This is a genomic window from Staphylococcus sp. HMSC14C01 (assembly GCF_001808085.1).
GTDB classification, from domain to species: Bacteria; Bacillota; Bacilli; order Staphylococcales; family Staphylococcaceae; genus Staphylococcus; species Staphylococcus hominis.
On record NZ_KV792011.1, the window covers coordinates 57672 to 115342 of the forward strand.

At 32.1% G+C, this 57671-nt stretch carries 54 protein-coding genes, 1 pseudogene and 2 riboswitches (2 of these 57 cut by a window edge); of the genes and pseudogenes, 36 read left to right on the forward strand and 19 right to left on the reverse strand.

Annotation, left to right across the window (positions count from 1 at the left end; genetic code table 11):
* Positions 1–248, forward strand: partial view of a pyruvate, water dikinase regulatory protein gene (locus HMPREF3131_RS00680; RefSeq protein ID WP_017175436.1) — the final stretch only. It extends 583 nt beyond the left edge of the window; 248 of the gene's 831 nt are visible here — the last part of the coding sequence; the start codon falls outside the window, past its left edge; its stop codon occupies positions 246–248.
* A 314-nt stretch (positions 249–562) separates the two neighbouring features.
* Positions 563–2059, forward strand: coding sequence for an L-lactate dehydrogenase (quinone) (gene lqo, locus HMPREF3131_RS00685; RefSeq protein WP_070436329.1), 1497 nt, complete (start codon positions 563–565; stop codon positions 2057–2059).
* Positions 2060–2406: 347 nt separating this feature from the next.
* Here the strand turns inward: lqo and HMPREF3131_RS00690 are convergent, their stop codons facing one another.
* Complete coding sequence (locus tag HMPREF3131_RS00690) at positions 2407–3297, reverse strand: fructose bisphosphate aldolase (protein ID WP_070436330.1); 891 nt, start codon at positions 3295–3297, stop codon at positions 2407–2409.
* 175 nt (positions 3298–3472) lie between these two features.
* On the opposite strand from HMPREF3131_RS00690, the gene HMPREF3131_RS00695 reads away from it, so the two are divergent.
* Both HMPREF3131_RS00695 and HMPREF3131_RS00700 read left to right on the forward strand, forming a co-directional pair.
* On the forward strand, positions 3473–3964 hold the full coding sequence (locus tag HMPREF3131_RS00695; protein ID WP_070436331.1) for a P-loop NTPase family protein: 492 nt from the start codon (positions 3473–3475) through the stop codon (positions 3962–3964).
* 215 nt (positions 3965–4179) lie between these two features.
* Positions 4180–5514, forward strand: coding sequence for a putative glycoside hydrolase (locus HMPREF3131_RS00700; protein ID WP_070436332.1), 1335 nt, complete (start codon positions 4180–4182; stop codon positions 5512–5514).
* A gap of 129 nt (positions 5515–5643) precedes the next feature.
* Here the strand turns inward: HMPREF3131_RS00700 and HMPREF3131_RS00705 are convergent, their stop codons facing one another.
* The gene (locus HMPREF3131_RS00705) at positions 5644–6267 is read right to left on the reverse strand and encodes an LPXTG cell wall anchor domain-containing protein (protein WP_070436333.1); all 624 of its coding nucleotides are present in this window, start codon (positions 6265–6267) and stop codon (positions 5644–5646) included.
* 166 nt (positions 6268–6433) lie between these two features.
* Complete coding sequence (locus tag HMPREF3131_RS00710; RefSeq protein WP_070436334.1) at positions 6434–6859, reverse strand: hypothetical protein; 426 nt, start codon at positions 6857–6859, stop codon at positions 6434–6436.
* A 146-nt stretch (positions 6860–7005) separates the two neighbouring features.
* Positions 7006–7112: riboswitch (SAM riboswitch) on the forward strand.
* 108 nt (positions 7113–7220) lie between these two features.
* Between HMPREF3131_RS00710 and HMPREF3131_RS00715 the strand changes: the two genes are divergently transcribed.
* Both HMPREF3131_RS00715 and HMPREF3131_RS00720 read left to right on the forward strand, forming a co-directional pair.
* Positions 7221–8036: a MetQ/NlpA family ABC transporter substrate-binding protein gene (locus tag HMPREF3131_RS00715; protein ID WP_070436335.1), complete on the forward strand. Its 816-nt coding sequence runs from the start codon at positions 7221–7223 to the stop codon at positions 8034–8036.
* 202 nt (positions 8037–8238) lie between these two features.
* Positions 8239–9576, forward strand: coding sequence for an aspartate aminotransferase family protein (locus HMPREF3131_RS00720; RefSeq protein WP_070436336.1), 1338 nt, complete (start codon positions 8239–8241; stop codon positions 9574–9576).
* Between the two features lie 128 nt (positions 9577–9704).
* Here the strand turns inward: HMPREF3131_RS00720 and HMPREF3131_RS00725 are convergent, their stop codons facing one another.
* Positions 9705–11156 carry an APC family permease gene (locus tag HMPREF3131_RS00725; RefSeq protein ID WP_049416411.1) on the reverse strand — a complete coding sequence of 484 codons (1452 nt, stop codon included), beginning with the start codon at positions 11154–11156 and terminating at the stop codon, positions 9705–9707.
* A 739-nt stretch (positions 11157–11895) separates the two neighbouring features.
* On the opposite strand from HMPREF3131_RS00725, the gene alsS reads away from it, so the two are divergent.
* The 4 genes from alsS (at position 11896) to HMPREF3131_RS00745 (ending at position 16327) form a co-directional block, all read left to right on the forward strand.
* Positions 11896–13560: an acetolactate synthase AlsS gene (gene alsS, locus HMPREF3131_RS00730; RefSeq protein ID WP_070436337.1), complete on the forward strand. Its 1665-nt coding sequence runs from the start codon at positions 11896–11898 to the stop codon at positions 13558–13560.
* Positions 13561–13589: 29 nt separating this feature from the next.
* On the forward strand, positions 13590–14294 hold the full coding sequence (gene budA, locus HMPREF3131_RS00735) for an acetolactate decarboxylase (RefSeq protein WP_061544256.1): 705 nt from the start codon (positions 13590–13592) through the stop codon (positions 14292–14294).
* Positions 14295–14419: 125 nt separating this feature from the next.
* Positions 14420–15352 carry a zinc ribbon domain-containing protein gene (locus HMPREF3131_RS00740; protein WP_061544255.1) on the forward strand — a complete coding sequence of 311 codons (933 nt, stop codon included), beginning with the start codon at positions 14420–14422 and terminating at the stop codon, positions 15350–15352.
* A 258-nt stretch (positions 15353–15610) separates the two neighbouring features.
* Positions 15611–16327 carry an epoxyqueuosine reductase QueH gene (locus tag HMPREF3131_RS00745; protein WP_061544254.1) on the forward strand — a complete coding sequence of 239 codons (717 nt, stop codon included), beginning with the start codon at positions 15611–15613 and terminating at the stop codon, positions 16325–16327.
* Between the two features lie 52 nt (positions 16328–16379).
* Here HMPREF3131_RS00745 and HMPREF3131_RS00750 read toward each other — a convergent pair whose 3' ends face one another.
* Together HMPREF3131_RS00750 and HMPREF3131_RS00755 are read right to left on the reverse strand one after the other, a co-directional pair.
* On the reverse strand, positions 16380–16655 hold the full coding sequence (locus HMPREF3131_RS00750; protein ID WP_017175100.1) for a hypothetical protein: 276 nt from the start codon (positions 16653–16655) through the stop codon (positions 16380–16382).
* Between the two features lie 71 nt (positions 16656–16726).
* On the reverse strand, positions 16727–17797 hold the full coding sequence (locus tag HMPREF3131_RS00755; protein ID WP_070436338.1) for a quinone-dependent dihydroorotate dehydrogenase: 1071 nt from the start codon (positions 17795–17797) through the stop codon (positions 16727–16729).
* 225 nt (positions 17798–18022) lie between these two features.
* Between HMPREF3131_RS00755 and HMPREF3131_RS00760 the strand changes: the two genes are divergently transcribed.
* Together HMPREF3131_RS00760 and HMPREF3131_RS00765 are read left to right on the forward strand one after the other, a co-directional pair.
* Positions 18023–18877: a fructosamine kinase family protein gene (locus HMPREF3131_RS00760; RefSeq protein WP_049419637.1), complete on the forward strand. Its 855-nt coding sequence runs from the start codon at positions 18023–18025 to the stop codon at positions 18875–18877.
* 106 nt (positions 18878–18983) lie between these two features.
* Positions 18984–19121: a glyoxalase gene (locus tag HMPREF3131_RS00765; protein ID WP_083277823.1), complete on the forward strand. Its 138-nt coding sequence runs from the start codon at positions 18984–18986 to the stop codon at positions 19119–19121.
* 17 nt (positions 19122–19138) lie between these two features.
* Here the strand turns inward: HMPREF3131_RS00765 and HMPREF3131_RS00770 are convergent, their stop codons facing one another.
* The 3 genes from HMPREF3131_RS00770 to HMPREF3131_RS00780 all read right to left on the reverse strand — a co-directional run bounded on the left by HMPREF3131_RS00770 (position 19139) and on the right by HMPREF3131_RS00780 (position 21056).
* Positions 19139–19375: a DUF896 domain-containing protein gene (locus HMPREF3131_RS00770; RefSeq protein WP_061544251.1), complete on the reverse strand. Its 237-nt coding sequence runs from the start codon at positions 19373–19375 to the stop codon at positions 19139–19141.
* Positions 19376–19387: 12 nt separating this feature from the next.
* On the reverse strand, positions 19388–20332 hold the full coding sequence (locus HMPREF3131_RS00775) for an LLM class oxidoreductase (RefSeq protein WP_061544250.1): 945 nt from the start codon (positions 20330–20332) through the stop codon (positions 19388–19390).
* A gap of 157 nt (positions 20333–20489) precedes the next feature.
* Positions 20490–21056, reverse strand: coding sequence for a TetR/AcrR family transcriptional regulator (locus HMPREF3131_RS00780; RefSeq protein WP_070436339.1), 567 nt, complete (start codon positions 21054–21056; stop codon positions 20490–20492).
* A gap of 289 nt (positions 21057–21345) precedes the next feature.
* Between HMPREF3131_RS00780 and HMPREF3131_RS00785 the strand changes: the two genes are divergently transcribed.
* The 6 genes and pseudogenes from HMPREF3131_RS00785 to HMPREF3131_RS00805 all read left to right on the forward strand — a co-directional run bounded on the left by HMPREF3131_RS00785 (position 21346) and on the right by HMPREF3131_RS00805 (position 28091).
* Positions 21346–22404 carry a PTS sugar transporter subunit IIC gene (locus tag HMPREF3131_RS00785; protein WP_049434794.1) on the forward strand — a complete coding sequence of 353 codons (1059 nt, stop codon included), beginning with the start codon at positions 21346–21348 and terminating at the stop codon, positions 22402–22404.
* Between the two features lie 110 nt (positions 22405–22514).
* Positions 22515–23939: a phosphate--AMP phosphotransferase gene (locus tag HMPREF3131_RS00790; RefSeq protein WP_049416426.1), complete on the forward strand. Its 1425-nt coding sequence runs from the start codon at positions 22515–22517 to the stop codon at positions 23937–23939.
* Between the two features lie 425 nt (positions 23940–24364).
* Positions 24365–25090 (forward strand): aggregation-promoting factor C-terminal-like domain-containing protein, encoded by a 726-nt coding sequence (locus tag HMPREF3131_RS00795; RefSeq protein WP_017175091.1) that lies wholly within the window; start codon positions 24365–24367, stop codon positions 25088–25090.
* Between the two features lie 398 nt (positions 25091–25488).
* A pseudogene (locus HMPREF3131_RS11610) lies at positions 25489–25649 on the forward strand (dehydrosqualene desaturase); the annotation flags it as partial.
* Between the two features lie 63 nt (positions 25650–25712).
* Positions 25713–25827, forward strand: a riboswitch (SAM riboswitch).
* Between the two features lie 68 nt (positions 25828–25895).
* Complete coding sequence (locus HMPREF3131_RS00800; protein WP_017175090.1) at positions 25896–27065, forward strand: aminotransferase class I/II-fold pyridoxal phosphate-dependent enzyme; 1170 nt, start codon at positions 25896–25898, stop codon at positions 27063–27065.
* 27 nt (positions 27066–27092) lie between these two features.
* Positions 27093–28091: a D-lactate dehydrogenase gene (locus HMPREF3131_RS00805; RefSeq protein WP_019835153.1), complete on the forward strand. Its 999-nt coding sequence runs from the start codon at positions 27093–27095 to the stop codon at positions 28089–28091.
* 37 nt (positions 28092–28128) lie between these two features.
* On the opposite strand, the gene copZ is transcribed toward HMPREF3131_RS00805, so the two are convergent.
* The 3 genes from copZ to HMPREF3131_RS00820 all read right to left on the reverse strand — a co-directional run bounded on the left by copZ (position 28129) and on the right by HMPREF3131_RS00820 (position 31155).
* The gene (gene copZ, locus HMPREF3131_RS00810; protein WP_070436340.1) at positions 28129–28338 is read right to left on the reverse strand and encodes a copper chaperone CopZ; all 210 of its coding nucleotides are present in this window, start codon (positions 28336–28338) and stop codon (positions 28129–28131) included.
* An 88-nt stretch (positions 28339–28426) separates the two neighbouring features.
* Positions 28427–30814 (reverse strand): heavy metal translocating P-type ATPase, encoded by a 2388-nt coding sequence (locus tag HMPREF3131_RS00815; RefSeq protein ID WP_017175087.1) that lies wholly within the window; start codon positions 30812–30814, stop codon positions 28427–28429.
* 134 nt (positions 30815–30948) lie between these two features.
* Positions 30949–31155 (reverse strand): hypothetical protein, encoded by a 207-nt coding sequence (locus HMPREF3131_RS00820; RefSeq protein ID WP_017175086.1) that lies wholly within the window; start codon positions 31153–31155, stop codon positions 30949–30951.
* Between the two features lie 190 nt (positions 31156–31345).
* Between HMPREF3131_RS00820 and HMPREF3131_RS00825 the strand changes: the two genes are divergently transcribed.
* The 3 genes from HMPREF3131_RS00825 to HMPREF3131_RS00835 all read left to right on the forward strand — a co-directional run bounded on the left by HMPREF3131_RS00825 (position 31346) and on the right by HMPREF3131_RS00835 (position 35637).
* Entirely contained in the window at positions 31346–32215 is an 870-nt protein-coding gene (locus HMPREF3131_RS00825; protein ID WP_019835151.1) for an SDR family oxidoreductase, read from the forward strand.
* 94 nt (positions 32216–32309) lie between these two features.
* Positions 32310–32903, forward strand: a complete 594-nt coding sequence (locus HMPREF3131_RS00830) for a sugar O-acetyltransferase (protein ID WP_070436341.1) — start codon at positions 32310–32312, stop codon at positions 32901–32903.
* A 226-nt stretch (positions 32904–33129) separates the two neighbouring features.
* Positions 33130–35637 (forward strand): glycosyltransferase, encoded by a 2508-nt coding sequence (locus tag HMPREF3131_RS00835; protein WP_070436342.1) that lies wholly within the window; start codon positions 33130–33132, stop codon positions 35635–35637.
* Between the two features lie 43 nt (positions 35638–35680).
* Here the strand turns inward: HMPREF3131_RS00835 and HMPREF3131_RS00840 are convergent, their stop codons facing one another.
* Complete coding sequence (locus tag HMPREF3131_RS00840; protein ID WP_048681963.1) at positions 35681–36631, reverse strand: NAD-dependent epimerase/dehydratase family protein; 951 nt, start codon at positions 36629–36631, stop codon at positions 35681–35683.
* 270 nt (positions 36632–36901) lie between these two features.
* Between HMPREF3131_RS00840 and pruA the strand changes: the two genes are divergently transcribed.
* The 4 genes from pruA to HMPREF3131_RS00860 all read left to right on the forward strand — a co-directional run bounded on the left by pruA (position 36902) and on the right by HMPREF3131_RS00860 (position 41097).
* Positions 36902–38446, forward strand: a complete 1545-nt coding sequence (gene pruA / locus HMPREF3131_RS00845) for an L-glutamate gamma-semialdehyde dehydrogenase (RefSeq protein WP_070436343.1) — start codon at positions 36902–36904, stop codon at positions 38444–38446.
* Positions 38447–38664: 218 nt separating this feature from the next.
* Complete coding sequence (locus tag HMPREF3131_RS00850) at positions 38665–38892, forward strand: FeoA family protein (protein WP_002449375.1); 228 nt, start codon at positions 38665–38667, stop codon at positions 38890–38892.
* A gap of 4 nt (positions 38893–38896) precedes the next feature.
* Complete coding sequence (gene feoB / locus HMPREF3131_RS00855) at positions 38897–40891, forward strand: ferrous iron transport protein B (RefSeq protein ID WP_070436344.1); 1995 nt, start codon at positions 38897–38899, stop codon at positions 40889–40891.
* An 11-nt stretch (positions 40892–40902) separates the two neighbouring features.
* Positions 40903–41097: a FeoB-associated Cys-rich membrane protein gene (locus tag HMPREF3131_RS00860; RefSeq protein WP_371106358.1), complete on the forward strand. Its 195-nt coding sequence runs from the start codon at positions 40903–40905 to the stop codon at positions 41095–41097.
* A 71-nt stretch (positions 41098–41168) separates the two neighbouring features.
* Here HMPREF3131_RS00860 and HMPREF3131_RS00865 read toward each other — a convergent pair whose 3' ends face one another.
* Positions 41169–41717, reverse strand: a complete 549-nt coding sequence (locus tag HMPREF3131_RS00865; RefSeq protein WP_070436345.1) for a TetR/AcrR family transcriptional regulator — start codon at positions 41715–41717, stop codon at positions 41169–41171.
* Positions 41718–42043: 326 nt separating this feature from the next.
* On the opposite strand from HMPREF3131_RS00865, the gene HMPREF3131_RS00870 reads away from it, so the two are divergent.
* On the forward strand, positions 42044–42508 hold the full coding sequence (locus HMPREF3131_RS00870; RefSeq protein ID WP_017175077.1) for a hypothetical protein: 465 nt from the start codon (positions 42044–42046) through the stop codon (positions 42506–42508).
* 151 nt (positions 42509–42659) lie between these two features.
* Positions 42660–43181 carry a methylated-DNA--[protein]-cysteine S-methyltransferase gene (locus HMPREF3131_RS00875; protein ID WP_019835144.1) on the forward strand — a complete coding sequence of 174 codons (522 nt, stop codon included), beginning with the start codon at positions 42660–42662 and terminating at the stop codon, positions 43179–43181.
* 120 nt (positions 43182–43301) lie between these two features.
* On the opposite strand, the gene HMPREF3131_RS00880 is transcribed toward HMPREF3131_RS00875, so the two are convergent.
* Complete coding sequence (locus HMPREF3131_RS00880; RefSeq protein WP_070436346.1) at positions 43302–44468, reverse strand: hydroxymethylglutaryl-CoA synthase; 1167 nt, start codon at positions 44466–44468, stop codon at positions 43302–43304.
* 112 nt (positions 44469–44580) lie between these two features.
* Here HMPREF3131_RS00880 and HMPREF3131_RS00885 point away from each other — a divergent pair, with 112 nt between their 5' ends.
* Positions 44581–45735, forward strand: a complete 1155-nt coding sequence (locus HMPREF3131_RS00885; protein ID WP_019835142.1) for a thiolase family protein — start codon at positions 44581–44583, stop codon at positions 45733–45735.
* A gap of 1 nt (position 45736) precedes the next feature.
* Positions 45737–47014 carry a hydroxymethylglutaryl-CoA reductase, degradative gene (locus HMPREF3131_RS00890; protein WP_019835141.1) on the forward strand — a complete coding sequence of 426 codons (1278 nt, stop codon included), beginning with the start codon at positions 45737–45739 and terminating at the stop codon, positions 47012–47014.
* A 73-nt stretch (positions 47015–47087) separates the two neighbouring features.
* Here HMPREF3131_RS00890 and HMPREF3131_RS00895 read toward each other — a convergent pair whose 3' ends face one another.
* Together HMPREF3131_RS00895 and HMPREF3131_RS00900 are read right to left on the reverse strand one after the other, a co-directional pair.
* On the reverse strand, positions 47088–47522 hold the full coding sequence (locus HMPREF3131_RS00895; RefSeq protein ID WP_070436347.1) for a CHAP domain-containing protein: 435 nt from the start codon (positions 47520–47522) through the stop codon (positions 47088–47090).
* Positions 47523–47739: 217 nt separating this feature from the next.
* On the reverse strand, positions 47740–47955 hold the full coding sequence (locus HMPREF3131_RS00900; protein ID WP_002454831.1) for a sterile alpha motif-like domain-containing protein: 216 nt from the start codon (positions 47953–47955) through the stop codon (positions 47740–47742).
* Between the two features lie 224 nt (positions 47956–48179).
* Here HMPREF3131_RS00900 and HMPREF3131_RS00905 point away from each other — a divergent pair, with 224 nt between their 5' ends.
* The 5 genes from HMPREF3131_RS00905 to ptsG all read left to right on the forward strand — a co-directional run bounded on the left by HMPREF3131_RS00905 (position 48180) and on the right by ptsG (position 54433).
* Positions 48180–49064 carry a cidABC operon transcriptional activator CidR gene (locus HMPREF3131_RS00905; RefSeq protein WP_061544568.1) on the forward strand — a complete coding sequence of 295 codons (885 nt, stop codon included), beginning with the start codon at positions 48180–48182 and terminating at the stop codon, positions 49062–49064.
* Positions 49065–49266: 202 nt separating this feature from the next.
* A complete protein-coding gene (locus HMPREF3131_RS00910) occupies positions 49267–49656 on the forward strand; it encodes a CidA/LrgA family protein (RefSeq protein WP_002449529.1) in 390 nt (129 codons plus the stop codon).
* 2 nt (positions 49657–49658) lie between these two features.
* The gene (locus HMPREF3131_RS00915; RefSeq protein ID WP_002449420.1) at positions 49659–50345 is read left to right on the forward strand and encodes an LrgB family protein; all 687 of its coding nucleotides are present in this window, start codon (positions 49659–49661) and stop codon (positions 50343–50345) included.
* A 50-nt stretch (positions 50346–50395) separates the two neighbouring features.
* Positions 50396–52135, forward strand: a complete 1740-nt coding sequence (locus HMPREF3131_RS00920; protein WP_002449340.1) for a pyruvate oxidase — start codon at positions 50396–50398, stop codon at positions 52133–52135.
* Positions 52136–52405: 270 nt separating this feature from the next.
* Positions 52406–54433: a glucose-specific PTS transporter subunit IIBC gene (ptsG, locus tag HMPREF3131_RS00925; RefSeq protein WP_070436348.1), complete on the forward strand. Its 2028-nt coding sequence runs from the start codon at positions 52406–52408 to the stop codon at positions 54431–54433.
* A gap of 174 nt (positions 54434–54607) precedes the next feature.
* On the opposite strand, the gene HMPREF3131_RS00930 is transcribed toward ptsG, so the two are convergent.
* On the reverse strand, positions 54608–55660 hold the full coding sequence (locus HMPREF3131_RS00930; protein WP_070436349.1) for a zinc-dependent alcohol dehydrogenase family protein: 1053 nt from the start codon (positions 55658–55660) through the stop codon (positions 54608–54610).
* 206 nt (positions 55661–55866) lie between these two features.
* On the opposite strand from HMPREF3131_RS00930, the gene HMPREF3131_RS00935 reads away from it, so the two are divergent.
* Positions 55867–56193 (forward strand): thioredoxin family protein, encoded by a 327-nt coding sequence (locus tag HMPREF3131_RS00935; RefSeq protein WP_017175066.1) that lies wholly within the window; start codon positions 55867–55869, stop codon positions 56191–56193.
* A gap of 54 nt (positions 56194–56247) precedes the next feature.
* Here HMPREF3131_RS00935 and HMPREF3131_RS00940 read toward each other — a convergent pair whose 3' ends face one another.
* Positions 56248–57210 (reverse strand): L-lactate dehydrogenase, encoded by a 963-nt coding sequence (locus tag HMPREF3131_RS00940; RefSeq protein WP_017175065.1) that lies wholly within the window; start codon positions 57208–57210, stop codon positions 56248–56250.
* Positions 57211–57371: 161 nt separating this feature from the next.
* On the opposite strand from HMPREF3131_RS00940, the gene HMPREF3131_RS00945 reads away from it, so the two are divergent.
* Positions 57372–57671 carry the 5' end (the start) of an alpha/beta hydrolase fold domain-containing protein gene (locus HMPREF3131_RS00945; protein WP_048682925.1) on the forward strand. 678 nt of this gene lie beyond the right edge of the window, so 300 of the gene's 978 nt are visible here — the first part of the coding sequence; its start codon is at positions 57372–57374; its stop codon lies off the right edge, out of view.

Sequence of the window (57671 nt, forward strand, 5' to 3'; positions counted from 1 at the left end):
AAAAAGGGTTACAAGTATTTGGATTAACTGCAAGTCCACAGTATATTGCAAATATACGAAAAAGTCGTGCTGAAACATTAGGTTTGTCGAAAGAGTCTCAATATAATAATTTAAATCGTATAAAAGAAGAACTCAGTTATGCAGAAGAAGTATTTAAAAAATTAAATGCTACAGTGATTAATACTGAGTATAAATCAATTGAAGAATCAGCTTTTTATATTGAAAAGTTTTTACAAAATAATAAATAATCATTATATAAGGTTGTAAGTAAATCATTAAGTGATTGTAATGACATCATGTTATAATAAAACTTTGATCATTCAACTATTCTTACTATTTAACTTATATTGATAAATTTTTTGCTTAATTTAATGATAATGAATTCATTAATTCGAATATTTAAGTTTTTCTGATTTACAATTGACTATATTTGTTTTAACATAGTAATGAAAGACTTAACACATTACTAAAACAATATATTGATTACTAGATATTAGGGAAACAAGAGCAACAGGTAATTATAATATATTGTGAAACATAATTTTTGGAGAGGTGTACAAACATGACAGAATCAAAAGATATGATTATTGTCGGTGCTGGTGTAATTAGTACAACAGTTGCATCTATGTTCAATGAACTTGTACCTAACTGGAACATCGATCTTTATGAACGTTTAGATCGTCCAGGTATCGAAAGTTCAAATGAACGTAACAATGCTGGTACTGGTCACGCTGCATTATGTGAATTAAACTATACTGTAAGACAACCAGATGGTACGATAGACATTGAAAAAGCAAAAGAAATTAACGAACAATTTGAAATTTCTAAACAATTTTGGGGTCATTTAGTAGAATCAGGACAAATTAAAGATCCTAGAGATTTCATTCATCCTTTACCACATATCAGTTTCGTACGTGGTAAAAACAACGTTCAATTCCTAAAAGAACGTTACGAAAAAATGAAAGATTTCCCTATGTTCGATGATATCGAATACACTGAAGACATCGAAGTAATGAGAAAATGGATTCCATTAATGATGCAAGGTCGTTTCGATGATGGCTTAATGGCTGCTAGTAAAATCGACGAAGGTACTGACGTTAACTACGGTGAATTAACTCGTAAAATGGCACATAACTTACAAAACGACGATTCAAACGTAAACGTCAACTATAATCATGAAGTACAAGACTTCAAACGTTTATCTAACGGTAAATGGCAAGTTAAAATTAAAGACTTAGCTAACAATAAAGTCTTTACTAAAGAAGCTGACCATGTATTCATCGGTGCTGGTGGTGGATCTATTCCATTATTACAAAAAACTGGTATCGAAGAAGGTAAACATATCGGTGGTTTCCCAATCATTGGTCAATTTATCGCTTGTACAAACCCAGAAGTTATCGAACAACATGATGCGAAAGTTTATGGTAAAGAGCCACCTGGCACACCACCAATGACTGTTCCTCACTTAGATACTCGTTATATCGATGGCGAAAGAACATTATTATTCGGACCATTCGCAAATGTTGGCCCTAAATTCTTAATTCACGGTTCTAACTTAGATTTATTCAAATCAGTTAAACCACACAATATCACTACTTTATTAGCTGCAGCAGTTAAGAATATGTCATTACTTAAATATTCATTTGACCAAATCATCATGACTAAAGAAGGTTGTATGAACCACTTACGTACGTTCTACCCTGAAGCTCGTGATGAAGATTGGCAAGTATATACTGCTGGTACACGTGTACAAGTTATTAAAGATGATGAAAAAGAAGGTAAAGGATTCATCCAATTCGGTACAGAAGTGGTTGACTCTAAAGACCACTCTATCATTGCTTTACTTGGTGAATCACCAGGGGCTTCTACATCAGTTTCAGTAGCGTTAGAAGTTATCGAAAGAAACTTCGAGCAATATTTAGATGAATGGAAACCAAAAATCAAAAAAATGATTCCTTCATATGGTGAATCATTAATTCATGATGTTGACTTAATGAGAAAAACTCGTCGTTTAACATCTAAACAATTAGAATTAGGTTTCTACGAAAATACTAAATAGTCTCAATTAGATATATCAGCAAAGTCTTTGACTTTGCTGATTTTTTTATAAATTGAAAATGAGTCGTTTGTATAGAAAGATTAAAAAAACGAACGATAAGATGTTTAGTAATTAATTTTAGCAGTTAGCTTGAAAAAACGATGATTATAAATAGAATAAGAGAATGAAGTACGAAAAAATCTCAAATAAGTTTAGAAGAATTGTTCAGTAAAAGTGCAAATAAAATGTTTGATAATTTCTTTAATCAAGTAGGAGAAGTGTTTGGAGAACATAATTACATATTCGAATGTAATGTATAATAAAAAGCCGACTGATTTCTTTAAATCAGTCGGCTTTTAATCATAGTTTTAGTTTTTGTTTACTGAAGCATCGTAGATTGAATCTACTGCATCGCCTAAAGCTTTATCAAATTCTTCTTTTGATTGGCTTGCACGTAAATCACTTGCTAATGCACGTGAGAAGCTTGCAATTAATTCATCATTGTCTTTTAATAATTTGTTTGCTTCGTCTCTGCTGTAACCACCAGATAATACAACAACACGAACAACATTTGGATGATCAGCTAATTCTTTGTATAAGTTAGCTTTAGTAGGGATAGTTAATTTTAACATTACTAATTGATCATCATTTAAAGAATCTAAGCCTTTTTTAAGTTCAGCTTTTAATACTTCTTCGATTTCAGCTTTGTCTTTAGCGTTAATGTTTACTTCAGGTTCAATGATAGGTACTAAACCTTTAGCAATGATTTTTTTAGCGAATTCAAATTGTTGTTCAACAACGTCTTTGATACCTTGTTCATTTAATTCTAAGATGTTAGAACGCATTTTAGTACCGAAGATATGACGTTCAACTGCACGGTCTAAAGTTTCATCTAAGTTGTCGATAGGTTTCATTAATTGAACACCATTTTGCTCTTCAGCTAAACCTTTGTCGACTTTTAAGAAAGGAACGACACCTTTATCAGCTAAGTAGTCACCAGTATATTTACCTTCAACTTCACGATCCATAGTTTGTTCAAATAGAATCGCACCTAAAATTTTATCTGAAGTAAATGAAGGTGAAGTGACAACACGTGTACGCATATCATGTACAAGTTGGAACATTTCGTCATCATTGCTGTATTGATCTTCGTTTACACCATATTCTTTTAATGCTTTTGGAGTACTACCACCACTTTGGTCTAATGCAGCGATGAATCCTTTCCCATTACTTACTTTTTCTAATTGTTCTTTATTCATTATGCTTTTCACTCCTTTAATAACTTTCAATATCATTATCGTAAAAAACAATAATATTCTCAAGTATAAAGTAATTAATTATTGAATTTTCTTAATTAACAATTTACAATTTTATGAAATTACCGTATTTTATACATTTAATGTAAACAGTCAAACATATTCAAAGGGGACTGTTATGAAGCAACGCATATTAGTTATTGGTAGCCCTGGTTCTGGAAAATCAACATTGGCATATCAACTACACTTAAAATATCAACTGCCACTTTACCATATTGATCAAATTCAATGGCTTAATAATAAAAATGTCATTACTTTTGAAGAATTAAAACAAAAACTTGAATCTATTGTAGTCAAAGAGGAATGGATTATTGATGGAAATTATTCTAGTACACTTAGTATGAGATTAAAATATGCAACTAAAGTAATATGGATTAAAGAACCAAGAGTAAAATGTATAGTTAGAGTAATCAAGCGTTACATATATTCATTATTTAACAGAGAACATATCGGAGGAAATCCTAAAACATTAAGTTTTGAATTTATTAAGTACATTTGGGATTTTCCTAAAAATAATGAGCAATTTATCATGCAACAAATGAAAAGATCAATACCAAATGTTCAGTGGATAATCGATGATTCTCAAGCATTATCTTTGCGTCTTCTTTAAGAAATATAAACTAATTTATTTAAAATTTTAATATATGTAAATATTAAATAGAATATTTTATAAAACTTTAGTGTATCGTATATTTTTTGTTGAAATATGCTATTCTAAAATAAGTTAAGTTCTTATTAATTGAAATTAGTCTTTATTTTTAAATCGCTTATATATTATAACTAAGTTCTTAATTAATACTTATATACTTTCTTGGAGGAACAGTAATGAAGAAAAATAAAATTTTTGCTGTATTAACAACAAGTGCTCTATTACTGGCTGCTTGTAGTAACGGAGATAATGCATCTGATAGTGGACAAAAAGATGGAAATCAGAAAAATGAGCAATCTAGTAATCAAAGTGGTAATAGTCAAAGTGATGCATTGAAAAAGAATAATGATAAAAATACAAATGAAAATAAAGTAGAGTATCCTAAAGATGGTGTTAAAGGGATTTATGTAACAAGTAATTCTACACAGGGTGCTAAAATGGATGAGTTAGTTAAATTCATCAAAGATTCTAATTTAAATACCATGGTTATCGATGTGAAAGATGATACAGGTAACATTACTATGAAATTAAATACAGGCAATAAACAAGTGGATAAAAATACGCTTGATATTGTAGATGGTAAAAAATTATTAAAAAAACTACATGATAATAATATTTATCCAATTGCACGTATTGTGACATTTAAAGATACAAAATTAGCAAATGAACACCCTGAATGGACATTCAGAAATAGTGATGGTTCTGTTTGGACAAATGGTAAAGGGGATAGCTTTGTTAATCCATTTATGAAAGAAGTATGGAAGTATGATATTGATGTTGCAAAAGCAGCTGCAAAAGCAGGCTTCCAAGATATTCAATTTGACTATGTACGCTTCCCAGAAGGATTTGAAAATCAAGCAGATAGCTTAACTTATAATAAAGGTGAATATAAAAATAGTAAGATGAGTTCAGGCGATCAACGTGTGGATACAATTACTAAATTCTTAGAATACGCAAATAAAGAATTAAAACCAATGGGAGTCAATGTGTCAGCTGATGTATTTGGTTATTCCGCATTAGTTGAAAATGCACCTGGTATTGGTCAAAGCTTCCCTAAAATTTCTAAAAATGTAGATGCCATTTCATCAATGATTTATCCATCTCATTGGAGTAATGGAGATTTCGGTTTACAGGCACCAGATACTGAACCATATAAAACAGTTAATCGCTATATTCAAAAAGAAAACAGTTTATTAGATACATTAGGTAAAGATAAGCCTATTTCAAGACCATGGATTCAAGACTTTACTGCTTCATATTTAGGTGCTGGTAATTATATTGAATATGATGCAAAAGCGATATCTGAAGAAGTTCAAGCTTTAAAAGATAACGGCGTGAATGAGTTCTTATTATGGAATGCAGGTAATGATTATACAGAAGGCGTTAATTATAATCCTAAAAAAGGCAATGCTAAAGAACAAGATCCTGAAGGAGTAGAACAAACTAAAAACAAAGATGATCAACATTCTGATAGTCAAGATAATGAACAAGCAGATAATAAAAATAAATAATATGGAGACCGTTTCTCGTGTATTAATTTAGTATAGAAATGATTTTTCTTGTAAAATTATTTAAATGAAAGGAGTGAGTCAGAATTTGTTGACTCACTCCTTTTTTATTTATTAAAAATGTTTAGTAGATCAATAAGAATGACTATGATGTTTTCGTTTTAGTAATAATGAAATTCCCATAACTAATAGAAGTGAGGCTAAAAGTTGAGTTGAGTGTTGTTGTGTATCGTCTCCAGTACTTGGGAGTGTTTTAACAGAAGATTGTGATGTTTGAGTATTTTTAAGTGACTTAGAGGATGGCACCTCAGAAGAAGCAACCGTTCCTACATAATAACGATTGAGTTCACGTGCACAATCAACAGAATTAACTTGTTTATCATTAGAAGAGGAAGGTGTTTGAGCAGCTTTAGCGATACCTGATTCTGCATGAATACGTGTATCTTGAAGTTGATTAAAGTCACTATATGTACCATTTTTGTACTCAACTTCGCCATTTTTATAAACTTTATACATTCCACTGCCTTCATTTAATCTATTATGACTTATAATTTCAAAGTATGCGCCTTTGTCAACAGTACGACCAAGTCGTTGTAGATTTGGATTACCTCCACTATTAGATAATGCATCTGTAGCAATTTGTTTAGCATTTTCTTTAGTCACTAAGTCAGCAGTATGTGCTTCTACAGATTGAGTCGTTGTAAGTAGCATTGTACTTGTTAAAAGTGTAGATGCGATGAAAGATACTTTCTTCATAATGAAAACCCCATTTCATTCATGATCAATTACAACTAGAGTGTAGCATTTGAATAGATCAGAAACAGGGTTTTAAAAAAAATCATAATAAATCTTTAACTTAAATTAAAGAATAAATGTTTTGTAAACATTAAATCAATATTTATCACATGATTTATATAAGGTATTAATATTTCTTTTTAGAAAAATATGAAATGGAACAAGCCATTAAAATCATAAAAATAATATGAGCAATCATCCATAAACCGTATTCTGTCCAGCTAAAGTGAAAGAATGAACGCTTTGCCATAGCGATGAGTGACGGATAAAGAGAGACAAAAACAATCATTAATAAGACATAACTTAGTTTATATAATGGTTTAAAGACAAGATAAATAAGTAAGAAAATAAAATATATTAACCATCCTATAAAAATATGAATAGCTAGTTCTAATAATAACGGCGTTTTGCTTGGGTCAATTAAGAAATCAATATTAATTAACAATAAAGTAAGATGAGTCGATTGAACTAAGACATCCATTATAGCCATTGTAATTAATAAGATGATACTTATAACTAAAGCACTAAGACAATGATAAAAATAACGGATCATAATTTCCCTCCTTCTTATATACATAGTATAAGAATATTCCCTGAAATATTAGGTTTAACACTTTTTAAATTTTTAGAATATTAAAAAAACATATTGACCAACGTTTAAATCAATGATAAGTTATTAATAATTCAATAATCTATTAACTCTTATCAAGAGTGGTGGAGGGATGTGCCCTACGAAACCCAGCAACCGTCATGGTATGACATGGTGCTAATTCACATAAAGTTAATCATACTTTAGAAGATGAGAGAAAGTGTATCGATGCTTTCTCTTAATAGTAGAAAGTATTTTTTTATGTCTTAACATATCTAGTAAGAGTAAATGAGAGTTGAAAATTTATAAAAAGGTGTCAATACATATGAAAAAATTAATAGGTATGATCAGTATTGTATTAGTAATGATTACGCTAACGGCTTGTGGAAATCAGAAAGAAGATAATAAAAAAATTACCGTAGCAGCGTCGCCAGCACCTCATGGTGATGTGTTGAAAAAAGCTAAAGAAGAAATGAAGAAAAAAGGATATGATCTAGAAGTCAAAGAAGTTAATGATTATAAGGTGCCTAATAAATTATTAGATAAAGGCGATGTTGATGCGAACTTCTTCCAACACGTTCCATACTTGAATGCTGAAAAGAAAAGTCATGGTTATAAAATTGAAGAATTAGGTAAAGTGTTTACAACGCCTATGGGTGTATATAGTAAAAAATATAAAAATTTAAAAGACATTCCAGATGGATCGACGATTTACGTTTCTAATAATCCTGCAGAAGAAGGACGTTTTCTATCTTTCTTTGTTAATGAAGGATTAATTAAATTAAAAAAAGGCGTTAAAATTGAAAATGCAAAATTTGAAGATATTGCTGAAAATAAAAAACACTTGAAATTTAACCATCAACAAGGGGCAGAGTTTTTACCAAAAACATATGAGAATGGTGAAGGAGCTGCAGTAATTATAAATTCAAACTATGCGCTTGATAATGGTTTAAAACCGTCTAAAGATGCTATTGTTATGGAAGGTAAATCATCACCATTTGCGAATACGATTGCCGTGCAAGAAGGTCATAAAAATGATGAAAAATTCCAAACATTATTAAAAGTTATGCAATCTAAAGAAATCAAAGCGTATATTAAAAAAGAATATGGCGATGATGTTATTCCATACGAAAACAAATAAGTCATAAAAGGTCTCTATTAGAGGCCTTTTATGATTTATATTTATCATTGTTTAAAAGATAGAAACAATATATTTTAATTTTTCTGAAAATATTTACAAATCTGACAATTATTAGTAAGATATTGATTATTATCACAAGAATTGAAGTCAATAAAGAAAGTTAGATATAAGTTGTTGATACTTTGGGAGAGGATGAGTCAATTTGAGTAAAGCAGAGGATATGATAAAAGAAGAGAGCAAGTATTTTGCTACTTCAGGACGTATAAAATATTATCCATTAGTGATTGATCATGGATATGGAGCAACTTTAGTAGATATAGATGGAAAAGAATACATCGATTTGTTAGCTAGTGCAAGCTCACAAAATGTGGGTCATGCACCACAACAGGTAGCAGAGGCGATTAAAAAGCAAGTAGATAAATTTATTCATTATACCCCCGCATATATGTATCACGAGCCTTTAGTGAAACTGTCTAAAAAGTTATGCGATATTGCGCCAGGTGATTATGAAAAACGTGTCACATTTGGTTTGAGTGGTTCGGATGCGAATGATGGTATTATCAAATTTGCACGTGCTTATACGGGACGACCCTATATTATCAGCTTTACAAATGCTTATCATGGCTCTACATTTGGAGCGTTATCAATGTCGGCTATCAGTTTAAATATGCGTAAACATTATGGCCCATTATTAAATGGATTTTATCATATTCCATTTCCAGATAAATACAGAGGGATGTTTGAACAATCTAAATCAAATACTGTTGAAGAATATTTAGCGCCATTAAAAGAGATGTTTGCTAAATATGTTCCAGCTGAGGAAGTAGCTTGTATCGTGTTAGAAACGATTCAAGGAGATGGCGGACTATTAGAACCAGTAGAGGGCTATTTTGAAGCACTTGAAACGTTATGTCGCGAATACGGCATTTTAATTGCCGTTGATGATATCCAACAAGGATTAGGTCGTACAGGTTCTTGGAGCTCTGTGGACCATTTTAACTTTACACCAGATCTCATTACATTTGGTAAATCATTAGCAGGTGGATTACCAATGTCAGCGATTGTGGGTCGAAAAGAAATTATTGAAAGTCTTGAAGCACCAGCACATCTATTTACGACAGGGGCAAATCCAGTAAGTTGTGAAGCGGCTCTTGCTACGATTGAAATGATAGAAAACGACGACTTACTAACAGCTAGTTCTGTAAAAGGAAACTACGTGCGTCAACGTATGAATCAATGGGTAGATCAATACGATTACGTAGGAGATGTGCGCGGTATTGGGTTATCGATTGGAATTGATATTGTTAAAGACAAACAGTCAAAAGAAAGAGCTGCTGAAGAAGCATTGAAAATTTGTAATTACTGTTTTGAACATGGTGTAGTGATTATTGCAGTTGCTGGGAACGTCTTACGTTTTCAACCACCACTCGTTATTACTTATGAACAGTTAGATAAAGCGTTAGATGTTATTGAAGAAGCGCTTCAAGCACTACAAGATGGTGATTTAAATCAATATAGTATAGAAGGACAAGGTTGGTAAAATATATTAAAAGAGCAAGAAAAGACGTGAAGTGAATGTCTTTTCTTGCTCTTTTTCAGTATACTCCCCTAAAAAAACAATTGAATGTTTCTTAAGGGGAGATGAGAAATATAAGTTAGTTCATTATCTTAATCTTTTGGTACGACATAATCATCTTCATCATTCTTTTTAGAATGTTTAATACCATAGAATACATAAATAACAATACCAACTAAGAACCAGATTAATGTATAAAGTTTAGCTTCAAAACTTAATCCCCAGAATACAAGCAAGACTAATAAAAAGGTAATGACAGGTAATACAGGGAAGAACGGTACTTTAAATGCTGGAACTGGTAAATCTTTGCCTTCACGTTTTCTTAAACTATACATTGCAATAGATACAAACATAAATGCAATTAATGTACCTGCTGAAATTAATTGAGCTAAGAAAGCAAATGGGAACATTGAACCAATTAAAACACCGATAACAGTCAGAATAACAAGCGCTCTATTAGGTAAATGTTTATCATTTAATTTGGCTAACCAAGAAGGTAATAATCCGTCACGACCAAATGAATAAAGTAAACGTGAACCAGCTAACATCATACCGATTAATGCTGTAAACATACCGATGACTGAAATAGCTTGAACTACTGCTGCTACTACACCATGTCCACTTTGACGAAGGGCCCAACCTACAGGTTCAGCATTCCCAGCATATTTTGAATAATGGAACATACCAACTAATACTAAAGCTACAGCTACGAATAAAACAATCGCAATGATTAATGATCCTAAAATACCACGTGGCATCGTTTTTTGCGGATTAATAGCTTCAGCTGAGTTGGCAGCAATTGAATCAAACCCTATGTATGCCAAGAAAATCATTGATACCCCTGCATAAATACCTTGCCATCCACCAAAATCACCAGTTTCAGTGACTTTATGCTCAGGAATAAATGGAACATAGTTACTTGCTTGAATTGCTGTTAATCCAACAATAACGAATAAAACAATCGCTAGAACTTTTAAAATAACAAGAATATTTTCGATACGAGCAGCTTCACTCATACCACGAGATAATAATAATGCAGTTAAAATAATAACAATTGCTGCAACTAAGTCTATAATTCCTCCATTTGCACCAAAAGGGTTAGATAAAGACTTAGGTAACGCAATACCTAAAGGAGACACAAGTCCTCTTAAATTGGCTGAAAAACCAGAAGCTACAAAGGCAACGGCAATAAAGTATTCGGCAAGTAATGCCCAACCAGCTACCCATCCAAAGAATTCACCAAATAAAACGTTAATCCAAGAATATGCAGAACCAGCAAACGGCATGGCTGCAGCCATTTCAGCATATGAAAATGCAACTAAACCAGCAACAATTGCAGCTAATAAGAAAGATAAAGCTACGGCTGGACCAGCATGCTCTGCTGCTACTACACCAGGTAGTGTGAAAATCGATGTTGATACAATAGTACCTACACCTAATGCAAGAAAATCTTTAACACGTAACGTACGTTTTAAATGTCCATCTTTACTTTGATAGATAGTGGGATCTTCTTTTCTAGTAAAATTTTTGAAAAAACTGGCCATAATTATGAACCTCCACTAATAAGTTTAAAATTTAATTAATTAGCTTGTTAGCTATATAACATTTATTATCATAGCATAAAAGAACGGTATTTTGTCTAAAATTTCTGAAAATTTCAAGTTTTCTTACTTTTAATCAAACAAGAATACATAACTAGAAAATTTAAATGATAGATTTGATTATATCAGATAAATCTAAAATAAAAACAACAAAAAAGAGTATATTTACTCCAAAAATATAAAAAGTAGTAATTATATCAATATTGGCACTATAATTATAGAAGACAAGTCAAGTCATTAGACCTTTTTAATTGTGTCATTTTACAATGGTTAAAGTATATTGACCTATTCCAATATGGAATGGTTACTATCGAAAATATGTATTTTATTAATGTTTCGATGCGTACTATAATAAGAAACGTAATAAAGTTACAACGTATTCAAATGTTCTAATAAGTATGTCTTACTATCATTCCCTTAAACATGACATATATAATAGAAAACTCCCATCTCATATTTGAATATGTCTAATTAACTGAGGTTACACTTCAACTTTAAAAATTGAAGTTATTTAAATATAAAGAAGCCGCAATTAACATGTGACTAAGTCTTTCCCTCTTTTTCCCTAAAAAAATAGACATGTGTGTGGCTTCTTTTTAATTGGGTATAAAAAAATAGAAAAGTAATTTTGAAATAAAAACTTTAAATTACAAATGTAAACTTGAAAGGATATGAATATAAAATGGCTAAAGAAAACTATTCTGCTGCAGATATGGTCATTGATACTTTAAAAAATAATAATGTGGATTATGTATTTGGTATTCCAGGTGCAAAAATCGACTATTTATTCAATGCGTTAGAAGATGATGGTCCAGAACTTATCGTTACGCGTCATGAACAAAATGCTGCAATGATGGCACAAGGTATTGGACGTTTAACAGGTAAACCTGGTGTTGCATTAGTAACAAGTGGTCCAGGGGTAAGTAACTTAACAACTGGATTATTAACAGCTACTTCAGAAGGTGACCCTGTATTAGCAATCGGTGGTCAAGTTAAACGAAATGATTTATTACGTCTTACTCACCAAGCTGTAGATAATGCTGCGTTACTAAAATCATCAACTAAATATAGTGCAGAGGTTCAAGATCCTGAATCATTATCTGAAGTTATGACAAATGCAATCCGCACTGCAACTTCTGGTAAAAATGGTGCAAGTTTCATTAGTATTCCACAAGATGTTATTTCATCTCAAGTGCAAAGTAAAGCAATCGACTTACCAGAAAAACCTCATTTAGGGGTACCAGCAGATGAAGAAGTGAATGAAGTGCTTCAAGCGATTAAAGATGCTAAATTCCCTGTATTACTTGCAGGTATGAGAAGTTCTAGTGAAAAAGAAACAGAAGCAATTCGTAAATTTGTTGAAAAAACAAGCTTACCTGTTGTAGAAACTTTCCAAGGTGCTGGTGTGATTAGTCGTGAATTAGAAAACCATTTCTTTGGTCGTGTTGGTTTATTCCGTAACCAAGTGGGTGACGAATTACTAAGAAAAGCTGATTTAGTAGTTGCAATCGGTTATGATCCAATTGAATACGAAGCAAGTAACTGGAATAAAGAATTAGATACTGAAATTATCTCAATTGACGAAGTGCATGCTGAAATTACAAATTACTTACGTCCTAAAAAAGAATTAGTAGGTAATATTGCAGGTACAATTCAAATGATGTCAGAAAAAGTATCTGAACCAATTATTGATCAAAAACATTTAGATGACTTAGAAGAATTAAGAGCAAATATTATCGAAGCTACTGGCATTAAATATGAACATGAAGACGGTATTTTACATCCAGTAGAAATTATCAATACAATGCAAAAAACGTTAACTGATGATACAACTGTTACAGTAGACGTAGGTAGTCACTATATTTGGATGGCTCGTAAATTTAGAAGTTACAATCCAAGACACTTATTATTCAGTAACGGTATGCAAACTTTAGGTGTTGCGTTACCATGGGCTATAGCAGCTGCATTAGTACGTCCAAACACACAAGTTGTATCAGTTGCTGGTGATGGTGGTTTCTTATTCTCAGGTCAAGATTTAGAAACTGCTGTACGTAAAAAATTAAATATCATTCAATTAATTTGGAATGATGGTAAATACAACATGGTTGAATTCCAAGAAGAAATGAAATATAAACGTGCAGCTGGTGTAGCATTTGGTCCAGTAGATTATGTTAAATATGCAGAATCATTTGGAGCGAAAGGTATCCGAGTAACAAGTCCAGAAGAACTTGAAGCTGCAATTAAAGAAGGTTACGAAACAGAAGGACCAGTTTTAATTGATATTCCAGTAAATTATAAAGATAATGTTAAATTATCAACAAATATGTTACCAGATTCTTTAAATTAATTTTCTAAAAAATAGGAGTGAATATTAATATGGGTCACGTATTATATCAACATGGTACATTAGGTACATTGATGGCAGGTTTATTAGAAGGAACTGCAACAATCGATGAATTATTAAAACATGGTGATTCAGGACTAGCAACACTTACAGGTTCAGACGGTGAAGTTATCTTCATTAATGGAGAAGCTTACCATGCAAATGAAAAAAAAGAATTCGTTAAACTTAAAGGTGATGAATTAACACCTTTTGCAACAATTACTAAATTTGAAGCAGATGAATCTTATAAAACTTCTAATAAAGATTCTGAAACAGTATTAAATGAAGTAAAAGAACATATGTTAAGTGATAATTTATTCTCAGCAGTAAAAATCACTGGTAAATTTAAAAAAATGCATGTTCGTATGATGCCAAAACAAGAACCACCATATACAAGATTAATTGATTCAGCACGTAGACAACCTGAAGAAACTCAGGAAGATGTTAACGGTACAGTGATTGGCTTCTTTACACCTGAATTATTCCATGGTATTGGTTCTGGTGGTTTCCATATTCATTTCGCCAACGATGATCGTAATTTCGGCGGACACATTTTAGATTTTGAAGTAGATGATGTAAAAGTTGAAATTCAAAACTTTGAAACATTTGAACAACACTTCCCAATCGATAATAAAACATTCACTAATACTGAAATTGATTATGCAGATATCGATGCAGAAATTAGAGAAGCTGAATAATATATCATCATTAGAGTTCGAATCTTTTAAGATTCGAACTTTTTTATTTCATTAAAATAATATTTTAAGCAATTCAATTTAATGGTATAATGATTTCGAATTTTATGTTTATGGAGGTATATAGGATGCAATGTCCAAATTGTGGTCAGTCATATCAACAAGGAGATTTATTTTGTGGAGAATGTGGAACGAAATTAGATCAGATTACACCATCTACAATAACACCAGAATCATTAAACTTGGATAGTCATGTAAACAAAAGTATAAATCATTCTACTTCAAGTTCTGTTACTTCGCCAAATGCTGTATCAAAAGAACAGCCTACAGTGAATCAATACAACAATATTGAGTCATCTCAAACGCAAGATGCACCTGATTATACATCTTATCAACAACGTTATGGTAATCCTGGTGCTTCAAGTCAAAAAGTTAAATCTGTTGTCGAAGAAAGTAAAAAATTCTTTAAACAAGTGTTTAAACGGCATGATACAATCATTGAGAGTCATCATGCATTTAGTTATTCATTATTAGCTTCATTAGTGATAGTGGGCTTATTAATTTTAGGATTTTTTATTCATTTTATGATTGAAGATAGTTTTGGTTATATCGTTTCAGGAGTATTTACTATTGTTCTAAGAGTAATACTAGGCATCGCTATTGCTATAGCTATTCTTTTCTTTATTACTTATGGAGTGATACGTTTAACTGTACTTCAACCTTTTCAAATTAAAAAATTTTTATCAGACTTTATTTTAACGAATACATTATCAGTGCTTATACTTTTATTAGGATTTATTTCACTATTTTTAAAACTTTATGTTTTAAGTGGGGTATTAGGAGTATTTTCGATTATCTTATTATTCACATCATGTATATATTTAATTGCTAAATATAGTGTCAATAGAAAATTACGTATCCCTAGTTTTTACGGTGTTATCATATTTTTCGTTATTATTGGATTTGCATTACATTTATTTGGATCATCGTTAATTAGTCAATTCGATGATTTTGGAGTACTACGTAGATTATTTGGAAGAGGTTTTAGTGGCTTATTGTAAGCATTATGGAAGTAAACTTGTTCCAATTTAAAATGTATGTACTCAATGTGATACGCGTGTCATTAATGAATTTAAGCAATCACCATCTTTAAGAAATAATATAAAAAATATATAAGGCAATAAAAATTTTCAAAGAAATAGAAGATGAGGCTACTAAAAAAGTTCAAGATATAGTGAGTCGATAGTATCTGATATATCCTTATTGTATAAGTCCCAAACTAAAAATAATATATAATATTTTATAAGGAGAATTGAGAAATGTTAAATGCTGAACCTATGATTAAGAAGATGAAAAATCAAAAAATCAATTATGATAGGGTATTGAAAAAACTGATTAATCAATGGGAGCGTGAAGGCGTTCGCCCTAAAATTTTATTACATAGTTGTTGTGCACCTTGTAGCACATATACATTAGAATATCTATCTCAGTATGCAGATATTGCTATTTATTTCGCTAATCCTAATATTCATCCTAAAAATGAATACTTAAGACGTGCCAAAGTTCAAGCACAATTTGTAAAAGAGTTTAATGAAAAGACTGGACATTCGGTAAAATATATTGAAGCTGATTATCAGCCATATGAATTTATGAAGATGGCGAAATCGCGTGGTCTTACTGAAGAACCTGAAGGTGGAAAACGTTGTACAGCGTGTTTTGAGATGCGTTTAGAGTTTGTCGCAGAAGCAGCAGTGAAGTATGGATATGATTATTTCGGTAGTGCATTAACATTATCTCCTAAAAAGAATGCTCAATTAATTAACGAACTCGGTATGGAAGTTCAACGATTATACAATACATATTATTTACCTAGTGATTTTAAGAAAAATAAAGGTTACGAACGGTCTATAGAAATGTGTAATGATTATAATATATTTAGACAATGTTATTGCGGATGTGTATTTGCAGCGATGGAACAAGGTATTGATTTTAAAAAAATTAATCGAGAAGCTAAAGCATTTTTAGAACAATTTTAAAAGGAGTAAGAGAGAATGAGTTAAACATTCTTTCTTACTCCTTCGCTTTTAGTTATAACGTACGATGGATAAAACGCACAATAGCTAAAATAGCAATAACAAGGGCAGATAGTAGTCCAGCAATTTTTATACCTTTCTTCTCTTTTTCAGGTTCAGGATCTTTATTTTCCATCATTTCTAATAGTTCACGTTCAATTTCAAGATCCAAAGCTGTTTTCTTTTCACCATTGTAACCGATACTATTATCGTATTCTTGAGAAGATTTGGCATCTTCAATGTTATTCTTATCTTTAGTTTGTGACTTTGTTTGTTTATCTTCTATAGTCATCAACATACCCTCCGATAGTACGTGCTACGTGTAATATTAGTATAGTACACTTTATTGTTTAGTGAAATATTTTAACGTCTAGCATCTAGTCCAATAATCTCACTAATATGACTATAATGGTTTGCTTTTAAATATTTAGCAATATCTCGATTAATCTTTTTAGTTAAACCAGGGCCTTCTATCACGAGGGATGAGTAGATTTGTACAAGTGACGCACCATTTCGCATCATTTGAATAGTATCTTGTGCACTAAAAATACCACCTGTACCAATGATTAAAAATTCGCCATTCGTTTGTTGATAAGCCCATTTTACAAGTTCTAAATTACGTTTAAATAAAGGTCGACCACTTAATCCTCCGTCTTCTATTTTATTTGGAGAAGATAAACCATCACGTTGACGTGTGGTATTGGCTAAAATCATACCATCAAAGGTTTCTGTAATTTGAGGTAAAATAGTTTTAAAACCTTCAAGTTCTAAATCTGAAGTTAGCTTTAAAAAGATTGGGACATTTACTTCGTGTTGTGCTTTATAATCTATTAAAGCATGACATAACATTGAAAATTCATCTTTATCATGGAAACTTTGTAAGTTTTCAGTATTAGGTGAGCTAATATTCACAGTGAAAAATGATACATCTGCTTTAAACGCATCGATGACTTTAATATAATCTTGATAACGCTCTTCGTAAGGTGTCGTTTTATTAACGCCCACATTTAAACCTACAGGAATAGTGTAAGCATGGCGTCTTAAATTCCATAAAGCTTTATTCATCCCCATATTATTAAAGCCCATACGATTGATTAAGGCATCATCTTCAAGTAAGCGATACATACGCGGTTTAGGATTGCCATCTTGTGGTTTAGGTGTAATGCCACCAAGTTCAAGAGCACCGAAACCAGCATTTTCAAGTGCTTTAGGCACTTCACATGATTTATCAAAACCAGCAGCTAAACCAACTGGATTTTTAAATGTTATCCCTTTAATGTTTTGTGAAAGAGAGGGGTGTTCATATGTAAATAATTTATTTACAAAAGGTAGTAAAAAAGCGTTTTTCTGAGTGAATTTTAAGGCATCTACTGTTAATCCATGTGCCTTTTCAGGTTCGATTTTGAATAAAAGAGGTTTAATTAATTTGTACATAATAATGCTCCATTTCATTGTATTTGAGGCTTACGATCCTCATTTAATATCATTGAAAAAACATTCCTTTAATAGACTAGCACGTTCGCTTAAAAATGAATAGTCAAATTTGAAAGTGTTTGAAAAATTGCCTAACTTTAAATCATTTTGGAATGACAAAGGTTAAAGCTCATCCATTTAGGTAATAGAATAGTAGATAAAGAATTGGACTAAGGAGGATAATTAATGAAATCATATTGGAAAAATCAATTACCTTTAGAGGATATTCAAGATATTTCACCAGTAAGCGGTGGAGATGTAAATGAAGCATTTAAAATTACAACAAACGATGATATATATTTTTTATTAGTTCAAAGAAATCGTAAACCCTCTTTCTACGCTGCCGAAATGGCTGGACTAGAAGCATTTGAAAAAGCAGATATTACAGCACCAAGAGTGATTGAAAATGGCGAAATTAATGGCGATGCGTATCTATTACTCAGTTATTTAGAAGAAGGCGGTAAAGGAAGTCAAAAAGAATTAGGACAACTTGTAGCCAAAATGCATAGTCATCAACAGTCAGAAGGTAAGTTTGGATTCGAGTTACCTTATGAAGGTGCTGATGTCTCATTTGATAATACATGGTCAGAGTCTTGGAGTGAAATTTTTGTAGAACGTCGTATGGATCATTTAAGAGATGAACTATTACGTAAAAATTTATGGAATGAAGAAGATAATAAAGTATACGAACAAGTACGTTCTGTTATGATTAATGAATTAGAAAATCATAATAGCAAACCGTCTCTTTTACACGGTGATTTATGGGGCGGTAATTATATGTTTTTAAAAGATGGGCGTCCCGCTTTATTTGATCCAGCGCCGTTATATGGAGATAGAGAATTTGACCTAGGTATCACTACTGTCTTCGGTGGATTTACACAAGAGTTTTATAATGAATATGAAAAGCATTATCCTTTAGGAAAAGGAGCAGAAAAACGCTTAGAGTTCTATAGATTATATTTATTCATGGTGCATTTAGTTAAATTTGGTGGTATGTATGCAAGTAGTGTGAATCGTTCAATGGATCACATATTGGCCTAATAAAATACTTCGGGTTAAGTCGTCTTAATCCGAAGTATTTTCTTTCGTCTTTAATGAAGTCATCATATCATTAGATGTTAAAACGAACGATGAAGTGGATACATTATTGCATAAAGTGAAAGCGTTAGGTGGTAAGGTGATTGATGAACCTAAGACTTCTCAAGGTTATTACGGTGCAACATTTGCAGACCCAGGTGGACATAAAAAATCTGCCCTCAAAGTTGGAACTTTAAGGACAGCCTAAGTCTTGATAATATGCTTTTAATTTTCTTGAATGTTGCCGTATTCTTCTCTTAAGTCATATACTTTATCTGGTGTAACGTCTTGACCAAGTGGATCGACAACTTTCATAGTTGAGAATGTATGAAGGACTTGGCCTCTAATCATTCCTAAATATTCTTGTCTTAATTGATGTTGTTCTTGTTTTTCTTCAACACTCAAACTTTCCACTTTTTCTTTATTTGCTAATTGATTAATTCTATCTAGTAATTCTCTCATTATTTATTCCTCCTAATTTGTATGAGCTGGGAAGTGGGGTACAATATACGTTCCAACTTCTTCTATAAGTGCTTCGATATCACGATCATCATTTGTAAATCTTAAGATAATATGATTTGTATTAATGGATTCATAAGCTTTTAATATTTGTAGTAAATTTTTACGTCCAGTACGGAAACCACCTTTGATTGGTTTAACGGTTTCGTTTGGATTTCGGGATAAATCAATCATTAAAATATTCATAAATGGTTTGAAGCGGTCAGTGCCACTGTGCCAAGCTTCAACTAATTTCTTTTGATCTTGAAAAGGTTGGGCGTAAAATAACCAGCCATCCATATGCTGTTGTAACCAGGACATGGATTGTCTTGAGTAGCCTGTACCAAACATCGGAATCGTATGATGTTTAGGCAATACTTGTAACCCAGAATCCTCATATAATTCAAAAATCGAATTTGAAATGTTGGGTGAATGTGATTGCCAAAGCGCTCTTAATGATTGAATGGTTGTTTGATAACGTTCTGTTAATGCACTTTCATCTACTTTAAATGCAGGGAATTCGAAAGCGCGATCACCGGTAGCCATACCGAGTAATAAACGTTGATTGGAAATAAGATCAAGTGAGGCTGCTGATTTAGCTAGGTGAATGGGATGTCGTAACGTTGCCACAATACTGCTAGTCCCAAGTGCAATTTTTGAGGTAAACGCACTTAAATACGTTAGGAAAACAAATGGGTCGTAATTTTCAGTTACGGGTCCTAAATGAGGACTATAAAGTGGATTATCTCTCACGAATAAACTTGTAAATCCTAATCGTTCAGCTTGTTGTGCAAACTTCACTTGTTCATTAAAATCAATATGCTCTTTATTTTTACTATCAAATGGTATGGATAGACCTAATGTTAATTTATGATTTTTAAAGGTACGTTTAAAACCCTCATGATTTTCTATCTTGGACATATCATCCCTCCTAACTAAACGTTATCTAAACAACACTCATCATCTAAACAACAAGTGTTGTTTATAATATAACGTAAATAATCATTTTATGCAAGTCGCATGCTTTTCTATAAAATAACACTTACAATCATTAAGACTGTAAGTGTTATTTATAGAATTATAGATTTGTAATATGGTGAAGTAAAAACGGTAAGTTTTGATCAATAAATTGCTCAGCACTTAGTTTGCTTGTATCTAACCAATGTCTTGCCAGTCCGCATAAACCAGCGGCTAAAAAGCTTGCGCTATTTTCAATAATACTAGAATCGTGCTCGGGATATTTTTGTTGTAACATAAGAGTGAACATAGCTTCCAACTCGTTGTTAATGCATTTATGAGCATGGTTACAAAATGTCTCACGATTGAGTTTGCAAGCATTTTGTACATTTTCCAAATAATATGCTATCGAGACAAATAATTTAGAGATAATCTGATCATTGAGCGTTTCTGAAATAGACAACGTTTCTTTAATATCTTTAAGAACAGTCATTGATAATGAATAATCTAATATTTCATATTTATCATTAAAGTGTGCGTAAAATGTAGCCCGATTAACAGTAGCACGGTCAGTAATATTTTTTACTGTAATTTGGGTCATTTCTTTTTCTTGTGACACATTTAGAAATGCTTCTACGAGTAATTGTTTTGTACGTATGACTCTTGGATCCATTTTATTGCTTGGCACAAAGACACCCCTTTCATTTTAAAATGTGATTACTTTAAATTATTAAACGAACAAAGAAGGTTGTCAAAGAGTATGATTACTCTTTCTATTTTAAACTATTATAATAGAAGAAATTTGTTTTTTCTTTTTAAATTACATATATATTGTTGGTCAAAATTCTTAAAATATCCATAAAACTAGAAAAATTTAAGAAAATGATAAAATAAATATTCTGAAAATTTAGAAAATGTGTTATAGTATTTTTTATCATTACTTAATACAACAACAAAATATTATAGGAGGTATAAGAATGACAACAGAACTTAGAAAAATAAGCGTTGGAGATTTTATTTTTAGAGTACTTTCCGGAGTGGCTATTGGGATTGTGGTAGGTTTAGTACCGAATGCCATTTTAGGTGAAATCTTTAAAGCTCTTATGCATCACCATCCTATTTTTGCAACATTACTACATGTTGTTCAAGCATTACAATTTACTGTACCAGCATTAGTAGGTGCGTTAATTGCGATTAAATTTAATATGACTCCTCTTGCGATTGCAGTCGTATCAAGTGCAGCTTATGTAGGAAGTGGTGCTGCTCAATTTAAGAATGGGGCTTGGATTATTGCAGGTATTGGTGATCTAATCAATACGATGATTACTGCTGCAATTGCAGTTTTATTTATTCTACTTATTGAAAAACGTGTAGGAAGTATGGCATTAATTGTTTATCCAACAATTGTTGGAGGTATCTCAGCTACAATTGGTGTGCTCATCCTACCATATGTACATACTATAAATATTGCGATTGGTAATATGATTAATAGTTTCACTGAATTACAACCCGTATTGATGTGTATGTTAATCTCAATGGTATTTAGTTTTATTATTATTTCCCCATTATCAACAGTAGCTATTGCTATTGCCATTGGTATTACAGGTTTGGCAGCTGGTTCAGCTTCAATTGGTATTTCAGCTACTGAAGCGGTTTTACTTATTGGCACAAGTCAAGTAAATCGTGTTGCAGTACCAATTTCTATTTTCTTTGGTGGCGTGAAAATGATGATGCCAAATATGGTGAAATATCCAATTATTATGCTACCTATTTTGATTACCGCAGCGGTTTCTGGTGTAGTTGGTAGTCTTATCGGTATTGCTGGAACAAAAGAGTCTGCTGGGTTTGGATTTATTGGTATGATTGGGCCGATTAGTGCATTTAAATTTTTACACGTCGATTCAGCTGTTATGAGTATCATACTAATTATTATTGGATTTTTTGTTGTACCTTTAGTAACAGCATTTATACTAGATGTTATTTTACGCAGAGTCTTAAAATTATTTACAAATGATATTTACAAATTTATGGGATAAACGCATTAGCCTGGGACATGATGAATTGTCTCAGGCATTTTTAAATTTAAACGATAAACGCCAATAATGTTACAATAAAATAGAAAAAAGATTAAAAGGATGAAGGGTTAATGGCGAAAAAAATTGAAGCTTTAGCATTAAAAACAGCAGAATTAACACGACGTACACATGAACTAGGCATTCCAGTGATGATATTATTTGAAGGTGTACCTGCATCTGGGAAGACGCGCTTATCTAATGAGTTATTATTAAATTTAGATGCAAAGTATACACAATTTATTGCGACACAGTCACCTAAACAGGATGATTTAAGATATCAATTTTTACAAAAATATTGGAATACCTTACCTAAAAAAGGTGATATAAATATTTATTTTAGAAGCTGGTATTCTCATTATCTAGATTATAGAGAAAATAAAATTAAACACGACAAATATAAAAACTATGATGTACTCAAACAACAAATTTCTTCTTTTGAAAATATGCTTAAACGAGATCACTATGAAATCATTAAGTTTTTCATAGAAATTAATGAAGAAAAACGTCAAGAACATATTCAACAAACCAAAGATAATCCATTGACGCGTTGGAAAGTTCAAGAATATAGTAATGTACTTTCAACAGATATTTATCTTAAAGACATGCGTCAATTTATAAAAAATGATAAAGCATGGGAAATCATTGATTATACCGAAAGAGAAAAAGCGATTGAAACAATGTATGAACATATTATCAAACGTCTTGAAACAGCGATTGAGAAGCATGAGCAAAAAGAAGAACAGCGAGACGGTAAATTTCATTCTAATTTTAAAACATACCTTTTTGATAGAAAGGTGGATAAAGTAAAAAAAGATGAATATAAACAGCTCATTGAGGAATTGCAAAATCGTATGAGAGAAATTCAATTCGCTTTATATGATAGAAAGATTCCACTTATTTTAGTATTTGAAGGTATGGATGCAGCTGGTAAAGGCGGAAATATTAAACGAATTAGAGAAAAATTAGATCCAACGGGTTATCGAGTGAATGGCATTAGTGCCCCTACAGATGTTGAATTAAAACATCATTATTTATGGAGATTTGCGAAAGAAATGCCAAGAACTGGGCACATCGAATTATTCGATAGAAGTTGGTATGGTCGTGTATTGGTAGAGCGTGTCGAAGGTTTTGCTACTGTCGATGAATGGCAACGTGCATATGATGAAATAAACGCATTTGAGAAAATGTGGACAGATGAAGGAGCGATTATTTTAAAGTTCTTCCTTACATTAGATAAAGAAGAACAATTAAAACGTTTTAAAGATCGTCAAGAAAATGTTAATAAACAATGGAAAATTACAGATGAAGACTGGAGAAATAGAGAAAAATGGGATTTATACGTGGAATCAAGTCACGATATGGTTGAGAAAACAAATACATCCTATGCGCCATGGCTTGTTGTCCCTGCTGATCATAAAAAAACCTCTCGTATTGAGATACTAAAATATATTATTCGTAATTGTGAAAAGGTACTTTGGGGAGTAAAGGATTATTAAAAATAATAAGGAAACTGAATACGTACAAGCTCTTGTTTTTTTATCAAAAGTAAAGAATTTAAATAGCCAATTACATTTTAAAAATATTACAGTAATGTAACAAAACATTAATTTGTAATATTACTAATGATGTTAAAGTATTGTAATTTTTGTAAGAAAGTATTGTAAAACGTTAATTTATAATAAAAATAAACTCCATATTGATAGATTTTATATATTACAAGAAGTATTTAATATATTTCAATATTACAAAATGATGGATTAATTGTAATTTTTTGTAAAAAAAGCGTAATACTATTCTATGAATTTTGTGTTATAGTAGCTATTGTCAAAAGTTAAACAACAAATCAAAACAGAAATTAATCTTAAACAAAGAACGAAACATAACGAAAATATATATTTCAATTTTGGAGGAATTATTTATTATGAAAAAGACAGTAATCGCTTCGTCATTAGCAGTAACTTTAGGTTTAACAGGATATGCTTTAACAAACGATCACAGTGCACATGCATCAGAACAAACAACTAACTATTCTCATTTAGCTGACTTAGCTCAAAATAACCCATCTGAATTAAATGCTCACCCAGTACAAGCTGGTGCATATGACATTTCATTCGTAAAAGACGGTTTCAAATATAACTTTACTTCAAATGGTAACACTTGGTCTTGGAACTATACTTACACTGGTGGTGCTGACACAGCTCAATCAACTACTGACTACACTGAGTCTTATAATCAAGCTTCAACTCAATCAGTAAGTTCAAATAATCAAGCTAGCACTTCAAATGTAAAAGCTGTTTCAGCTCCAGTACAAAGAACTTCTAGCTACAATAACTACAGTGCTCGTACAACTTCATACTCAGCACCAAAAACAACTTCATACTCAACTGCTTCAACTGGTGGATCAGTTAAAGCTCAATTCTTAGCTAACGGTGGTACTGAAGCTGCTTGGAACGCTATCGTAATGCCAGAATCAAGCGGTAACCCAAATGCTTCTAATGGTCAATACCATGGTTTAGGCCAAACTAATCAATCATGGGGTACTGGTTCAGTAGCATCACAAACTCAAGGTATGGCTAACTATGCTAAATCACGTTACGGTTCATGGGATGCAGCAATTGCTTTCCGTAATGCTAACGGTTGGTGGTAAGATTTAAGTAGATAACTGGATAGGATATCGAGTTATTGAAATAAAGCCTGGGACATTATTAAATGTCTCAGGTATTTTTAATATATTGACAATTGATGACTGAATTGAAAATGTGCTTGTTTAAGCTTTTTCAACTTTAGTCTTTTTTGCTGAAGTGGGACGACGAATTCAAAGTGAATTCTATCCCACTTCTTTTTTATTAAATAATGTCATGTATATTCTAAACGATGAATGGATAAAAAAATTTAACTAAAGAAGATGTTTATTTATAAGATGACTATCGTAATGTGATGTATTGAACTAGTTCATTGGTTTTCTATACTGTCAGTTATTATTTTTGTGAGAACGTCTGCCTATATTAAAATAAATGATATATTAAATACTTTATTAGTGAATTTACTGAGACACAAAATAATTATTATCTGTCCTGTAATTATATAGATTTATATTTTTCAGGCGTAAAGCAAGCATATATCCAGACGGAGACGTACCCATTGTATTAACAAGTGCTAAAATAACAGCAGAGGCTATGTTAGAAGATATAAAAAATATGAAATAGAATAAATAAATCTGAAAATTGACAATTATCAGTGTAATGTTAAAATAAGACTTAATACGTAAGAACTTATCGAGAGAAGTGAAGGGATTTGGCCCAATGAAACTTCAGCAACAGGCTTCATAAATATAAAGTACTGTGCTAACTCCAAGAGGATAATAAATAACCTCAAAGATAAGTGACATATATCTCATGAAGCTATATGCCACACAAAAGTGGTATATAGCTTTTTATTTAAGGAGGAATAACATGGTTATTTCAAAAAGATTAGCAGCCATTCCTGATAGCTATTTTGGAAAAACGATGGGACGTAAAGTAGAACATGGCCCTTTACCACTTATTAATATGGCAGTAGGCATTCCCGATGGTGAAACACCAGAAGGTATTATTGAGCATTTTTCTGAAGCGATTCGGATTCCTGAAAATCAAAAATATGGTGCCTTTCATGGTAAAGAATCATTTAAAGAGGCCATTGTTAATTTTTACCAACGTCAGTACAATGTGACATTAGATAAAGAAGATGAAGTATGTATTTTATATGGTACAAAAAATGGACTAGTAGCTTTACCTACATGTGTTGTTAATCCTGGAGAAAATGTGCTACTTCCGGATCCTGGATATACAGATTATTTAGCAGGAGTGATGCTCGCAGATGCCAATCCGGTTCCATTAAATTTAGATCCTCCAGATTATTTGCCAAATTGGGATAATGTAGATAAGAGAGTACTAGACAACACAACGCTTGTTTATTTAACATATCCCAATAATCCAACAGGATCAACGGCTACAAAAGAAGTATTTGATGAAGCAATTGAACGATTCAAAGGTACAAATACAAAAATTGTGCACGACTTTGCTTATAGTGCTTTTGGCTTTGATGCTAAAAATCCAAGCATACTTGCTTCAGAACACGGTAAAGATGTCGCTATTGAAATTTTCTCACTTTCAAAAGGATATAATATGTCAGGTTTCCGAGTGGGTTTTGCAGTAGGAAATAAAGACATGATTCAAGCATTAAAGAAATATCAAACGCATACAAATGCTGGAATGTTTGGTGCGTTACAAGATGCAGCGACGTATGCACTTAATCATTATGATGAATTTTTAGAAGAACAGAATGAAACATTTAAACGGCGTCGAGATAAGTTTGAAGCAAAATTAAGTGAAGCCCATCTACCATTTGTGCATTCTAAAGGCGGTATCTATTCATGGTTACGTACACCTCCAGGTTATGATAGTGAAACCTTTGAACAATATTTATTAAAAGAGAAATCTATTTTAGTTGCTCCAGGTATACCATTTGGTGAAAATGGAAAACATTACGTGCGTATCTCACTTGCATTAGATGATAAATGGTTAGAAGAAGCAGCTAGTAGGTTAATTGACCTAGCTGATATGTATAAAGCAAAGCATAGTTAAAAAATTATGAAGGAAGAGGATCAATATATGACCAAAATTAAAATTATGAGTGTAAGAGATGAAGATATACCATATATTAACGAGTGGGCGAAACAAAACAATGTTGATGTTGATTTAACCAAAGAAATGTTAACAGAGACAACAGTTGATACTGTAAAAGGATTTGATGGTCTATCGTTATCTCAACAACATCCAATTACAGAAGAGATTTTTGCGAAATTGAAACAATATGGAATTAAGCAAATTGCACAACGTAGTGCAGGATTTGATACGTATGACTTAGATTTAGCTACTAAGTACGACATAATTATCTCAAATGTACCCTCGTATTCTCCAAGTTCAATTGCTGAATTTGCTGTTACACAAGCCATCAATATTGTAAGGTATCAAAAACGTATTCAACATAAAGTGCATAATTATGACTTTCGTTGGGAACCTTCTATATTATCACAATCTATCCGAGACTTAACTGTGGCAGTAATTGGTACTGGACGCATAGGTTCGATTGTGGCAGAAATTTTTGGAAAAGGTTATAACAGCAAGGTTGTTGCTTATGATCCATTTCCAAATAACGCTTTAGCAAAATTCGTTGATTATAAAGATACATTAGAAGAAGCAATTAAAGAAGCTGATATTGTTACCGTGCATATTCCAGCTACGAAATATAATCATCATTTGTTTAATGACGTTGTTTTTTCAAATTTTAAAAAAGGTGCCGTATTTGTGAATGCGGCAAGGGGATCAATTGTAGATACACAAGCTTTACTTTCTGTTATAGATAGTGGTCGAATTAAAGGGGCTGCATTAGATACATATGAATATGAAAGAGGATTATTCCCAGGTGATTATCGTGGAAAAGAGATAGATGATGTACTGTTAAAGCAACTTATCAAAAGAGAAGATATTATTTTAACACCACATATTGCTTTCTATACAGAAGCAGCTGTCAAAAATCTCATAGTAGATGCACTTGATGCAACTATGGATGTTTTAACTAGTGGTACGACTAAACTAAGGGTAAATTAAAATAAAAAAAGTTGGAGTATTACCTCCAACTTTTTTATTATTCTTTAATATCATAGCCTTGATCTTCAATAGCGTCATGTAAGTCTTTTGTTGAAACAAGTTCATCATTATAATCTACACGAACTTCGTTTTTATCAAGGTCTACTTCAGCAGTTCTGACACCATTAATTTTAGCTAATGCTGATTCGATTGTATTTTTACAATGTTCACAACTCATACCATCTACTTTAATGACTTTATTAATCATTGATTGTCACCTCCGAGTACTTCATAATGACTATACCCATATTTTACGCTTTTTAAATTTTTATGAAAGTATAAAGTTTAAAATTCATTTATAATTTCATTCGTTTTAGACGTAATGCATTAGTTACAACGCTTACAGAACTTAATGCCATCGCTGCACCAGCAATCCATGGAGCGAGTAAGCCCATAGCAGCAATAGGAATACCAGCAGCATTATAACCGAACGCCCAAAAAAGATTCTGTTTAATATTTCGAATCGTTTTATGACTTGCGTGAATAGCTTTAGGTACTAAGGCAATGTCTCCACCTAAGATAGTAATATCAGCTGCTTCAATTGCGACTTCAGTACCTGTTCCCATGGCAATACCAATATCTGCTTGAACTAAAGCAGGTGCATCATTAATACCATCGCCAACCATCGCAACGTTTTCACCTTTATCTTGAAAATGAGCAACATGTTTAGCTTTATCTTCCGGAAGAACGTTGGCGATAACATGATCAATACCAACTTCATTTGCAATAGCTTGAGCTGTAGAGTGGTTATCACCTGTAATCATTACCGTACGTAAATCCATGTCTTTTAGTTCTTGAACTGCAACTTTGGCTTCAGATTTAACAGTGTCTGCTACAGCGATATAACCACGTAATATCTGATCATATGCAATCAACATGACAGTTTGTCCTTTTTGTTCAATTTGGGTAATTTCATCTAATAAAGATGCTGTATCAATATGATGATTTGACATTAATGATCGGTTGCCTATGAATAATGTCTTATTATTGATTGTAGCTTTAATACCATGACCTGGTAATGTTTCATAGTGCTCTATATTTGTTAAAGTAAGCTGTTTTGTTTTAGCGTACTTAACAATCGCGGTTGCCAAGGGATGTTCAGAATTATTTTCAGCAGAAGCTACATATTGTAATAAAGTATCATCACCTTTAAAGTAAGTCACTTCTGGTGTACCATGTGTCAATGTACCCGTTTTATCAAATACAACTGTATCAATTTGATGAGTACGTTCTACATATTCGCCACCTTTAAACAAGATACCTTCTTCTGCTGCACGTCCTGTACCAACCATTATAGAAGTTGGCGTTGCAAGTCCTAATGCGCATGGACAAGCAATGACTAATACAGAGATCATGGCAACGAGTGCATCTTCAAATTGACCAGGATGAACGAAGATAATCCATATGATAAAAGTGAGTACGGCAATACCAATAACAATAGGTACGAAATAGCCAGAAATTATATCTGCTAAACGTTGAATAGGTGCCTTTGAACTTTGCGCTTCTTCAACTACTTTAATAATATTAGATAAAGCAGTATCTTGACCTACTTTTGTTGCTTGAACGGTAATGACACCATTTTTATTTAGTGTTGCACCAATCACTTCATTATCAACGGTTTTATCTATAGGCATGGATTCTCCAGTTAGCATAGATTCATCTACTGTTGTTGTCCCTTTAATGACTTTCGCATCTACTGGGATTTTTTCTCCTGGTTTAACAAGTAATGTGTCTCCAACTTGAACATTTTGAAGCGGAACCATTGTTTCTGTTCCATCATCTTTAATAAGACGTGCTTCTTTGGCTTGTAAATTTAATAATTGATTTAAAGCATGTGTTGTTTGTGATTTTGCACGTGCTTCTAAATACTTGCCAAATAAAATTAAAGTGATTAAAACAGCACTGGTTTCAAAATAAAGGTGGGGCTGTGTGTTTGAATCTAATAACCATTTACTCATTTCGTAAATACTATAGAAATAAGCTGCACTAGTACCAAGTGCTACAAGAACATCCATATTGGCACCACCATTACGTAAATTCTTGTATGCGCCAACATAAAATTGCCATCCTATAATAAATTGAATGGGAGTGGCTAAGATAAATTGAAACCAAGGGTTCATAAATATTTCAGGTAACGGTATATTAAATAAATGAACAAGCATAGTTAAAAGTAATGGAAAAGCTAATATTGCTGAAATAATGAGTTTATTACGTTTTCTTTTTAATTCTTGAACTTTACGAGAAGCTTGTTCTTTTTTTGATTGTTTAGGTTTAGCATCATAGCCGAGATGTTGTATTCGTCCAATGAGCGTATCAACATCAGTTTGACCTGGATAATAATCGATCGTTGCTTGTTCTGTGGTTAGATTGACTGTTGCTTGCTTAACGCCTGTTGTTTTATTTAATACTTTTTCAATACGATTAGAACAAGCGGCACACGTCATACCTATAACGTCTAGTTCACTTTTATCTGTTTCAACGTCATATCCTAATTTTTGGATCGTTTCAATAAAATCGCTTACTTCATATTGATCATTAGGATAATCAATGGTTGCTTTTTCAGTTGCCAGATTCACTTGAGCATGAACGCCATCTATTTTATTCAATCGTTTTTCAATACGATTAGAACAAGCGGCACATGTCATACCAATGATATTCAAGGTAATTTGATGATTTTGAGTCATATTTTTGTCCTCCTACCATCTTCAATATACCCCCTTAGGGTATATTAGTCAATGACCTTGCTTAATAAAAAAAGAACAACGTTACTCTAAATAAAATGAGTACATTGTTCTTTTATTCATGATAGCTATGAATATTAAAAGAAATCAGATGGTTTAAAATGACTTAAATCTAAATCTTTAAAATTATTGAAATTTGGGTGAGTGATAGATTGTATAAGTTCACCACTTTTAGCTTCATTATAGTATTGGTTAGCTTCATTCATTAAATCATGATCTTGAACTGTTTTTACAAGCCCTAAAATGATAAGAATAGTAATGATACCCTTTAGAATGCCTTTCATATTGTAACACTCCTTTTTTATCTCTATATGAGTCATTTTTAGATTAATTATATTATAAAGATTCTATGTTAAAATTTCATGCATCTGTAGTATGGACTTTATATCATTCAAAAGTAGTAAGTGTAATCATTTTGTTTTAAAAATTAAAGAAATGGGAACGGTTAAGTAAATAAAGAAGGAGTGAAGATGTATGGACTTATTAGATTTTCATAAAAAAATTAAAGGTTATACACAAGAAAAACAACCAGGTTCTGAAAAAGACATGGATCCTAGACCTATTGCTGAAATGGAAGAATACAAAGCAGGCGGTAAACTAAAAGGAAAAGTCGCATTAATTACTGGTGGTGACTCCGGTATTGGTCGTTCAGTAGCGATTTTATATGCCAAAGAAGGCGCTGATGTAGCTATTGGTTATTATAATGAACATGAAGATGCTGAAGATACTGTCAATCGTTTAAAAGAAATCGGCGTTAAAGCAAAAGCATATTCTCATGATTTAAAAGATGCTGATCAATCAAAAGAACTTATTGAAAATGTTGTTAACGATTTTGGTGGTCTCAATATATTAGTAAATAATGGCGGCGTGCAATTTCCTAATGAAGACTTTTTAGATATTAAACCAGAACATTTCAATGAAACATTTAAAACAAATATTTTTGGGATGTTTTTCTTAACACAAGCTGCAGTACCTCATTTAAGTAAAGGTGATGCAATTGTTAATACAACAAGTGTAACGGCTTATCGTGGTTCTGGTCATCTTATTGATTACTCAGCAACGAAAGGTGCTATTGTGTCGTTCACACGTTCTATTGCAACATCATTGATGGAAAAAGGAATTCGTGTTAATGGTGTAGCGCCAGGTCCAATTTATACTCCATTAATTCCATCAACATTTGATGAAGATAAGGTAGAAAATCAAGGTGGAGATACACCAATGGGTCGACGTGGTCAACCTGCTGAACTTGCGCCAGCTTATGTATTCTTAGCAAGTTATGCAGATAGTTCTTATATTACAGGTCAAATTATCCATGTTAATGGCGGTGACTATATTACGTCTTAGTATGTAGTACTTATGAAGATAATAAAGTATTCTGTCTACGTATAGCGTAGGGAGAATACTTTTTATATTTATAAAAAGAAAAGAGGAAAAGATAATGACTGAAAAAGAAAAAATGTTAGCACACGAATGGTATGATGCTAATTTTGATAAGGAATTAGGAATGGACAGACAGCGTGCTAAAGACTTATGCTTTGAATATAATCATACGCGACCTAGTGATAGAGAAAAACGACAAGCGATTTTAAAAGAATTACTTGGTTATGAAGCGAAACAACTTTCAATCAGCAGTCCATTTGACACAGATTATGGTTGGAATATAAAAGTTGGAGAAAACGTGTTTATCAATAGCAATAGTTATTTAATGGATGGTGGTGGCATTACGATTGGCGATAACGTCTTTATAGGACCATCATGTGGACTATATACAGCACATCATCCACTTAATTATCAAGATCGTAATAAAGGATGGGAATTGGCAAAACCTATTCATATAGGAAGTAATATTTGGTTTGGTGCGAGTGTGACAGTTACGCCAGGCGTTTCAATTGGTGATGGCTCAGTTATTGCAGCAGGTAGTGTTGTAACAAACGATATTCCACCGAATAGTTTAGCTGCTGGAGTGCCAGCAAAAGTGATAAGAACGATTGACCAAAATGAAACAATAAATATGCCTAATCACTTTGAATAATATAGTAACCAACCTTTAAGTAGGAACACGTATACTTAAAGGTTGATTTTTTATATAAAATAACAATGTGTATTGAAATTAAATATTTATTATATAATATAATTAAATGATATAATTGTAGAGTGCTGAATATGTGTATTACTATATGTGCATCATTGAAATCGTTCAATTCATTTTAATGAAACAACTTAAGAGAAATAAAAGCAACTTAGAAAGGATAATGAATATGACACTTAAGACATGTCTTACAAATCAATTAAGACGTAAATCGAATTTTTTATTTACGCCAATACGAAGAAAAAATAAATCTGCTTATACAAGTAAAGTAATGACTTACGCTAAATATTATAAAAAGAATAATGTTAAGGAATATCAGATATTATATCAAGTGAGAGATGGAAAAAGTATCACAGATAGTCCATATGCAATATTTAAAAGTTTAATTCAGCAACCTCGTTATCGTAAATATAAACACATATGGGTAGTAGATCATAACGAAACATTGCTATTTTATAAAGCAAGATTTAAGCACTATAAAAATGTAGAGTTTGTTATTAAAGAATCAAGAGAATATTTGAAAGCATTAACGGAGAGTAAGTATTTAATTAATAATTCTACTTTTCCATCCTATTTCATTAAAAAGCCAAAGCAAATCTATATCAATACATGGCATGGGACACCTTTAAAATATATGGGATTAGACATTGAAAATAGTCTATATGGTTCTCAAAATATTATTAAAAACTTTTTAAGCAGCGATTACTTAATTAGTCCTAATCACCATACGACGACGATTTTTAAACGAGCCTTTAGACTTGAAAATATTTATGGTGGAGAATTTTTGGAAATTGGATATCCTAGAATCGATTTAACTTTAAATTCAAATCGAAAAGACATGATTAGCGAGTTGAATCATTATCTTCATATTAGTAAAGAACAAAGTATTTTATTGTATTGTCCAACTTGGAGAGGCGAGGATGTCAATGCACCAGAGGCAAGTTTAAATCATATCGTTGAAGAAGTTGAAAAACTTAAACATCATCTAGATTATCAAGTATTAGTCAAAGTACATCCTTATTTATATAAAGACGCGCTTAAAATAAAACGTTTAAAACCTTATTTAATTCCTGATTATTTTGATACCAATGAAATATTAGCGATCGTTGATTTAATGATTACAGATTATTCAAGTATCTTCTTTGACTATTTAGTAACCAATAAACCGATTGTCTTCTATACTCCAGATTTGGATGAATATCAATCATCACGAGGTATGTATATTGCTAATCGTGACCTACCTGGTCCTGTCGCTCATCATATTGAAGATGTGATTACAGCGATTAAGCAAAAAGTATATGATGAAGATTCAGTGAAGAAAAAATATCAATATTTTAAAAATCAATATACCTATCTAGATGATGGAACTGTTACTGAAACACTTATTAACATACTATTTGAGGGTAAACGTAAGCGTCCTAAACGTAAGATCTGTGCTAAGAAAAGAGTGTTAATTTATCCTGGTGGTATGAAAAATAATGGTATTACAACGTCTATCATTAATTTATTAGAAAATGTCGATTATGAAACATATGACATTACATTGTTTACTAATAAAAGTAAAAATCTTGAAGTTTTAAATAACTTAAATAGTATTAATAAGAACGTTAGAATTATTTTGAGAGTACCTCCATTAGCAGCATCATTGAAAGAAACGTATAGGATCGATTTCGTAAGACAGAGAGGATTAAAAAGTACGTTAGAGCATTTGATATATCCGAAGAAAGTATACGAAAGAGAAATGCGAAAAGTATTAGATCATAGCCAATTCGACTATGCGATTGATTTTAGTGGGTATTCTATGTTTTGGGCTAATTTAATTTTAGCAACAAAAGTAAAACGTAAATTGATTTATTTACATAGTGATATTAAAGCAGATATGAAAAGAAAAGTTAACGGTGTTAAAATACATTATCAAAATTTAAAAGGTGTACTCTCGCTGTATAGTCAATTTGATCAATTAGTATGTGTATCCGATGCTTCTAAAGATCAAAATAAACAGAAGATGAATGATAAATCATTGAATAAGAAATTTGTCACTTCCAGAAATACGATTAATTTGAATAAAATCAATCAATTAAAATTAGATGACTCTGAAAAATTTGAAAAACAACACCAATCCGTACTCGTACGCATCAATAATGGAGATATAAGTTCAGTACCATTTAAGGAAGACGATTTCAAAATTGTAACTGCAGGACGATTATCACCTGAAAAAGGCTTCGACTTACTTATTGATGCATTTAGTAAAGTACATGTCAGTCATCCGCATACAAAGTTATATATTATGGGGGAAGGTCCTATCCGTGTTCAATTAGAACAACAAATAAAAAGGTTGAAATTAGAAAAACATGTCTTTTTATTAGGTCAAAGGAAGAATCCATACTATATCATGAAACAAGCAGACGTCTTCTGCTTAACGTCTCATTATGAAGGACAATCAATGGTATTACTTGAAGCATTAACTTTAAAAGTTAATATTATCGCGTCAGATATTATAGCAAACCGCTATGTACTCGGTAATGGTAAATATGGTACTCTTGTGAGTCATGATGTTGATGATATCACCGTCGCATTAGAACAGTGTATTCAAAAACAACCATCTCAATATGAAGTGTTTAACGCACAAGAATATAATCAATTAGCACTTAAAGAATTTTATAAACTACTCAAATAGTAAAAAACGGTTAGCATATTAATAAAAGCTAACCGTTTTTCTATTAAATAGTGATGTTGTTATGTTTATTATAAGTCAAATAAGCTGTAATACCTTCTTCAATACTATATTTAGGTTTGTAACCTAATGATTTAAGTGGGGTAATGTCAGCACAAGAATGTTTAATATCTCCAAGACGTGGAGCTTCAAATTGATAAGGTATATGATAATCAAAGCCATTTTCAAACGATTTAAAAACAGCTTTCAAATTTGTTTGTGTTCCTGTGCCTACATTATAGATAAAACCATCCGTTAGAGTAGTATTAAGAACAATTGATATAGCATTGATTAAATCATCGATATAAACAAAATCACGTGTTTGTTCACCATCTCCATAAAATGTAAAGGTTGAATGATTTAAAAACTTAGTATTCATAATAGAAATGACTCCTGAATAATCAGATGTTGGATTTTGTCTAGGACCGTAAATATTAAAGAACCTTAGACAAGTACAAGGAATTTGATATAAATGATTATAAATCTTAGCATATTGTTCTCCAGCGTACTTTTGAATAGCATATGGAGATAATGGAAATGGTTTAGATTGTTCTACGGATTTAGGTAAATCGGGTAGATGACCATAAATAGCTGCAGAAGAAGCAAATATGACTTTTTTAATATTTGGATTATATGTTCGAATTGCTTCTAATATATTGACAGTAGCATCTATATTAATACGATTGGATAATTCTGGCTTTTCGATAGTTTCTACTACACTCACCATAGCAGCTAAATGAATGACAAAATCAAATTGTTCTTTTTGTATTAACTGTGTTACAAATTCAAAATCGGTGATGTCTTTAATATAAATATGTTCATTGTTCACAAAAGGTATATTCTTTAAAAAACCGGAACTTAAATTGTCAATAACATGTACTTCTGTGTCATGTTTCATAAAATATTCTGCTACATGGGAGCCAATAAAGCCTGCTCCACCAGTGATAAGTGCTTTCATATATATACTTCCTTTTCTAGATGTCGGTTAATTGTGTTGTGATTATTATACTTTATTTTATTTAAATTATAAATTATTTATATAATAGAGTGTATTGATAGGGCTACATTAGTATTTGAATAAAAGGTCAAACAAACAATTTTGTAAGCGGTTGCAAATGAAGGAGTAAGCATAGTAAAATGAAGTTAATGATAGAAAATATCATGATTAAGAAACAAAGGGTTAGAGAATGAATTTAAATACTTAAAAACATATAGGGGGTAATGAAGTATGGTAGTACCTTTCAAAAATGAACCTGGTATTGATTTTTCTGTACAAGAAAATGTTGAAAGATTTCAAAAAACGTTAGAAAAAGTAAAACATAGTTTAGGTAAAACGCTTCCTATTGTCATTGATGGTGAACATATCATTAAAGATGATACATTCGATTCAATTAATCCAGCGAATATATCTGAATTAGTAGCTAAAGTGTCAAAAGCGACAAAAGACGATGTAGATAACGCATTTGAATCTTCAAACAAAGCTTATGACGCATGGCGTAAATGGTCACACAAAGATCGTGCTGAATTAATGCTTCGTGTCGCAGCAATAATTCGTCGTCGTAAAGAAGAAATTGCAGCAGTCATGGTGTATGAAGCGGGTAAACCTTGGGATGAAGCAGTTGGAGATGCGGCTGAAGGTATTGACTTTATAGAATATTATGCTCGTTCAATGATGGAACTTGCAGATGGTAAACCGGTCTTAGATCGTGAAGGTGAACACAATCAATATTTCTATAAACCGATTGGTACAGGTGTAACCATTCCACCCTGGAACTTCCCATTTGCAATTATGGCAGGTACAACATTAGCACCAGTGGTTGCAGGTAATACAGTGTTATTGAAACCTGCTGAAGACACAGTGCTTACTGCATATAAACTGATTGAAATTTTAGAAGAAGCAGGCTTACCTAAAGGTGTGGTAAACTTTGTGCCTGGTGATCCTAAAGACATTGGTGACTACTTAGTTGATTCTGTGCATACACATTTTGTGACATTCACAGGGTCTCGTGCAACAGGAACACGCATTTACGAGCGTAGTGCAGTTGTGCAAGAAGGTCAAACTTTCTTAAAACGTGTGATTGCTGAAATGGGTGGTAAAGACGCGATTGTAGTAGATGAAGGTGTAGATACAGACTTAGCTGCACACTCTATTGTAACGTCAGCGTTCGGATTCTCCGGTCAAAAGTGTTCAGCATGTTCACGTGCCATTGTGCATAGTGCTGTTTATGATGAAGTCTTAGAAAAAGCAATTGAGTTAACAAAAGATTTAACAATAGGTAATACTGTCAATAATACATTTATGGGTCCTGTTATTAATAAAAAACAATTCGATAAAATTAAAAAATATATTGAAATTGGTAGTAAAGAAGGAAAAATTGAAATTGGTGGAGAAGTGGATGATTCAACAGGTTACTTTATCCATCCAACAATCATTTCAGGATTAACATCTTCTGATCAAGTGATGCAAGAAGAAATCTTTGGCCCTGTAGTTGGCTTCACCAAATTCGATAACTTTAATGAAGCCATTGATATTACAAATGATACAGATTATGGCTTAACAGGAGCGGTCATCACAAACAATCGTGAACATTGGATTCAAGCTGTAAATGAATTTGATGTAGGTAACTTATATCTAAATCGTGGATGTACTGCAGCTGTTGTAGGTTACCACCCATTTGGTGGTTTCAAAATGTCAGGTACAGACGCTAAAACAGGCAGTCCTGACTATTTATTAAACTTCTTAGAACAAAAAGTCGTATCAGAGATGTTCTAACATAACTAAGTGGTAGGTGCTGTGGAAAGTCGAATTCGTTCGATTTTCCATAGCTTTTTTTATATTCTAAATAAGAAAATAAATACGCTAAACAATGTATGAATCGTATATAAAATTTATGAAAAATGAATAAATAAATGATTGTAAAAGTAAGTGAAAAAGGTTATCATTTAAGTGTTGAGAATGATTATTAATTACAAATAGAAAGTGTGACTGGAATGATAAATGTAAGCACTGCATCAAAAGATAAAAAGTATGTAGTTAAACAAATTGATATTCAAAATAAAAATATGCTATATCGTTTAGGTGCCTTTGGCTTAAATGTAGGTAGTAAAATCAGTATTAAACAAAAGTGCTTGTTAAATGGACCAAGTGTTGTTGAAATTAATGGCCAATGTGTAAGCATTCGTCAACGTGATGCACGTTTAATTATGTTAGAGGAGTAAGCCTATGCACGAAAGCTTCTGTATATTAGGTAATCCAAATGTAGGAAAGACATCATTGTTTAATGCACTAACCGGTTCGTATGAATACATTGGAAACTGGAGTGGCGTTACAGTTGAAAAGAAAGTTGGACAATTAAAGAAAGATATTGGCAATTTAATCGATTTACCGGGTATTTATGATTTATCACCTATTTCTAAAGATGAAACAGTCGTCACAGACTATCTGATGACAAATACATTTACAGGTATGATTAACATTATTGATGCCAGTCAATTAAAGAGAAACCTTCAACTTACAATACAATTAATGGAATTAAATGAACCTATTATCATTGGATTAAATATGGTAGATGTGGCAACGCAAAGAGGTATTAAAATTAAATATGAAGGTCTAATGAGAAAACTGAAAGTACCTGTATTTCCCATTGTTGCTCGTAAAGGAAAAGGTACGGAGGAATTGCTAAATGCATTGTCTTTTTTAAATCCAAAAGAAAAACGTAACTTCAAAATCAGTTATGGTAAAGAAACTGAAGATGCGATTAAGCAAATGACTTCTATCATTCAAGCACATACAGAATATCCTTCAAAACGTTTACGCTTTATAGCAATTCAGTATTTATTAGACAATCCGGAAATTGAACGAGAACTACCTTCAGTCATTTCCGAACAAATTGAACCTATTAAAGAGAAGTTAAGTCAACACTTAGATATATCAATACGACAGCATATCGAAATAATTCGAAATCAATACATTGATCGTCTATTAGATGGTGTCGTTGAATATCCGAATGAAGAACAGCAATTTTTAACTGAAAAACTCGATAAAATAATAATGAATAGATACTTAGGTATTCCAATATTTCTAGTCATTATGTGGCTGATTTTTCAAACGTCCTTTACTTGGATAGGAACACCATTATCAGATCAGCTCGATGCTTTCTTTAGCGGACCGCTCACAGACTGGTTAAAGGCAGGCATGCATTATATACATGTTGCGCCATTTCTACAGAATTTGATTACAGATGGTATTGTAGCTGGAGTAGGTTCAGTCTTAGTATTTGTGCCACAAATTATTGTATTATTCTTCTTTATTTCACTTTTAGAAGATTCAGGATATATGGCACGAATTGCAGTTTTAATGGATAGAACAATGGAATCAATAGGATTAAGTGGTAAATCATTTATTCCAATGATTATTGGATTTGGTTGTAATGTACCTAGTATTATGGCAACACGGAGTATTGAAAATGAAAAAGAAAGACTCATCACTATTTTAATTGCACCTTTCATGTCATGTTCGGCACGATTGCCAGTATATGCTATTTTTGTAGGAGTATTTTTTGAAAAGTATCAATCTCTTGTAGTGCTAAGTTTATATGTATTAGGAATTGTAGTGGCATTAATTGTAAGTACATTACTTAACAAGTTTATTCTTAAAAGTGAGAATTCCGTATTTATTGTAGAACTACCTACATATAGAGTGCCATCAGTTAAAACGTTATGGAGAAGTACTTGGGAAAAAGCAAAAGGATTTGTTAAAAAAGCAGGTACATTTATTTTTGGTGGTTCTGTAGTCATCTGGGCATTGAGTTACATCGGTCCTCATGGGGTGAATGTACAGATTGATGAAAGCTTCATGCATAGTATTGGAGAATTCTTTGGACATCTAATTGCTCCATTAGGATTTGGTAGTTGGCAAGCAGGCGCTACGTTAATTCCAGGATTCTTAGCCAAAGAAGTCATTGTAAGTTCTATGGCTATCCTGTATTCTTCTAGTGAAGGTGGTTTAGTGAATGTCATTCAACAACAGTTCACACCTTTATCTGCCTATGCCTTTATGATTTTTATATTATTATATGTGCCATGTATTTCAACTGTTGCAACAATTCGTAAAGAAACAACATCATGGAAATGGACACTTACAGCATTAATTTATCCAATTTTTACAGCGTATATATTAACATTTGCATTTTATCAAATAACAAAACTATTTATATAAGGATGATGACAATGACAATGACTTTATTAATAAACGTAATCATTTTTGTTGCTATTTTTGGTTACGCTGCGTATACATTATATAAATTCTTTAATCGCTCTACTCAAGGAAAATGTGGTGGTTGTGATACAGATTGTAGTTGTGATATTAATGCATCTAGCGAGTTAAATGAATTAAAATTAAATCATATAAAAAACAATAATTAATAATAAATAAAACCCGTTGAATTAATTCGACGGGTTTTATTTACTAAAACGATATAACGATTGTTTGATCATTAATTAATCGTTTTAATATTAACTAATTTATGAAAAATTTCATCCATTTCTTTAGGTTTAAGTGTTGTCTCCTCATTTTTTTGCCACTCTAAAAAACCATCTATAATTGAACCAAAAACATAGAAAACTAAGCTTTTAGGAATGGTTTCTTCAAGTGCTATCCGATCCATATTTTCATAAAAATCATTTTTGATAATATCTATAAGAAACTGATTTCTAACTTTGTTGTATTCATTATCCTCTTCTTGCATGTATTCGATTCTAGACAATGTTTCACGATTTAATGAATTAGACAAAACTTGAAACGGACGATTAATACGTTCCTTAATATCAATTGCAAAGTAATTTTTCCCAATGACTTCAAGTAAATAGACGAGTAGTTCATATTTATCATAAAAGTGTTTATAAAATGTAGTACGATGAATACCAGCATTTTCACAAATTTTATGAACTGTAATAGAAGAGAAGGGTTCTATTTCTAGTAAAGCATATAAACTACTCGTTAACGCTTTCTTAGTCTTTATCACTCTTAAATCTTTATCATTCATGTCTTTCTCCCCTAACATGTAAACTATAAAATATTTATATAGAGATACATAATATATGATTATAGAATAGAAATATCTATAAATAAATAGAGAATAACTAATAAATTATAATTTAATAAAAGAAATGATTTTTTATGTTTAGCATTAAATAATTTACAATATAGAAAAGTTTTAACTAGGATGAATAGGGTATACAAAATTTAAAGAAATTAATTAGAATTATAAATAAAAATTAAAAAATTATAGAAAAATAGTATTATTTATAGAATGATTCAATGTTAATTCGATAAAAGATAAAAATACTCTATACTGGAGGATGGTATAATATGAAAGGTAGTAAAAGATTAGATCAAATTAAAGAAGATAATAAAAAGCAACTTAAAAAATTATTTAAGTATGACAAAAATAATGCTTTATCATTTAGTAAACAAGATCGTGAAAAAGTTCAAGATAAATTTGGTGTATATGTTATTTTTGATAAAAAAACACCAATATTTGTAGGTCAAACTGGAGGATATTCAACAGGTTATCAACCTATTACGAAAGACTTATTTAATAAAATGGGACAATATAACTTAAAATCTGGTGTAGGCACAACAAAATTTAAAAAAGGCTTAGCTCAACAAAAAGGTGTAAGCGAAGACGATATTAAATCAATCACAGCTGAAGATTATGGATTAAAATTCCAATATGTAAATGTGAAAGATGAGCCAGCGTTTATCAATATATTAGAAATTTTAGCATTAGAATATGCTAAAGATAAAGGTTATGAATTATATAACTTCAATTAAGAATTATTGTGTTATTAAAATAAACTTAGTATTAAAAAGTTATTAATAAATGTGTCAGAATGGATTAATGGGAGCGAGAAGAGGAATTCAAATGAATTCAGTCTCGCTTCTTATTTTTTATTACAATACAATAGAGTAAGGAGGAAGCTATATGTCTTATTCAATGCTTTATCAATCTCCAGTAGGTAATTTAGAAATCATTACAGACGGAGAAGTAGTGATGCAATTAGAATATTTATATCAATACACACATTTACGTTTTCCTACAAATCATGAATTATATATTTTTAAAAAAGTAAAACGATGGCTTGATGACTATTTCTTAGGAAATAATCCAGAGATTGATTTTCCTTTACAACCTCATGGTACACCTTTTCAACAAGAAGTATGGGCTTATCTTAATACGATTCCATATGGAGAGCTTACTACTTACGGAACGATTGCCAAACATATCGGTCAATTATTAAACAAACCAAAAATGTCTGCACAAGCTGTAGGTGGAGCGGTAGGAAAAAATCCAATTTCTATCATCATTCCTTGTCATCGCGTTGTAGGAAAAGATGGTAGTTTAACAGGATATGGTGGAACAATTGATAATAAAATTAAATTGTTAGAAATTGAAAATGTGAATATGAGTCAATTATATCGACCATTATACACAACTAAACCATAAATAAAAGGCGCCTAAGACATAATTCGTTGTCTTAGGCGTTTATAATGTGTTGGGGAGATGGGATGACGAATTCATTTTGAGTTCGTCGTCCCATCTTTTTTAATATCTGAGTGATATACATTATTCAGGAGAATGATAATATCTAATATCATCTTCAATGTTTTCTAAATAAAAGATATTTTTATCGTTTTCTACGTTTTCAATCTCATGATCGAAAGATAAATCATCAAAACGTCTGAAGAATGATTCGTATTCTTTTACAGATACTTCTTGACGCTCATTTAATAAAGTTTGATGTGCTTTTTTATCTAAGTGTTGTTCAAAACCTTCCACTACTGTGGCGCTAAAAAATTCTCCCACAGACCCAGAACCATAACTAAATAATCCAATTGTTTGACCGGGAGTTAAAGTTCTGTTTTCAAGTAATGAAATTAAGCTTAAATAAAGTGATCCAGTATATATATTACCTACATAGCGATTATAGTATACAGCATCTTCATAACCAGACGTTAATCGAGATTGAGTCGTTTCATCAGTATCATTAATGATAGAATCTAATGCTTTTTTGCCCATTTTAGTAAAAGGCACGTGGAAACATAATGATTCAAAATCGGATAATGATTTATCTTCACGACGTGCATACTCTTTCCAACTTTCTTGGAATGATTCAATATATGCGTCTTTTGATAACGCGCCTGCAACAAGTGGATATTTATGGCCAGTCGGTCTCCAGAAATCATACACATCTGCTGTATAAGCAACAGCATCATCGTTTAATTGTAAAATACGGGGCTGATGTGAAATTAACATTGCCACTGCACCAGCACCTTGTGTAGGTTCACCGCCTGACTCGATACCATAACGTGCTGTATCACTTGCAATGACCAATACTTTTTCGTTAGGACGGTTTGCAAGATAATCTTTAGCAAGTTGAATTGCAGGTGTAGCTGCATAGCAAGCTTCTTTCATTTCAAAACAACGTGCAAAAGGTTGGATATTTAATAAATGATGAATTTGAACTGCTGCAGCTTTAGCGTTGTCGATAGCAGATTCAGTAGCAACGATAACCATTCCAATATGTTTTTTATCATCTTCTGTTATAATATCTTTAGCAGCATTGGCTCCCATTGATACAATATCTTGAGATACTGGACTTACTGCCATTTGTGTTTGTCCAATCCCAATTAAAAATTTGTTTGGATCAACTTGACGAGCTTCTGCAAGCTTCGCCATGTCTACATAGTATTTAGGGACATAAAAATTGATTTTATCGATACCTATATTCACAGGCATGTCATCCTTTCGAATAGTCTAATTTTAACAATACAATACTCTGTATTTTACCAAAATAAATTACTAAAATACAATTATATATATACTACAGGCAAGGAGATAAAGAATGAAACAAATCGCTATTGTAAGTGCTAAAAGAACGCCAATTGGCAGATATAAAGGGAAATTGAGAAATTATTCAGCTGTTGAACTAGGTACAACAGCTTTAAAAGGAGCTATTGAATCAATTGATATCGATCCAGCTCTTATTGAACAAGTTATTTTCGGAAATGTCTTACAAAGTGGTATAGGACAAAATTCTGCACGACAAATTGCTATTAAATCAGGTATTCCTGATACAACTCCAGCGATGACGATTAATGAAGTATGTGGTTCAGGACTGAAAGCAATTATTTTAGGGAAGCAACTTATTCAGTTAGGGGAAGCTAAAGTCGTTGCTGTTGGTGGTGTTGAAAGTATGACTAATGCACCTAAACTTATTTTAAAAGACGGAGAAGATCCTGTAGAAAGTTTTATGCATGATGGATTAACGGATGCTTTCCACTATGTTCCAATGGGTGTCACAGCAGAAAATATAGCCGAAAAATATCATGTAACACGTGAAATGCAAGACGAGTTTGCTAACCATTCTCATGCTAAAGCTGCAAAGGCAGTTGAAGAAGGTAAATTTGATAATGAAATTATAAAAATGACAGACGCTGAAGGTAATGAGATGACTTCTGATGAAGGTATAAGACCAAATAGTAGTGTCGAAAAATTATCTACTTTGAAAACAATATTTAAAGAGAATGGAACAGTCACTGGTGGTAATGCTTCAAGTATTAATGATGGATCATCTGCCCTTATTTTAATGGAAGCAACATTTGCAAAAGAACATGGATTTGAAATTCTTGGCATAGTAGGCGATTACGCTGAAGTAGGTTGCGATCCACAATACATGGGGTATGCACCTTTTTATGCAGTAGAAAAATTATTAGAAAAAACACATCAACACATTAATGATATTGATATTATAGAAATGACTGAAGCATTTGCAGCTCAAAGTATACCTGTTAAGGATCATTTAAAAATACCTGATAACATTTTAAATATTTATGGTGGTGCCATTGCGCTAGGACATCCTATTGGTGCAAGTGGTGCACGTCTTGTTACAACACTTGTGAATGCTTTAGAACAAGAACATCAACATACAGGTATCGCAACAGCTTGTATTGGCGGAGGACTAGGTATTGCTTTAATGATTGAAAAGGGAGTACATTAATATGAAAAGTTTAGATAAAAACTTTCGTCATTTATCAAGAGAAGATAAATTAAAACAATTAGTAGACTACGGGTGGTTAGATAAAACGAATTATCAAACATTATTAAGCAATCCAGTTATTGATGAGGAAGTGGCAAACAGTCTCATCGAAAATGTCATTGGCCAAGGCACATTACCAGTTGGATTATTACCTAAAATTATTGTAGATGAGAAAGAATATGTGGTACCTATGATGGTTGAAGAGCCATCAGTTGTTGCTGCTGCGAGTTATGGATCGAAACTTGTTAACCAAACTGGAGGATTTAAAACGATAAAAAGTGAACGCTTGATGATCGGACAAATCGTATTTGATGATGTTAAAGATACAGAAGACTTAACACAACGTATTCAAAAACAAGAAAACCAAATTAAACGTATTGCAGATGAAGCCTATCCTTCTATCATCCATCGTGGAGGTGGTTATCGTGGTATTGACATAGATGCATTTCCTAATGAACAGTTATTGTCTCTTAAAGTATTTGTTGATACTAAAGATGCGATGGGTGCAAATATGCTTAATACCATTTTAGAAGCAGTGACAGCCTATCTAAAAAATGAGTTAACAGATCAAGAGATATTAATGAGTATCTTATCTAATCATGCAACGTCTTCTGTTGTAAGGGTAGAAGGTGAGATTGATATCAATGATTTAAATCGCGGCGATTATTCTGGTGAAGAAGTAGCTAAGAGAATGGAACGTGCGTCAGTGCTTGCACAAGTCGATATTCATCGGGCAGCAACACATAACAAAGGAGTCATGAATGGAATTCATGCCGTTGTTCTAGCTACAGGTAATGATACACGAGGTGCTGAAGCAAGTGCGCATGCTTATGCAGCACGCGATGGTCAGTATAGAGGTATTGCTACGTGGAAATATGATGAAGCCCGAGGACGTCTTGTGGGCACAATTGAAGTACCGATGACTTTAGCCATTGTTGGCGGAGGAACGAAAGTATTACCAGTTGCGAAAGCGTCTTTAGACTTACTCAACGTTGAGTCTGCTAGAGAATTAGGACATGTAGTAGCTGCAGTAGGTTTAGCACAGAACTTTTCAGCTTGTAGAGCCCTTGTTTCAGAAGGTATTCAAAAAGGACATATGAGTTTGCAATATAAATCATTAGCGATTGTTGTAGGCGCTAAAGGTGAAGAAATTTCAAAAGTTGCTGAGCAACTCAAACAAGAACCTAAAGCGAATACTGAAGCGGCTGAACGCATTTTAAAATCAATACGCCAATCTTAAAAATAAGCCATGAGAATTTAGAAATGAAAGAGATTCCATCACTAAACTTTCATGGCTTATTATGTTGTGTCAATTAATAAATGTAATTGTAATTACGCGCAGCAGATGCACTAATATAACGCGTACTGTAGGCTAGTGGACGGTTATAATTATATTCTGAAACAAGAATCTTTCCATTACTGTAAACACGTTCAACGATGGCAACATGACCGTAATATCCTGCAGTTGATTGCATAATAGCATAGCGTTTAGCCTTATGTCCTGTTCTATAACCAGCAAGCTGAGCTCTATAGTACCAGTTTTTGGCATTACCCCATTGATTTGAAACCGGTTTACCTAATTGAACACGACGTTGATATGCCCACCAAGTACATTGATATTTATTATAATAGTTATAGCCAGCTGCTTCAGAAGTATGTGTATGTTCAACATTTTGATATGTATAAGTTCCAGTAAAAATAATTGCCGTAGCTAATATTAGACGTAAAATGAATGTTTTAATTTTCATTAAGTTCTCCTCAAAAATTAAATAATTTAAAGTCTAAAATAATATTATTATTTAAAAAGTTGTAATACAATATAAGAAATGAATTATACAAATAACTGTAATACTTCTGAAATATATGTAATACATTGTAACTAAATCTTTGCATAAAAAAAGACGCCACGAGGGCGCCTTAGTGAGATGATACTTCCATGTAATGTATAACTACATTTTATTGAAATCATACATCTGTGAATTGGTTAAAAACAGCTAATGCTCTTTTAACACTAGTCACCGGTATGTTTTCAAGACACGGATTTGTTCGAAAATATAGCAATATTTCGTTTTGGCTCTTCACGTCTTTAGGAAAAGTGTTATCTTGATTAATCCAATTTACCAATTCACCTAATGGTGTGTCATCGCCTATAAAATTTTGCATAAATTCGTAAAAGCTCAATTCATCACCTCATATTCACTTGAGCCGATTTTGATTATAACATTTTTTGTAATTTGAAAATATAGTTTTGTTTATATGAAAAATAATTTATTTATAAATATTATTTTTCCATAAAGTATACATATTTAAGTAAGTTATCGAATGAATTCAAATTGAATGAATTTACATTTTTCTTACAAAAATAATGTATAATAAAAAAAAGAATTTTTTAAGAAGGTGAGCAATTGGATATCAAGCATATGAAATATTTTATGGAAGTTGTGAATCAAGGTGGTATGACAAATGCTTCTAAATCTTTATATATTGCTCAACCAACTATAAGTAAAGCAATAAAAGATATTGAAAATGAATTAGACATGCCTTTATTCGATCGACAAAAGCGTTATTTAGTTCTTACAGATGCAGGAAAAGTGTTTTATAAAAAATGTGAAGAGATTTTAGCATTATATGATAATATTCCAAATGAAATTAATGGCTTGCTTGGTTTAGAAACAGGTCATATTAATATTGGAATGTCAGCGGTGATGGATATGCAACAATTTATTAATATTTTGGCGGAGTTTCATAAATTATATCCAAACGTTACTTATAGTCTTAATGAAAGTGGCGGTAAATCGATTGAAAATCGTTTGATTAACGATCAAATAGACATTGGCATTACGACCATTCCTATAGATGAGAACACATTTGATTATGTGTCTTTATATAGTGAAGATTTAAGACTTATAGTGAGTGAAGAACATCAGTTAGCTAAGCGTTCATCTGTGACTATGGCTGATTTGAAAAATGAAGATTTTATATTATTCAATGAGGACTTTTATCTTAATGATAAAATTATAGCTGCTGCAAAAAATGCTGGTTTTATCCCAAATACAGTGTCCAATGTATCACAATGGAATTTCATCGAGTATTTAGTCATAGCACGATTAGGCGTTAGTATTTTACCAGAACATATTGCCAAGATGTTAAAAGATGAGATTAAAAGTATAAAAATTGAAGACTCAGGTATGAGCTGGGAACTTGGAGCAATTTGGAAAAAAGATAAACTTTTAAGTTATGCAACTTCTAAATGGATAAAATTTATGACTGAGAGATTGGAAAACAAGTAAACGGTTCATTTTTACAAATAGTGAAAAACCTTAACGTAGGTTCTCTCACTATTTTTTTATTTTTAAAACGGTTCCATAGAAAATAACTATAAGTTATATATAAAATCAATATTTTTATAATCTATCAATATAGATTACAATTTTGAATATAGACTAAAAAATCGCTGTAACAAATTCGACAAATTTATGGAGGTCAGTCGTTTTGAAAAAAGCATTAAATATTATAGAGATTATTCTTCAAATCGTATTGGTGGTAGCGATTAGTATTATAGGTTCACTGCTACAAAAATGGCTACATATACCATTAGCAGGAAGTATTATCGGTATGATATTATTTTATATTTTATTACATTTTAAAATTATTCGTGTTGAATGGGTTTCTAAAGGAGCCGACTTCTTATTAACTACAATGGTCTTCTTCTTTATTCCTTCAGTTGTAGGAATTATGGATATTGTTTCTAATATCACTACAAGTTATATTATTTTCTTCCTCTTGATTATTATTGGTACAAGCTGTGTGGCACTTGTTTCTGGATTTATTGCTGAAACAATGTCTAAGAAAAAACCTCATACTAAGAAAGGAAATCATTAAAAATGGATATATTAAAAGGCGTTTTAATGATATTATTAACTGTTGTAATGTATAAACTTGCTCAAATATTACAACGTAAATATAATAACCCATTATTGAATCCAGCATTAATCGGTTCACTTGGAATAATTATTGTTTTACTTTTAACACGTCAAAACTATCACGATTACATGATTGGCGGTCAATGGATTAACCATCTATTAAATGCCACTGTTGTATGTCTTGCTTATCCACTTTATAAAAATAAAGATAAGATTGTAGAAAATATTGGGGTCATTTTTTCAAGCGTCATGGCTGGCGTGATATTGAATTTTGTGTTAGTGTTTAGTTCGTTAAAGTTATTAGGTTACTCAGAAGAAACAATCGTAACTATACTACCTAGATCAATCACAGCTGCTGTAGGAATTGAAGTTTCTCAAGAACTTGGAGGTACAGATACGATTACAGTACTGTTTATCATTACTACTGGATTGATAGGTAGTATGATGGGTTCAATGCTACTTAAGGTTGGTCAATTTAAAACATCAATCGCGAGAGGTTTAACATACGGAAATGCATCACATGCTTTTGGAACTGCAAAAGCGTTAGAACACGACATCGAATCTGGCGCATTTAGCTCAATTGGAATGATTTTAACAGCAGTTATTAGTTCAATTCTTATTCCAATTATGATTAAGTTGTTTTACTAAAGGGAATACAGAAATAAAATGTATATTTAGGAAAGGGGCTATTTAATCAAATGGCGAAGATTAAAGCAAATGAAGCATTAGTTAAAGCATTACAAGCTTGGGATATTGATCACTTATGGGGTATTCCAGGTGACTCAGTTGACGCAGTAGTAGATAATTTAAGAACAGTTAGAGATACTTTCAAATTTTATCATGTACGTCATGAAGAAGTTGCAAGCTTATCAGCTGCAGCATATACAAAGTTAACAGGTAAAATCGGTGTAGCTTTAAGTATTGGTGGACCTGGGATTGTTCACTTATTAAATGGTATGTATGACGCTAAAATGGACCGTGTACCTCAACTTATTATTACAGGTCAAACGAATAGTACATTATTAGGTACAAAATTCTTCCAAGAAACTAACATTTCTAAAATGGTTGACGACGTAGCAGTATTCCATCACCAAGTTCAAAAAGGTGATGACTTATTTGAAATTACAAATGAAGCGATTCGTACTGCATATGAAAAAAATGGTGTAGCCGTTATTATTTGTCCAAATGATCTATTAACTCAAAAAATTAAAGACACTACAAATCGTCCAGTAGATACGTCTAGACCAGTGTTACCAACACCATCTTATCGTAGCATTAAAAAAGCTGCCAAATTAATTAACAAAAGTAAAAAACCAGTTATGCTTGTTGGTGTAGGTGCAAAAAATGCTTCAACTGAATTACAAGACTTCATTGAAGCAGCTAAAATCCCTGTAATTCATACATTACCAGCTAAAACTGTTTTACCTGATTCACATCCATACAGTGTGGGTAACTTAGGTAAAATTGGTACAAAAACGTCTTATCAAACTATTCAAGATGCTGATTTATTAATCATGGCTGGTACTAACTTCCCTTATGCAAATTACTTACCTAAGAAAAATATTAAAGCGATTCAAATCGACACAAATCCAAACGTAATTGGTGAACGTTTCGATATTAATGTTGGTATTGTTGGTGACGTTAAATTAGCATTCCATCAATTAACTGAAGCAATCAAACCAGTACCTCATCGTTCATTCTTAGACAAAACGTTAAAACGTAAAGCTGTATGGGATAAATGGATGGAAAAAGACATGAATAATACAAGTGCTCCAATTCGTCCAGAACGTTTAATGAAAGCTATCAATGATTACAGTAAAGATGACGCTGTATACTCAATCGATGTTGGTACTTCAACTGTTTGGGGTACACGTTACTTAGACTTAAATGTTAATAATAAATTTATTATCTCAGCTTGGTTAGGTACAATGGGTTGCGGTCTTCCAGGTGCCCTTGCTTCTAATATTGCTTACCCAGGTCGTCAAGCAATTGCAATTACTGGTGACGGTGCATTCCAAATGGTAATGCAAGACTTCGCAACTGCTGTTCAATACGATTTACCAATGACAGTCTTCGTATTAAATAACAAACAATTATCATTCATCAAATATGAACAACAAGCTGCTGGTGAATTAGAATATGCCATTGACTTCTCTGATATGGATCATGCTAAATTCGCTGAAGCTGCTGGTGGTAAAGGTTATGTATTAAAAGACCCTAACCGTATTGATGAAATTGTTGAAGCAGCGTTAAATGAAAATGTACCAACTGTTGTTGATGTACATGTTGATCCAAATGCTGCGCCATTACCAGGTCAAATCGTTAACGAAGAAGCATATGGTTATGGTAAATGGGCTTACAGATCTATCACAGAAGATAAAGAATTTGACTTTGATAAAGTACCACCAATCTCTGTAGCTGCTAAACGTTTCTTATAAGAAATAGATTCGACACACTGACGAAAGTAATGCTTTTGTCAGTGTTTTTTTATGAATATTTAAATTATAAAAAATGTAAAATATTAGTAAAAAAGATATTGAAAACGCTTTATATTATAGGTATAATTAAATTGTTAAAAAAGAACTGCGTGTTACTATTTGATTAGGCATGAGCAGATAAGCTATCATTATTTTTGTCATAAATGATGGGCTTATTTGGTCATGCTTTTTTAATGCGTAAAAAAGATATATTGAAAGGATTGAATCAAAATGTTTAAAAAGCTATTTGGACAATTGCAACGTATTGGTAAAGCATTGATGTTACCTGTGGCAATTTTGCCTGCAGCTGGATTATTACTAGCAATTGGAACAGCTTTTCAAGGTGAAGCATTACAGCATTATCTTCCATTTATTAAAAATGGAGTAATTCAAAATATTGCTAACATGATGACAGGTGCTGGTGGTATTATTTTTGATAACTTACCTATCATTTTTGCACTCGGTGTAGCAATAGGACTAGCAGGTGGAGATGGTGTAGCAGCCATTGCAGCTTTTGTCGGATTTATTATTATGAATAAAACAATGGGAGCATTCTTAAATGTTACGCCAGCACAATTGGAAGACCCATCTAAAGGATTCGCAAATGTTTTAGGCATACCTACACTTCAAACTGGAGTGTTTGGTGGGATTATTATAGGGGCTCTAGCAGCTTGGTGTTATAACAAATTTTATAATATTTCCTTACCATCGTATTTAGGGTTCTTTGCGGGTAAACGTTTTGTGCCGATTATGATGGCAACGACATCGTTTATTTTAGCTTTCCCAATGGCTTGGATTTGGCCATTCATTCAAAATGGATTAAATGCATTTAGTACAGGTTTGTTAGAATCTAATACTGGATTGGCAGTATTCTTATTTGGATTTATTAAACGATTACTTATTCCATTTGGTTTACATCATATTTTCCATGCGCCATTCTGGTTTGAATTTGGTTCTTGGAAAAATGCAGCTGGAGAAATTATTCGAGGAGATCAACGTATCTTTATTGAGCAAATACGTGAAGGTGCTCATTTAACTTCAGGTAAATTCATGCAAGGTGAATTTCCTGTTATGATGTTTGGATTACCAGCAGCAGCATTAGCAATTTATCAAACAGCTAAACCTGAGAATAAAAAGGTAGTTGGAGGTTTGATGTTATCAGCAGCTTTAACATCATTCTTAACTGGTATTACTGAACCGTTAGAATTTTCATTCTTATTCGTAGCACCATTATTATTCTTTATTCATGCAGTACTTGATGGGTTATCATTTTTAACACTTTATCTATTACATTTACATCTAGGATATACATTCTCTGGAGGATTCATAGATTTTGTTTTATTAGGTATTCTTCCAAATAAAACACCATGGTGGTTAGTGATTCCAGTAGGATTAGTTTACGCTGTTATTTATTATGTAGTATTTAGATTCTTAATTGTTAAATTCAACTTCAAAACGCCAGGTCGAGAAGATAAACAAGCCTCTGTAGCTAATACATCTGCAAGTAAATTACCATTTGATGTGTTAGATGCAATGGGCGGTAAAGAAAATATCAAGCATTTAGATGCTTGTATTACACGTTTACGTGTTGAAGTCAATGATAAGTCTAAAGTAGACGTTGAAGGACTAAAAGCTCTTGGTGCTTCAGGGGTGCTTGAAGTAGGAAATAATATGCAAGCGATTTTTGGTCCTAAATCAGATCAAATTAAACATGATATGGCACGCATTATGAATGGAGATATCACAAAACCTAGTGAAACCACTGTGACTGAAGATACATCAGATGAGCCAGTACAGTTGGAAGAGGTAAAAGAAACGGATATCTATGCACCAGGTACAGGTCATATAATTCCATTATCTGAAGTGCCAGATAAAGTATTCTCAGAAAAAATGATGGGTGACGGTATTGGATTTGTTCCTGAAAAAGGCGAAATTGTAGCACCATTTGATGGTACAGTTAAAACGATTTTCCCAACGAAACATGCCATCGGTTTAGAATCTGATACAGGAATTGAAGTATTAATTCATATTGGTATCGATACAGTGAAATTGAATGGTGAAGGCTTCGAAAGTTTAGTCGATGTCAATGAACCTGTCACACAAGGTCAACCATTAATGAAAATTAATTTAGCATACTTAAAAGAACATGCGCCAAGTGTCGTTACACCAGTGATTATTACAAATCAAGGTGATAAAACATTAACATTCGATGATGTTGATTCAGTAGATCCTGGTAAGCGTATTATGACAATTAAATAATAAAACAAGCCTGGGACATCATATGTGTCTCAGGCATTTTCAATGTATTGGCGGTCGATGACTGAATTGAAAAGGTGTTGTCTCAAGGTTTTCAATGCTAGTTCTCTTTGCCATAGCAGGGCGACGAATTCAAAAAGAATGCTGTCCCCTTTATTTTTTATTTAATACACAACATTATTCAGTTATATCATTCTCAATTAATAATTTGATTGCTTTATGATCTGTAGCATTTCTAAATAAGTCATAAGCATTTTCAATTTCGCTTAATTTACTATAATGTGTCACGAGTTGTTCAGGTTGAATGATTTTAGATTTGAGAGCTTCCAACAATTCTTCAGTGGTATTAGCAGAAACTAAACCAGTTGTAACGTTGATATTTTTAATCCATAATTTTTCGATATCAAATTGAACGGGTAAGCCGTGAACACCAACATTAGCAATTGTTCCATCGACGCCAATCAACTTTTGACATAAATCAAATGTTGCTGGAATACCAACTGCTTCAATAGCAACATCGACGCCACGATGATTGATATCTTTGATTTGTTTAATTGCTTCATTCACATTACTAGAATTAATTGTATGAGTCGCTCCAAATTTTTTGGCTGTAGCTAAACGATGATCATCTAAATCAATCATAATTATTTTTGAAGGTGAGTAGAATTGAGCAGTTAATAAAGAAGCTAATCCAACTGGTCCAGCACCTACAATAGCAACAGTGCTACCAGGTTTTACTTTTCCTTTTAATACACCAATTTCATAACCAGTCGGTAAAATATCTGAAAGCATCACGAGTGCTTCATCAGGTAAAGAAGTAGGAGCATGATATAAAGAATTATCTGCAAAAGGGACTTTCACATATTCTGCTTGCGTACCATCAACAAGATGACCTAATATCCATCCACCGCCATTTTCACAATGAGCATAGATACCTTTTTTACAGTAATAACATTTGCCACAAGATGAGATACAAGACACAATGACTTTATCGCCGACTTTGAAGTTATTGACATTCGAACCAACAGATTCAACAATACCAATACCTTCGTGACCTAATGTCGTATATTGAGGAACTTCAGGTGTGTCCCCTTTAATAATATGTAAGTCAGTACCACAAATTGTTGTTTTGACCATTCTAATAATAGCGTCAGTACTTTCCGTAACAACTGGTTTTTCTTTATCGACGAGCTTAGCTACGCCAGGTTTTTCATAGATGTAAGCTTTCATGTTGATTCCTCCAATATAAATTGTGAATTATTTCACAAACATTATAACATTAATTTAATAAGATGTATTCTATTTTGAAGAGAAAATCATTGAACTATTGTTGAACGTATTTAACAAGAGGATTTAGATGAAAAAATAAGTGTAACATCGTAAAATAAGTATGTATAAGAGAACGAGACCGTTAAATTAAATAAGTAGGTGAAAATATGACTAAAAATATTGAAAGTATTGAACAATTTCATCAATTTATTCAAACGCATCGATTAGTAGTGATTCATGTTATGCGGAATCATTGTTCAGTATGTCATGCGGTATTGCCACAAATTGAAGATATCGTCAATGATTATTCTAAAGTCCATTTTGCTGTTATCAATCAATCTAATGTAGAAGCTATTGCGGGAGAACTATCTATATTTACTGTTCCAGTGGATTTAATATTTTTGGACGGAAAAGAAATGCATCGACAAGCGCGTTTTATTGATATGCAAGATTTTGAGCACCAATTAAGTTTAATGCATGAGAGTTTAAAATAAGTTAAGAAAGCCTAAACACGATAAATGAATTGTTGTGTTTAGGCTCTTTTATTACTATTTATTTAAAATTGATTCAATGAGAGCATCAGCACGTTGTTGATGCTCTAAAATAATATGACTTGATTGTTTGAAACGAGTAAGTTCATCTTCTTCCAATTTCAGTTCAATGACACGATCAGCACCATTACCGTTAATCACTGTTGGCGTTCCAATATAAAGGTCATTTAGTCCATATTCACCTTCAAGATAACTTGAAACATTCATAATCACATTTTTATTAAATAAAATAGCTTCTACAATACGTACTAAACTTAATGATATACCAAAGTTTGTAGTACCTTTTCGAACGTAAATATCATATCCCACTTGAGTGGTTTGCGAAGCGATAGATTGTTTGAACGTGGTTTGGTCTACTCCTTTATTCAGTAAATCAAGGACAGGTTCACCGGCAATTTGAGCATGAGACCAAACAGCTACTTGAGAATCGCCGTGTTCGCCAATAACAGGCGCATAGACATTTTGTGGTGCCACATCAAACGTGCGACTTAAGAAAAATTCGAAGCGAGCTGTATCTAATGAAGTTCCTGATCCAATAATTTTATTCTTAGGAAATTGAGACACACGTTTTATAACATAACTCATAATATCGACTGGATTAGATGGAAGTACAAAATAACCATCGAAACCATGAGCAATGACTTTTTGAATCATAGGCACAAAGATATTCACATTATCTTCTAATAATTTTAAACGTGTGTCACCTTTATCTAATTTTGCACTTGCACAGATCACGACGATATCAGCATCACTACAATCACTATACGAACCAAGATGTACATCTACAAACTTATCACCAAAAGGTGTAGCATGATTTAAATCCCATACATCTGCTTTTGCTTTATCTTCATCAATATCAATAATAGCTAGTTCATCGACTAGTCCTTTAGCTACAACTGCATGTGCAAACGCAGAACCTACGAATCCACTACCAATCAGCACAATTTTATTTCTTTTCATTCAGCATAACCTACTTTCTAAAATAGAATAAAAATTCTGATAATTATATTTAGAATAGCACTTATCACTACTTTTTTAAATATTTAAAAGTTGAATAAGCGATTTACTAAAATATAACGACTCTGAGGTATATAATAATATAGAGTATAGGAGGTCAAAAGATGAAAAAACGATTATTAACCGTAGCGACATCTGCAATTCTTGGAACTTTAGCTTACATTAAAGTAAAAGAAAAACGCAGTTATCAAAGCTTTATTACTGAAAAATATATTCGTATGTCTGGAATGAAAAAAACATTTGAAAATACGAATGATGCTAAAAAAGCATTAGAGGAAGTTAAACCTTTAACAGCTGGTAAATATGATGGGACGGATTATGAATTTAAACATCGTGCGCATACTAGAAGTATTAATGGATCTGTCACATATATTGTTAATGATAAAAGAGAACCTCATCAAGAT

Coding starts and splice junctions, on each gene's coding strand:
- HMPREF3131_RS00940 (WP_017175065.1), bottom strand. CDS start 57,210: ATGAAAAGAAATAAAATTGTGCTGATTGGTAGTGGATTCGTAGGTTCT.
- HMPREF3131_RS00915 (WP_002449420.1), top strand. CDS start 49,659: ATGGATATATTAAAAGGCGTTTTAATGATATTATTAACTGTTGTAATG.
- HMPREF3131_RS00895 (WP_070436347.1), bottom strand. CDS start 47,522: ATGAAAATTAAAACATTCATTTTACGTCTAATATTAGCTACGGCAATT.
- HMPREF3131_RS00830 (WP_070436341.1), top strand. CDS start 32,310: ATGACTGAAAAAGAAAAAATGTTAGCACACGAATGGTATGATGCTAAT.
- HMPREF3131_RS00695 (WP_070436331.1), top strand. CDS start 3,473: ATGAAGCAACGCATATTAGTTATTGGTAGCCCTGGTTCTGGAAAATCA.
- HMPREF3131_RS00795 (WP_017175091.1), top strand. CDS start 24,365: ATGAAAAAGACAGTAATCGCTTCGTCATTAGCAGTAACTTTAGGTTTA.
- HMPREF3131_RS00715 (WP_070436335.1), top strand. CDS start 7,221: ATGAAAAAATTAATAGGTATGATCAGTATTGTATTAGTAATGATTACG.
- HMPREF3131_RS00930 (WP_070436349.1), bottom strand. CDS start 55,660: ATGAAAGCTTACATCTATGAAAAACCTGGCGTAGCTAAGCTCGTCGAT.
- HMPREF3131_RS00755 (WP_070436338.1), bottom strand. CDS start 17,797: ATGTACAAATTAATTAAACCTCTTTTATTCAAAATCGAACCTGAAAAG.
- HMPREF3131_RS00885 (WP_019835142.1), top strand. CDS start 44,581: ATGAAACAAATCGCTATTGTAAGTGCTAAAAGAACGCCAATTGGCAGA.
- HMPREF3131_RS00815 (WP_017175087.1), bottom strand. CDS start 30,814: ATGACTCAAAATCATCAAATTACCTTGAATATCATTGGTATGACATGT.
- HMPREF3131_RS00745 (WP_061544254.1), top strand. CDS start 15,611: ATGTTAAATGCTGAACCTATGATTAAGAAGATGAAAAATCAAAAAATC.
- copZ (WP_070436340.1), bottom strand. CDS start 28,338: ATGATTAATAAAGTCATTAAAGTAGATGGTATGAGTTGTGAACATTGT.
- HMPREF3131_RS00740 (WP_061544255.1), top strand. CDS start 14,420: ATGCAATGTCCAAATTGTGGTCAGTCATATCAACAAGGAGATTTATTT.
- pruA (WP_070436343.1), top strand. CDS start 36,902: ATGGTAGTACCTTTCAAAAATGAACCTGGTATTGATTTTTCTGTACAA.
- lqo (WP_070436329.1), top strand. CDS start 563: ATGACAGAATCAAAAGATATGATTATTGTCGGTGCTGGTGTAATTAGT.
- HMPREF3131_RS00710 (WP_070436334.1), bottom strand. CDS start 6,859: ATGATCCGTTATTTTTATCATTGTCTTAGTGCTTTAGTTATAAGTATC.
- HMPREF3131_RS00875 (WP_019835144.1), top strand. CDS start 42,660: ATGTCTTATTCAATGCTTTATCAATCTCCAGTAGGTAATTTAGAAATC.
- ptsG (WP_070436348.1), top strand. CDS start 52,406: ATGTTTAAAAAGCTATTTGGACAATTGCAACGTATTGGTAAAGCATTG.
- HMPREF3131_RS00860 (WP_371106358.1), top strand. CDS start 40,903: ATGACAATGACTTTATTAATAAACGTAATCATTTTTGTTGCTATTTTT.
- HMPREF3131_RS00805 (WP_019835153.1), top strand. CDS start 27,093: ATGACCAAAATTAAAATTATGAGTGTAAGAGATGAAGATATACCATAT.
- HMPREF3131_RS00840 (WP_048681963.1), bottom strand. CDS start 36,631: ATGAAAGCACTTATCACTGGTGGAGCAGGCTTTATTGGCTCCCATGTA.
- HMPREF3131_RS00865 (WP_070436345.1), bottom strand. CDS start 41,717: ATGAATGATAAAGATTTAAGAGTGATAAAGACTAAGAAAGCGTTAACG.
- HMPREF3131_RS00705 (WP_070436333.1), bottom strand. CDS start 6,267: ATGAAGAAAGTATCTTTCATCGCATCTACACTTTTAACAAGTACAATG.
- HMPREF3131_RS00725 (WP_049416411.1), bottom strand. CDS start 11,156: ATGGCCAGTTTTTTCAAAAATTTTACTAGAAAAGAAGATCCCACTATC.
- HMPREF3131_RS00760 (WP_049419637.1), top strand. CDS start 18,023: ATGAAATCATATTGGAAAAATCAATTACCTTTAGAGGATATTCAAGAT.
- feoB (WP_070436344.1), top strand. CDS start 38,897: ATGCACGAAAGCTTCTGTATATTAGGTAATCCAAATGTAGGAAAGACA.
- HMPREF3131_RS00870 (WP_017175077.1), top strand. CDS start 42,044: ATGAAAGGTAGTAAAAGATTAGATCAAATTAAAGAAGATAATAAAAAG.
- HMPREF3131_RS00890 (WP_019835141.1), top strand. CDS start 45,737: ATGAAAAGTTTAGATAAAAACTTTCGTCATTTATCAAGAGAAGATAAA.
- HMPREF3131_RS00770 (WP_061544251.1), bottom strand. CDS start 19,375: ATGAGAGAATTACTAGATAGAATTAATCAATTAGCAAATAAAGAAAAA.
- HMPREF3131_RS00775 (WP_061544250.1), bottom strand. CDS start 20,332: ATGTCCAAGATAGAAAATCATGAGGGTTTTAAACGTACCTTTAAAAAT.
- alsS (WP_070436337.1), top strand. CDS start 11,896: ATGGCTAAAGAAAACTATTCTGCTGCAGATATGGTCATTGATACTTTA.
- HMPREF3131_RS00700 (WP_070436332.1), top strand. CDS start 4,180: ATGAAGAAAAATAAAATTTTTGCTGTATTAACAACAAGTGCTCTATTA.
- HMPREF3131_RS00800 (WP_017175090.1), top strand. CDS start 25,896: ATGGTTATTTCAAAAAGATTAGCAGCCATTCCTGATAGCTATTTTGGA.
- HMPREF3131_RS00850 (WP_002449375.1), top strand. CDS start 38,665: ATGATAAATGTAAGCACTGCATCAAAAGATAAAAAGTATGTAGTTAAA.
- HMPREF3131_RS00790 (WP_049416426.1), top strand. CDS start 22,515: ATGGCGAAAAAAATTGAAGCTTTAGCATTAAAAACAGCAGAATTAACA.
- HMPREF3131_RS00825 (WP_019835151.1), top strand. CDS start 31,346: ATGGACTTATTAGATTTTCATAAAAAAATTAAAGGTTATACACAAGAA.
- HMPREF3131_RS00935 (WP_017175066.1), top strand. CDS start 55,867: ATGACTAAAAATATTGAAAGTATTGAACAATTTCATCAATTTATTCAA.
- budA (WP_061544256.1), top strand. CDS start 13,590: ATGGGTCACGTATTATATCAACATGGTACATTAGGTACATTGATGGCA.
- HMPREF3131_RS00920 (WP_002449340.1), top strand. CDS start 50,396: ATGGCGAAGATTAAAGCAAATGAAGCATTAGTTAAAGCATTACAAGCT.
- HMPREF3131_RS00785 (WP_049434794.1), top strand. CDS start 21,346: ATGACAACAGAACTTAGAAAAATAAGCGTTGGAGATTTTATTTTTAGA.
- HMPREF3131_RS00820 (WP_017175086.1), bottom strand. CDS start 31,155: ATGAAAGGCATTCTAAAGGGTATCATTACTATTCTTATCATTTTAGGG.
- HMPREF3131_RS00690 (WP_070436330.1), bottom strand. CDS start 3,297: ATGAATAAAGAACAATTAGAAAAAGTAAGTAATGGGAAAGGATTCATC.
- HMPREF3131_RS00835 (WP_070436342.1), top strand. CDS start 33,130: ATGACACTTAAGACATGTCTTACAAATCAATTAAGACGTAAATCGAAT.
- HMPREF3131_RS00750 (WP_017175100.1), bottom strand. CDS start 16,655: ATGACTATAGAAGATAAACAAACAAAGTCACAAACTAAAGATAAGAAT.